Raw genomic sequence first — 57,671 nt, 5'->3', positions numbered from 1 at the left:
ACCGCGCCCTGTTCACCGCCCGGGTCGGCCAGGCGCTCGGAGGCCGCAGGGCGGGCGATCCTGGCACCGCCGTGCTCTTCATCGACCTGGACGGCTTCAAGGCGGTCAACGACTCCATCGGCCACCAGGCGGGCGACGAGCTCCTGATCCAGGCCGCGCGCCGCCTCCAGGAGTCCGTACGCGCCTCGGACACCGCCGCGCGCCTCGGGGGCGACGAGTTCGCCGCGCTCATCGTCGGCGACGGCGCACGCGACCAGGCCGCCAGGGAGTGCCAGGTCCACGAGATCGCCGACCGGCTGCGTCTCAGGCTCTCCCAGCCGTACCGGATCGGCACCGGCGAGGTCCGGGTGGCCGCCTCGATCGGGGTCGCCTTCGCCGAGGCCTCCATCACGCCCAAGGACCTCATGCGCAACGCCGACCTCGCCATGTACCGCGCGAAGGCTGGCGGCAAGGACCGGGTCGAGCTGTACGCCCCCCAGATGCAGGCGGACGTCGTGCGGCGCTCCGAGCTCGCCGCACGGCTCCGCACGGCCCTGCGCGAGGGTGAGTTCGCCCTGCTCCACCAGCCCGTCGTCCACCTTGCCAGCGGCACGGTCGCCGCCGTCGCCGCCCAGGCCCGCTGGCGCTCCGCACAGGGCCTCCTGTTCACCCCCGCCGAATTCCTCCGCGTCTCCGAGGGCAGCGACCGCGCCGCCGAGCTCGGCACCTGGCTGCTGGAGAAGGCCGTCGAGCAGGCCGCCGACCGGTCCAGGGCCGGGCATCCGGTCTCCGTCTCCGTGCGGGTGTCGGCCGCCCGGCTGCTGGACCACGCCCTGCCCCCCGGGTCCGTCGAGGCGCTCCTCACCCGGCACGGGCTGCCGTCCGGCGCCCTGATGATCGAAGTGGCCGACAGCGACCCCCGGATCTCCTTCGACGAGCTGGAGCGCCGGCTGGTCGCCCTGCGCCGTCTCGGGGTCCGGATCGCACTCGACGGCTTCGGCAGCGGATACGCCGCGGTCAACGCCCTGCGCAGGCTCCCCGTCGACGTACTGAAGCTGGACCGGTGCCTGGTGGAGGGGGTCGTCGAGTCGGCACGGCTGCACAAGATCACCAGCGGGCTGCTGCGGATCGCCGGGGACCTCGGGATGCAGTCCGTGGCCGACGGGGTGGACGTGCCCGAACAGGTGCGCGCCCTGCGCGCCATGGGGTGCACGCACGGGCAGGGGATGGCCTTCGCGGGGCCTCTCGACGAGTACCGTCTGCGGCGCACGCTGACCCGGGGGAAGTATCCCGTCCCGGGCGTCGGCCCGGCCGCTCAGCCGGTGCTCGCGGGTGGCGCGATCCCGCTCCAGAGCCGCTCACATGATGAGACTCCCGTCCCACCCACTTGACACCATGTGCGTGCCGGAGAGAGGGTCAATGCCATGCGCACCCGAATTCTCGTACTTGGAAAGCGCGTCGGCTGAAGCAGGGTCACTCATGGATACCTTGCAGACCGCACCGGCGCGCTCCCCTCGCTTGCCTTACGGCACGAGGGGTTTTTTGTTGCACCGGGGCCTTACGAAACCCCACAAAAACACCGCATAAACCCTCAGCTTCGAGAAGAGAATGCCGATGACCGAGCAGGCCACCGGGGCCCAGCACCCGCAGCCGCGGGCCCGTACCGGCGGACCGTCCCCCGCCTCCGTTGAGCACCTCACGGGCGCGCAGTCCCTCATCCGTTCTCTCGAGGAAGTCGGGGCCGACACCGTATTCGGCCTCCCAGGCGGCTGCATCCTCCCGGCGTACGACCCGCTGATGGACTCCACCCGGGTCCGCCACATCCTGGTCCGCCACGAGCAGGGCGCGGGTCACGCAGCCACCGGTTACGCGCAGGCCACCGGCAAGGTCGGCGTCTGCATGGTCACCTCGGGCCCCGGTGCCACCAACCTGGTCACCCCGATCGCCGACGCGGCGATGGACTCCGTGCCCATGGTGGCGATCACCGGCCAGGTGGCGTCGAAGGCCATCGGCACGGACGCCTTCCAGGAAGCCGACATCTGCGGCATCACCATGCCGATCACCAAGCACAACTTCCTGGTCACCCGCGCCGAGGACATCGCGCACACGATCGCCGAGGCCTTCCACATCGCCTCCACCGGCCGCCCGGGGCCGGTCCTGGTCGACATCGCCAAGGACGCCCTGGAGTCGAGGACCACCTTCAGCTGGCCGCCGACGATGGACCTGCCCGGCTACCGCCCGGTCACCAAGCCGCACGCCAAGCAGATCCGCGAGGCCGCCAAGCTGATCACCCAGGCCAAGCGCCCGGTGCTGTACGTCGGCGGCGGCGTCATGAAGGCCGGCGCCACCGCCGAGCTGAAGGTCCTGGCAGAGCTCACCGGAGCGCCCGTCACCACCACCCTGATGGCGCTCGGCTCCTTCCCCGACAGCCACCCGCTGCACGTGGGAATGCCCGGCATGCACGGTGCGGTCACCGCCGTCACCGCGCTGCAGAAGGCCGACCTGATCGTCGCGCTCGGGGCCAGGTTCGACGACCGTGTCACCGGCAAGCTGTCCAGCTTCGCCCCGTACGCCAAGATCGTCCACGCGGACATCGACCCGGCCGAGATCGGCAAGAACCGCGCCGCCGACGTCCCGATCGTCGGTGACGCCCGCGAGGTCATCGCCGACCTCGTCCAGGCCGTCCAGGCCGAGCACTCCGAGGGCAACACGGGTGACTACGCGGCCTGGTGGAAGGACCTCAACCGCTGGCGCGAGACCTACCCGGTCGGCTACGACCTGCCGGAGGACGGCAGCCTCTCGCCGCAGCAGGTCATCCAGCGCATCGGCGAACTCGCCCCCGAGGGCACGGTCTTCGCGGCGGGCGTCGGCCAGCACCAGATGTGGGCCTCGCACTTCATCCAGTACGAGCAGCCCGCGACCTGGCTCAACTCCGGCGGCGCGGGGACCATGGGCTACGCGGTCCCGGCCGCGATGGGCGCCAAGGCCGGCATGCCCGAGCGCGCGGTCTGGGCGATCGACGGCGACGGCTGCTTCCAGATGACCAACCAGGAACTCACCACCTGCGCGCTCAACAACATCCCGATCAAGGTCGCCATCATCAACAACGGCGCGCTCGGGATGGTCCGCCAGTGGCAGACCCTGTTCTACAACCAGCGGTACTCCAACACCGTGCTGCACTCCGGCGCGGACAGCGACGGTGTCCCCGCCAAGGGGACCCGCGTGCCGGACTTCGTCAAGCTGTCCGAGGCCATGGGCTGCTACGCGATCCGCTGCGAGGACCCGGCCGACCTGGACAAGGTCATCGCCGAGGCCAACGCGATCAACGACCGCCCGGTCGTCGTCGACTTCATCGTCCACGAGGACGCCATGGTGTGGCCGATGGTCGCCGCCGGCACCTCCAACGACGAGGTCATGGCAGCGCGCGGCGTCCGCCCCGACTTCGGCGACAACGAAGACGACTGAGAGACAGAGAGAGACCGACTCCATGTCCACCAAGCACACGCTCTCCGTCCTGGTCGAGAACAAGCCCGGTGTCCTCGCCCGGATCACGGCTCTGTTCTCCCGGCGCGGCTTCAATATCGACTCGCTCGCGGTCGGTACCACCGAACATCCCGACATCTCACGCATCACCATCGTCGTGAATGTCGAGGGTCTGCCCCTGGAGCAGGTGACCAAGCAGCTCAACAAGCTGGTCAACGTCCTGAAGATCGTCGAACTCGAGCCCGCCGCCGCGATCCAGCGGGAGCTCGTCCTGGTGAAGGTCCGCGCGGACAACGAGACCCGCTCCCAGATCGTCGAGATCGTCCAGCTGTTCCGCGCCAAGACCGTGGACGTCTCCCCGGAGGCCGTCACGATCGAGGCGACAGGGGGCGCCGAGAAGCTGGAGGCCATGCTCAAGATGCTGGAGCAGTTCGGCATCAAGGAGCTCGTCCAGTCCGGCACCATCGCCATAGGGCGCGGCGCGCGCTCGATCACCGACCGTTCTCTGCGCGCACTCGACCGTACGGCGTAATCCTGCACGGGCCGCCTCGCCGCTCGTATGGCGAGACCCGGCAACGTACCCCACGCACCCCGCCGTACGGTGGGACGCAACACCTGCACACCAAGGAGAAGACCCAGTGGCCGAGCTGTTCTACGACGACGATGCCGACCTGTCCATCATCCAGGGCCGCAAGGTCGCGGTCCTTGGTTACGGCAGCCAGGGCCACGCCCACGCGCTGTCGCTGCGTGACTCGGGTGTCGACGTCCGTGTCGGTCTGCACGAGGGCTCGAAGTCCAAGGCCAAGGCCGAGGAGCAGGGCCTGCGCGTCGTGACCCCGTCCGAGGCCGCGGCCGAGGCCGACGTCATCATGATCCTCGTCCCGGACCCGATCCAGGCCCAGGTCTACGAGGAGTCCGTCAAGGACAACCTCAAGGACGGCGACGCGCTGTTCTTCGGCCACGGCCTGAACATCCGCTTCGACTTCATCAAGCCGCCGGCCAACGTCGACGTCTGCATGGTCGCCCCGAAGGGCCCGGGCCACCTCGTCCGCCGCCAGTACGAAGAGGGCCGCGGCGTGCCGTGCATCGTGGCCGTCGAGCAGAACCCGACCGGCAAGGGTCTGGAGCTCGCCCTCAGCTACGCGAAGGGCATCGGCGGCACCCGCGCCGGCGTCATCAAGACGACCTTCACCGAGGAGACCGAGACCGACCTGTTCGGTGAGCAGGCCGTTCTCTGCGGTGGCACCGCCGCCCTGGTCAAGGCCGGTTTCGAGACGCTGACCGAGGCCGGTTACCAGCCGGAGATCGCGTACTTCGAGTGCCTCCACGAGCTGAAGCTCATCGTCGACCTCATGTACGAGGGCGGCCTGGACAAGATGCGCTGGTCCATCTCGGAGACCGCCGAGTGGGGCGACTACGTCACCGGCCCTCGCATCATCACGGACGCCACCAAGGCCGAGATGAAGAAGGTTCTGGGCGAGATCCAGGACGGCACCTTCGCCAAGGCGTGGATGGCCGAGTACCACAACGGTCTGCCCAAGTACAACGAGTACAAGAAGGCCGACAGCGAGTCCCTGCTGGAGACCACGGGCAAGGAGCTCCGCAAGCTCATGAGCTGGGTCGACAACGAGGACGCCTGAGTTCTCGCCGGGGGCAGGTCCGCACGGGCCTGCCCCCGGCGCCAGGCCGGCCTCACACCCCGTGTCACTGCGGGGAGAGGTGGTGGCAGGGAGGCGGCACCGCACGTCAGTGCAGACCGTCCATCCCGTGCGGGTGATCCTTCCACCGGGGCGCGTCATGTGCCCGGCCGCATGACTACACTCTCACCAACACATACACGCGTCAGGGCCCACAGTGTCGTGCGTCTTCCACGCGGCTAGCCCCTCCACCGCCTGCGGCCGTCGGGACGGCCGTCCGCACTGGACTTGTGAGGACACACGTGAGCTCGAAACCTGTCGTACTCATCGCCGAAGAGCTGTCGCCCGCCACGGTCGACGCTCTGGGGCCGGACTTCGAGATCCGGCACTGCAACGGCGCGGACCGCGCCGAGCTACTCCCCGCGATCGTCGACGTCGACGCGATCCTGGTGCGCTCCGCCACCAAGGTCGATGCCGAGGCCATCGCCGCGGCGAAGCAGCTCAAGGTCGTCGCCCGCGCGGGAGTCGGCCTGGACAACGTCGACGTCTCCTCGGCCACCAAGGCCGGCGTGATGGTCGTCAACGCGCCCACATCGAACATCGTCACCGCCGCGGAGCTGGCCTGTGGTCTGCTCGTCGCCACCGCGCGCAACATCCCGCAGGCCAACACCGCCCTGAAGAACGGCGAGTGGAAGCGCTCCAAGTACACGGGTGTCGAGCTCAGCGAGAAGACCCTCGGCGTCGTCGGCCTCGGCCGCATCGGCGTGCTGGTCGCGCAGCGCATGTCGGCCTTCGGGATGAAGATCGTCGCGTACGACCCCTATGTGCAGCCCGCGCGCGCGGCGCAGATGGGTGTCAAGCTCCTCACGCTGGACGAGCTGCTCGAGGTCTCCGACTTCATCACGGTGCACCTGCCCAAGACCCCCGAGACGCTCGGCCTGATCGGCGACGACGCGCTGCACAAGGTCAAGCCCTCGGTGCGCATCGTCAACGCCGCGCGTGGCGGCATCGTCGACGAGGAGGCGCTCGCCTCCGCGCTCAAGGAGGGCCGGGTCGCCGGCGCCGGTCTCGATGTGTACACCAAGGAGCCCTGCACGGACTCCCCGCTGTTCCAGTTCGACCAGGTCGTCTGCACCCCGCACCTCGGTGCCTCCACCGACGAGGCGCAGGAGAAGGCGGGCATCGCCGTCGCCAAGTCCGTCCGCCTGGCGCTCGCCGGTGAGCTCGTCCCCGACGCGGTCAACGTCCAGGGCGGCGTCATCGCCGAGGACGTGCGCCCCGGGCTGCCGCTCGCCGAGAAGCTCGGCCGGATCTTCACCGCGCTCGCGGGCGAGGTCGCGGCCCGTCTCGACGTCGAGGTCTACGGCGAGATCACCCAGCACGATGTGAAGGTGCTCGAACTCTCCGCACTCAAGGGCGTCTTCGAGGACGTCGTCGACGAGACCGTCAGCTACGTCAACGCCCCGCTCTTCGCGCAGGAGCGCGGTGTCGAGGTCCGCCTCACCACCAGCTCCGAGTCGCCCGACCACCGCAACGTGGTGACGGTCCGCGGCGTGCTGTCGAGCGGTGAGGAGGTGTCGGTCTCCGGCACGCTGGCCGGCCCCAAGCACCTCCGGAAGATCGTCGCGATCGGCGAGCACGACGTCGACCTGGCGCTCGCCGACCACATGGTCGTCCTGCGCTACGAGGACCGTCCCGGCGTCGTCGGCGCGGTCGGCAAGATCCTCGGTGAGGCCGGGCTGAACATCGCCGGCATGCAGGTCTCGCGGCAGGACGCGGGCGGCGAGGCGCTGGTCGTCCTCACCGTCGACGACACCATCCCGCAGTCCGTGCTCAACGAGATCTCCGAGGAGATCGGTGCCGCGTCGGCGCGCTCGGTGAACCTCACCGACTGACCGGCCTCGCCGCGTTCGACCGCGCCCGGCGGACAGACTTCCGCCGGGCGCGGTCGTACGCGGGCCTCCGGCCGGATCCTGGGCGCCGGCCAGGTCACCGGCTCCCTGCCGTGCGAGGCATCACCCCATGTCTTCTGCGGCTGTTCAGCGGCCGGGCCAGTTCGGTGGCCGCTTTTCCTGGAAGGCGCGGACACCTTCGTGGCTGTCCGCGCTGTCCAGGGCCGCCATCAGCGCCGGCAGTCGGGCCGAGCGCGCCTCCCGGCTGGTCAGGTGGGCGGTACGCTGCACCATCTGCTTGATGGCGCGCAGCGAGGTGGGGGCGCAGGCGAGAACGTCGGCGACCCAGCGGTCGACCGCCTCGTCCAACTGTTCGGCCGGTACGACCTCGTTGACCAGCCCCATCCCGGCGAGCTCGCCCGCGCTCGCCCGCCGCCCGGTGAGCAGCAGGCTCATCGCCTGGGTATGGGGCAACCGGCGGACGAGCTGGGTCACTCCTCCGTCGAGCGGGATGCGTCCGACACGGGGCTCGGTGAGCCCGAACCGGGCGTCCTCGGCGGCCACCACGATGTCGCATCCCAGGACCATCTCCATGCCGCCGCCCAGGGCGTACCCGTTCACCCGGGCGATCACCGGGATGTCGAGGGTGGTGCGCAGGGACAGGCCGCCGAAGCCGTTGGGGTCGAGACCGGCCCAGTACTCCAGGCCGGTTCTGCCGACCGCTTCGGCGGACATGTCGGCGCCGGTACAGAAGGCCCGATCGCCTCCGCCGGTCAGGACGACGACACGGACGTCGGTGTCGGACTCGATGCGTCCCCAGATCTCGTTGAGCCGCCGAAGCGTCCTGGCGTCGACGGCGTTGAGCACCTTGGGCCGGTCGATGGTCACCCGGGCGACGTGTCCTTCGGTCTCCAGGCGTACTTCGTCCGTGAAGGGCGTCGTGGTCATTGCAGGGTGCCACCCTGCATCAAAGCCGTGATCTGGGCGTCGTCGAAGCCGTGTTCCCTGAGGACTTCGGAACTGTGCTCACCGAGTCGCGGCGGGGCCTGACGGACGTTCATACGGGCGCCGGAGAGCAGGATGGGCGCGGCGAGCGCCCTGACCGTGCCGGCGTCCGGGTGGTCCATCTCCACGACCATGCCGTTGACCGCGGTCTGCTCGTCGGCGAGGGCCTCTTCCAGGGTACGCACCGGGGCACAGAGGATGTCCTGCTCCTCCAGTCGTGCGAGCCAGTGGGCGGTGGTGTTGGTGGCGTAGTGCTGCCGGAAGACCGCCTGAAGCTGCGGGCGTCGCTGGAACTGCCCTTCCATGGTGGAGTACTCCTCGCGCAGCGAGAGGTCCTCGCCCATCTCCAGGGCGGCGCACACCGCGCGCAGCGGGTTCTCCTTGAACGCCGCGACCATGCAGATCGCGCCGTCGGAGGTCGGGAAGACACCGCTGAGCGGCATGCTGGCCCAGTTGACCTCGTAGCCGCGGTTGAGCTGTGCGCAGGCTTCCTGCATCTGCATGTGCAACATCGAGTCGTACATGGCGACCTCGACCTTCTGGCCCTCGCCGGTCCTGGCCCGGCTCAACAGCGCGAGCAGGACGCCCTGCAGCAGATGCATGCCTGTGGTGTAGTCCCCCAGGGGTGTGGGGTACACGGACAGCGGCAGGTCCGGTGACTCCCGGCGCCACATCACCCCGGAGTACGCCTGGCTGATCACGTCCTGGCCGCCCTTGTGGCTGTACGGTCCGGACGTGCCGAAGCCGGTGCCCGAGGCCCAGATGAGACGAGGGTTGATCGCCCGCAGGTCGTCGTAGCCGAAGCCGAGCCGTTCCATCACACCGCCGCGGAAGTTGCTCACCACCACGTCGGACGTGCGGACCAGGCGCAGAATCACCTCCTTGCCTTCGGGCGCGCGGACGTCGACACAGACGCTGCGCTTGTTCCGGTTGATGGCGAGGAAGATCGGTCCGTCCAGTCCGTCCCGTCCGTCCGGGTCCGGGAACGACGTCCGGGAGAGGTCACCCGTTCCCGGGCGCTCGACCTTGATCACGTCGGCGCCGTAGTCACCCATCATCTGGGTACAACTGGGACCCATGAAGACCTGGGTGAAGTCGAGAACCGTCACGCCGTCCAGTGGCAGTGCGTCGGCGCTCATGCCGCGGCCTCCACCGAGAGTGTCGATATCGTTTCTGCGGGTGATGGCACGGCGTCGGCGCCAACTGCACTCGATGTCATAGGAACGGCCTTTCGGGGATTCGCTCGAAGGGCAGCAGAAAACCACGCGCATACGAAGAGGCGGATTGGCCGGAGCGGGGTCGTGCAGCCTTCCGGGCCCGTAAGTCGGGGGCGCAGGAATCTGCGGCGAGGGGCGACTTTATCGGTTCCAGCCTTCCTCGTGAGTGCCTCCGTAAATCTCAGGTCGTTTCAGAGTAATGAAGATCTTGACTCCGTCAAGACCCCCCGCCTCCCGTTCCCCCACTCGCGGACAAGCAGTCCAAACGCATCAAAGGCCAACTTCACGGGGGGTCTTCCGCCCGACCGCTCCCCGTGACGGGAAGGCGGGGATATTTACCGTAACTGCCGCTAGGCCCCTTTTCTGGACTGGACCCGATCTAAAACATTCTCGCCAGGAATTGTTGTGTGGTCTGCGTCACTGTTGACCTTTAAATCGGTCTGGGATTTAATTCCGAACGACCCGACCGTAATTCACATAACTCGCCGACTGCTTTAATCTCTTTCGTCTCTGTAAAAAAAATACCCTGACATCAGGTCGCAGGTGGTGCGCTGACGAAGTCGCAGCGAGGGGCCATTGCCGGGCGGGAGGCTTCCGGCTCCGCCCGGCATGGCGAAGCCCGACCACACCGCGTCCCGATACGCCTTCTGCCGTGCCGCACCCCGGCCCCTGACCTCGCGCACGCGTTGCGTCGGGCCCACCGGAACGCGTACCTGCTTTCCCGCCTTCCTTTCTCATGGAGGGAATTCCGTGTCTGCGTCTCGCATCACCACTCCCCGCGTCCCCTCGACCACCCCGTCCGCCTCGCCGGCGTCAGGGCCCGCCCCCGCCTCCCACCCCGCGCCCTTGTCGCTGGTGCAGGAGCAGTTGTGGGTCCTGGCGCGGATGGACGGGGACGCCAGCGCCGCCTACCACGGGCTCATGAACTTCGACGTCAGGGGGCCGCTGGACCGGACCCTGCTCGTGCGGGCGCTGGACCTGCTCGCCGCCCGGCACGAGGCACTGCGCACCCGGCTGGTGCCCGCCGAAGGCTCGGCACTCCAGGTCGTCGATCCCCCGGAGACAGGCTTCCCCGTGACCGTCGAGGATCTGAGGGGGCTGCCGGACGCGGCCGAGCGCCTCGCGAAGGCGCAGCGGGCGGTGGGCGGCACCCCCTTCCGTCTCGGGGAGGAGGCCATGGTGCGTGGCCGCCTGCTCGTGCTCGAAGAGGACCACCACGTCCTGCTCCTGACGGCACACCACCTCATTTTCGACGGCTGGTCCCAGTCACTGCTGCTGCGTGAGCTGAGCACGGTGTATGCCGCGCTGCGCAGCGGGCAGGACGTGCCGCTGCCGGAACTGACGTGGCAGTACAGCGACTACTCCCGCCGGCAGTGGGAATGGATGGCCGGCGAGGAAGCCGCCGCACACGCCGACTACTGGGTCGAGGCACTGGCCGGTGTCCCGGCCGTGCTCCCCCTTCCCACCGACCGGCCCCGTCCGCCCGAGCAGGATTTCCACGGTGGCCGGGTGGCCCTGGACGTCGACGAGGATCTCGCAGGCGCACTGCGCGAGCTGGCGAAGCGCAACGGGGTCTCCCTGTACGCGACGGTGCTGACCGGCTGGTCGGTGTTGTTGTCCCTGCTCTCCGGACAGGACGACATCGTTGTCGGCGCCCCGACGGCAAACCGCCGGCGTGGGGACGTCGGCGGGCTCATCGGCTTCTTCGCCAACACCCTCGCCGTTCGTGCGGACCTGTCCGGCTCACCGACCGTCGAGGACGCGCTGAAGCGGGTGAACCGGCGGCTGCGCGAGGGCCTCGCGCATGTCGACCTGCCGTTCGAACGGGTGGTGGAGCTGGTCAACCCGCCGCGAAGCGCTGCCTACACGGCCCTGTTCCAGACCATGGTCGCGTGGGTCCCCTCCATGCACCAGGAACTCGACCTCCCCGGCGCGGAGGTCGAGGTACGCGAGGACGATTCGCACGTTCCCGCAAAGCTGGACCTGGTCCTGGTCCTCGCCGACGAGGGCCGGCGCCTGGTCGGCGGGATCGAATACGCCGCCGCCCTGTTCGACAAGGCGACCGCGGAGCGGTACGCACAGCAGTTGCTGCGGGTGTTCCGGCTGATGACCGAGCGGCCCGAGGCGGAGATCGGCGACCTGACCCTGCTGGACGAGGACGAGCAGCGCGAGCTGCTGGCGGCCTTCAGCTGCGTAGGTGCCCCGGTGACACCGGCGTCGGCCGGCCTGCTGGAGCGTTTCGCGGCACAGGTACGGACACGACCGGAGCAGTCCGCGGTGGTCGCCGGGCACACGGAGGTGGACTACGCCACGCTGGAGCGCCGGGCCAACCGGCTGGCGAACGCGCTGATCTCCCGTGGTGTGCGCCCCGACCAGGTGGTGGGCCTGCACGCAGGACGCACGGTCGAACTCGTCGTCGCGGTCCTCGGCGTCCTCAAGGCCGGGGCCGCCTATCTGCCGCTCGATCCCGGGCAACCCGCCGAGCGGCTCGCGGCCATGGTGGCCGACGCCGAGCCCGCGGTGGTTCTGACCGACCTCGGGGACCCGGTGGCAGACGGCCGGCAACTCTGGGAGGACCTCGCCGCGGTCGAGGCCGAGGGCACGCGGGAGGACGCACCGGACATCGACGCGGACCCGGCCCGACTGGCGTATGTCATCTACACCTCCGGATCGACCGGTCGCCCCAAGGGGGTGGCGGTGACACACGGCAGCGTCGTCAATCTCCTCGACCACTGGCGCGAGCTCATGGACGACGCGCCGGGCGAGGCCGCGTCGGCCTGGTCGAGCATCGGATTCGACGCGTCGGTGCACGAACTCCTCGTGCCGTTGACCACGGGAGCGGTGCTCCACCTCGTCCCGGACGAGCTGCGGGGTGACCCCGAGGCCCTGATGGGGTGGCTGCGGGAGCGTCGGGTGACTCAGGCGTTCCTGCCCCCGTCCTACATCCTGTGGATCGACGAGGACCCGTCCCGACGGCTGGCCGGGCTGAGCCTGCGACAACTCCTGACCGGTGTGGAATCCCTGCCGGAGACAGCGCTGCACCGCATGCGCGAGGAACTGCCGGATCTGCGCATCTGCTACGGCTACGGACCGACCGAGGCCACGCTCTACACCACCGCGTACACCGATCCGGGGGGGCGCGCGCGGTCATGCCCCATCGGGCGGCCGTTGCGCGGCACCCGCCTGTACCTGCTGGACGACCGCATGCGTCCGGTGCCCGTGGGGGTCCCCGGCGAGGTGTACGTCGCAGGGGCGAGCCTGGCGCGCGGATACCTGCACCGGCCCGACCTCACCGACGAGTGTTTCTTGCCGGACCCGTTCGTGCCGGGGGAACGCGCCTACCGCACGGGCGATCTGGCGCGCTGGCTGCCGGACGGGAACGCCGAGTACGCCGGCCGCCGGGACGACCAGCTCAAACTGCGCGGCTTCCGAATAGAGCCCGGCGAGGTGGAGACGGCCCTGCTGGCCGTGCCCGGCGTGCGGGAGGCGGTCGTCCTGGCCGACCGCCGCATGCCGGGCGGCCCGCACCTGGTGGCCGGCGTGGGGCGCGACGCCGGGCCCACGTGGACGCCGCACGAATGGCGCCTGGCGCTGGAGAACCGGCTGCCGGACTACATGATTCCCACGGTGGTCGCCGAATTCCCGCGGCTGCCGTTGAACCGCAACGGCAAGGTGGACCGGGAAGCGGTGCTGAGCGCGGCCGCCGGCACTCTTTCCGGGCGGGTCAACACGGCCGCGCCCCGCGACCACGTCGAGATGACCCTGTACCGGATCTGGCGGCGGGTGCTGCTGCACGCGGACGTCGGGGTCGGGGACAACTTCTTCGAGCTGGGCGGCACCTCGATCTCGGCGATCAAGATGGCACACGCCGTCCAGGAGGAGCTCGGTGTGGCGTTGCCGGTCCGAGACGTCATCATGCGTCCCACGATCGAGGCGCTCGCGGAGCGCGTCCGCGGCGCCCGGTCGCAGTCGTCCGGGCCTGCGGGCAACAGCAGCCTGGTCACGTTCCGGGCCGGGGACGGCCGGCACCGTGTCGTGTGCGTTCATCCCGCCGGCGGCACCGCCTTCTGCTACCTGCCGCTGTCCACGGCGCTCGCGGGGAGCATCGGCGTGGTGGGCCTCCAGGCACCAGGGATCGATCCCGGCGAGTCGACCCTCCCGGACGTCGAGGCCATGGCCGTGGAGTACCTGCGGCTCGTCGATCCCCGCCCGGAAGAGGCACTGGTGCTGTGCGGGCTGTCCTACGGGGGACTGATCGCCTACGAGATGGGCCGCCGCCTGGTGGCCGCCGGGCACGAGAGGGTGAGTGTGGTCCTGCTCGACACGCGCGGCGTGGAGGACGCGCAGGAGCGCGCCGCGATCACGCCTACGGGCATGGAGGAGTTCCGGGAGAAGCTGGTGCGCTTCAACGGCATGTACCCGGGTATCGACAACGACCAGGTCGCCCGGTACCTCGCGGTGTACAACCATCACCAGGCGACCGGCCGCGACTATGTGGTGCCCGACTCGCAAGCCCGCGTGGTGCTCATGCAGGCGACGGCCGTGGAGGACGACGACAACGGTGACGCGGCCGCCCGGCTGCGTGCGTTCTGGCGTCGCCGGGCCGGCGGCGGCTTCGCCGTCGAACCGGTGGCCTGCGGCCACTGGGACATGCTGGAGAGTGACGAGCTGCCGCGTGTCGCCGCGGTTCTCACGGCCGAACTGGACCGGCTCGACAGCGACAAGGCCGACGGCACCGGCCGGGCCGAGGCGCGGAGTTCTTCCCTCCCGCTCACCAGGGAAGCCTGATGGCACGCTCCGAGGAGACTCCCCGGGTCTCCGTCGCCGAGGACCCGGGCTCACCTGGCGACCTCGCCCTGGAGGTACACCGTCAGGCCTTGCGCACGCCGCGGGCCGTCGCGCTCACCGACGGCGACGTGCGGCTGGACTACGCCGCGCTCGACTCCTCGGCAGCCGAGGTGGCTCAGGCGCTGCGCCGTGCCGGAGTCGCCCCGGGCCAGGCGGTGGCGGTGGCGCTGCCGCGTTCGTGGCGGCTGGTCTGCGTGATGCTCGGCATCCTTCGGCTGGGTGCCCAGGTGGTGCCCCTGGACACCCAGAGTCCCGCGGAGCGCCGCCGCTACATCCTTCAGGACTCCGCAGCGGTCGCGCTGGTGCACGACACCGACGAGGCGGGCACGCAACTGCCCCAGGGGGTGAGGGCGCTGGCCGTGGGCAGGCTGCTTCCCCGAATCTCCGAAGCCGACGCGGCCACACCCGCACCGCGCGCCGCCGGCGAGGTGTCCTTCCTCTTCTACACCTCAGGAACGACCGGACGTCCCAAGGGCGTCGAGGTGCGTGACGCCGGAGTGCTGCGGCTGGCACGGCCCGGCTACATCCGCATCGAGTCCGGCGCGCGTCACTCCTGCCTGTCCAACCCGGCCTTCGACGCGCTGAGTTTCGAGGTCTGGGTGCCGCTGCTGACCGGCGGCTGCTGCGTGATCCTGAGCGACGTGGACGTGCAGACACCCGAACTGCTCGACGCGGCGCTGCGACGCGAGCGGATCGACACGCTCTTCATCACGGCCGCGCTGTTCGACGCGGTGACCGCCGCGGTACCGGAGTGTTTCGCCACGGTCGGCCAGGTCCTGACCGGCGGGGAGCAGCTCAACCCCGCCGTGATCCGCCGCTGGTACCGGAACAACGCCGCCGGCCGCACCCGGCTGTTCAACGTCTACGGCCCGACGGAGGCCACCACCTTCGCCCTGTGCCACCCGATTCCCCGGGACTTCGACGGCGACGTGGTGCCGATCGGCCGGCCCCTGCCGCACACGGGCGCGGTCCTGGTCGTGCCGGGCCGCGATCGCGTCGCCGCACCCGGTGAGGTCGCCGAACTGCTGCTGAGCGGAAGCGGTCTGGCCGCCGGATACCGCGGCCTTCCCGAGGAGACCGGGCGGCGCTTCGTGCGCCTGCCCTGGCTCGACGGGGGCCGGGTGACGCACTACCGCACCGGCGACCTGGTCCGGAGCGACGGCGAGGGCCTGCTGGAGTACGTCGGGCGGACGGACCGCCAGGTCAAGGTCCGCGGCTTCCGGATCGAGCCCGGCGAGGTGGAGCGGCAGGTCCTTACGCACCCGGCGGTCCGGCAGTCGTACGTATGCACGCGCCGGGCCGGCCAGGAGGGGCCGAACGAACTGCTGGCGTTCGTCGTCCTGCGGCAGGACCTGGCCTACGAGGAGTTCGCCGGCCACCTGGAGTCCCGCCTGCCCGCCTACATGCGCCCGCACCACGTCCATCTCGTCGAGGAACTGCCGCTCAACGCCAACGGCAAGGTCGACCAGGCCGCGCTCCTGGAGCGGACCGGCCGGCCCTGGCGCCCGGCCGCTGCCCCCGGAGCGGCCCCGACCCGACGGCAGCGCGAGGTGCTGGAGCTGGCCGAGCAGGTCCTGCGGACCACAGGGGTGGGGCTCACCGACCGGTGGATCGCCTGCGGTGGTGATTCGCTGAAGGCCGTGCGGCTCCGCTTCGAGATCCGGCGACGGTGGGACTGCGAGGTGCCGCAGGCGACCATCCTCCACGGGGATCTGGCGGCGGTCGCCCGGACCGTCACCGCGGCCCGTCCCGGCGCGGGGAGCGTGTATCCCGTACCGGCGGTCTCCGGTGCCCGCCTCGGGCCCGCCACCAGCGAGCAGCAGCGGCTGTGGCTCGTGCAGCGCCGTGCTCCCGGTTCACGGGCCTACCACGTGAACCAGGCTCTCCGGATCGACGGGACGGTCGACACCGCTGCTCTGCGGCAGGCGATCCGACAGCTGGTGGAGGGCCACGCCGCGCTCCGGACCGGTTTCGAGACGGGGCCGGAGGGCCTTGTCCAGGTCGTAGGCGAGCCGTACGACCCCTGGCACGACCCCGGCGTGCAGCGGATGTGGGTCGAGGCGGGAGCGCGGGCCTTCGCCGACGACTTCTTCGATGAACCGTTCGACCTGGCGGAGCCGCGCATGCTCAGGGCCTGCTGGCTGCCCGACGAGGACGGTGGGACGCTTCTGCTCCACCTGCATCACATCGCCGTCGACGGCTGGTCGCTGAGCGTTCTGCTGCGGGACCTGTCCGCCGGCTACGCCGACGCCTCCGGGACCGGCCAGGAGCAGACCGCGCCCACTCCACTCGACTTCGCCGACTGGCAGGCCGGCTGGTTCGCCGCCCCGGCCTACCACGCGCAGCGCGACCGGCTCCTGGCGTACTACCGCGGCCTGGAGGAGCCCCAGGAGGCTCTCCCCTTCGAGGACGACGGTTCGACACCGCGGGCACGGCTGCTCCATACGTCCCTGGACGTCGTGCGCCGAGCCCAGGTGGACCGGCTCTGCGCCGAGTTCGGACTGACCCGCTTCCAACTGCTGCTGAGCGTCTTCGCCTGGAGCCTCTACGGCGTGACAGGTCTGGTCCGTCCGCGCATCGCAGCTCCGGTGGCCAACCGTGCGGTACGCGAGTTCGAGGACAGCGTCGGCATGATGGCGAACACGATGTTGCTGGCCGTGGCGGTCGAGCCCGACGAGGAACTGCGCTCGCAGCTCGCCCTCATGGGGGCCGGCGTGGAGGAGATACTGCAAGGGCAGGACGTGGCACTGACGGACGTGCTGACCGGCTGGGAGGCGGCAGGCGACGGCGCCCCGTTCGATGTCCTGTTCGTGCTGGAGAACACCGACTACGGCGCGCTCCGGCTCCCTCATTGCGTCCACCGCCCCCTGTGGTGGGGAACGCCGGAGGCCAAGTGCCCGCTGACGGTCTCGGTGATCGAGAACGCCGACGGCCTGGACCTGCTGTGGGAGTACGCGGCTGACGCCTTCCCCGACGAGACCGCCGAAGCCATGGCCGAGTTGATGCGACGCGGCGTGGACGCGCTCGCCTCCGGCGGACGGTCGACCCTGCGCCAGTTGGTCGCACCGTACCGGAGGTCGCTGCCGGAGCACGGGCGGGGGAGCGACCCGGAACCAGGCTTCACGACGGTCGCCGAGGGCTTCGCGCGGCAGGCCGCCCGCACACCGGACACGCCCGCTCTGGTGACGGCCGACGGAAGCACTGTGAGCTACGCGATGCTGGACGCCCACGCCGCGGCGCTCGCCGCGGATCTGGCCGCCCGCTGCGCCATCCCGGCCGATGGCGGTGCCTGCCACGTGGCCCTGTACCTTGAGCCGTCCGTCGAGCATGTGACGGCCCTGCTGGCGCTGGCGCGGCTGAACGTCACCGCCGTCCCGCTCGACCCCTCCTACCCGCCTGACATGCTGCGAGGCGTTCTGGAGCGGGTCGGTCCGCTGTGCGTGCTGGTCATGCCCGGCGGTTCGACGGCACTGGACCCGCTGCTCCCCGACGGCGTCGTGCCCCACGCGGTCGTCCTGGCGGACGCCGCGCCGGAGTCCGCACCGGCCGCGGCCGTGCTCCGCGACGGACGCCTGCACGGCGGCAGCCGGCCGCTGTACACACTGTTCACCTCCGGCTCCACCGGCGTCCCCAAGGGCGTCCGGATCTTCGACCGCACGCTGTGCAACCTGCTGCGATGGCAGACCGGCCCGGGTGCCCTGGCCGCCCCGGCGGCCACCCAGCAGTTCTCCATGCTGTCGTTCGACGTGTCGTTCCAGGAGATCTTCGGGACGCTCTGCGGCGGCGGCACCCTTCACCTCGTACGCCCCGAGTGGCGCCAGGACGCACCCGCGTTACTTGAACGGCTGGAGTCGGCGGGCGCCGAGCGGATCTTCATGCCGTACGTGGCACTGCAACTGCTGGCCGAATACGGGATCCGCCTGGGCAGGTTCCCCTCGAAGCTGCGTGAGGTTGTCACGGCGGGCGAGCAGTTGGTGTGCACCGACACGATCCGCCGCTGGTTCGCCGGACTGCCCGGCGCGCGGCTGTTCAACCACTACGGGCCGACCGAGACGCACGTGGTGAGCGCCCTGTGCCTGGACGGCGATCCGCGCCGATGGCCCGAACGTCCCGCTGTCGGCCTCCCGGTGGCCGGTGCCCTGCTGCGGGTGGCGGACGCCGCCGGCGAGCCCGTACCGCCGGGGTGCACGGGCGAGTTGCTGATCGGTGGCGTGATGACCACACGCTGCTACCTCGACGGCCCCGGTCCCGATGACGAACGCTTCGTCGAGGTGCCCGGCGAGGGCCTGTTCTACCGCAGCGGGGACCGGGCCCGGTTCGACCGCCGGGGCATGCTGCACTACGCGGGCCGGGACGACCAGCAGATCAAACTGAGCGGGCACCGGCTGGAGCTCGGCGCGGTCGAGACGGCGCTGCTGCGCCATCCGGCGGTGGTGAACGCCGTGGTGGCGCACGACGACGATCGGCTGACGGCCTGCCTGGAGTTCCGCGACGAGGCCCCGACCGCCGACGACCTGACGGCTCATCTCTCCGCGCTGCTGCCCGCCTACATCCGCGTGGACCGTTTCCGGCGGCTGAACGCGCTGCCGCGCACCCCCAGCGGCAAACTGGACCGCAAGGCGGCGCTGCGGGCACCGGGCGAGGAGATACGCCGTTCCACGATCGCCCGCACCGGGCTGTCGCGTGAGGAGGAGCAGCTCGCCACGGCGTTCGAGGCGGTCACCGGAGCGACGATCGGACCGGACAGGACCTTCTTCGAGGCGGGCGCCTCCAGCCTCTCCCTGATGCGGTTCCACCTTCGCTGCACCACCGAACTCGGCCTGCGCTTCAGCGTCACCGACCTGTTCGAACACGTCACCATCCGCGCACTGGCCCGCCACCTCGCCCCGGAAAGTTCACACGGTGCCGGGACCCGCCCGGCGCCGGCCGCCGTGTCGGGCAGTGCCCCGGACCCCGGCGAGCCTGTCGCCGTCATCGGCATGTCGGTGCGGCTGCCCGGAGCCCTTGATCTGGCTGCTTTCTGGGACATGACGGTATCCGGCGGCACCGGCATCCGCCGCTTCGACGCCCCGGAGGGACTGGTCGGGGCGCACAGCGCGCTCGACGGCCCGCTCGACTTCGACCCGGGCCACTTCGGCATCAGCCCCCAGGAAGCCCGCCTGATGGACCCGCAGCAGCGTCACCTGCTGATGGCCTGCGTGCAGGCCCTGGCACACGCCGGCTTGGCGGAACCGTCGGCCGGCCAAGTGGGCCTGGTGGCGAGCGCGGGGGAGAACACCTACTTCCAGGCGATCCTGCGCGAGGCCGACCCCCGTTCGCTGCCCGACGGCTTCCAGCTCGCGCTGCACCATGAGAAGGACTTCCTGGCCACCAAGGTCGCCTACCACCTGGGCCTGACCGGTCCGGTCTTCAGCGCGCAGGCGGCGTGCTCCAGCTCCCTGCTCGCCGTCCATCTCGCGGCGGGCATGTTGCGGCAGGGCGACGCCGAGGTGATGCTCGCCGGAGGGGTGCTCATCGACCCCGGATCTGCCGTCGGTTACCGGTACCGCCCGCAGCACATCTTCTCCGCGGACGGCGCCTGCCGATCCTTCAGTGACGACGCGACCGGGACGATCGGCGCGAGCGGCGTAGGGGTCGTGGTCCTCAAACCGCTGCGGCAGGCACGGCTCGACGGCGACACCGTCTACGGGGTGATCACCGGCTCCGCCGTCAACAATGACGGTTCGGCCAAGATGAGCTACAGCGCGCCGTCCCTGGCCGGCCAGCGAGACGTGATCCGCACCGCCCTCGCCCGCGCCGGGCGCACCGGCGCTGACGTCGGCTACGTCGAAGCGCACGGCACCGGCACCCGGCTGGGAGACCCGGTCGAAGTGGGGGCGCTCCGCCAGGCGTTCGACGTGGCCGAGTCCGGCCGCTGCGCGCTGACCTCCGTCAAGAGCCAGCTCGGCCACATGGGTGCGGCCGCCGGCGTGGTCGGGCTCGTACGTGCCGTCCTGGCCGTGCACCACGGGACCGTGCCGCCCAGTAACGGCTTTCGTGCCTTCAATCCGGAGATCGGTCCGGATCCCACACCCTTCTACGTCCCGACCCGGGCCACTCCCTGGCCGAACGGAAGGGAGCCGGTGGCCGCGGTCAGCAGTTTCGGCATCGGTGGCACCAACGCCCACGTGATAGTGGAACGGAACGCCCCCGCCGGGACCGCGGGGACCGTCGGCGTACCGCGGTGCCTGGTGCTGTCCGCCACCAGCACGGAAGCACTGCGTGCCGACGCCGCCCGGATCGCCGACCACCTTCGGTCCCGGCCCGAACTCTACGAACCCGTACTGCGCCACCTGCAGGCCGGCCGACCTGCCCGCGGCCTGCGGGTCGCGGCGTCGTGTCCGGACGTCGCCTCCGCGGTGCGCTGGCTGCGCGCGGTGGCCTCGGGGGAGGTGTCGCACGGCACCGCCGGCCCGGACACCCGCCCGATTCCCGCCGCGGGCCGCACGGCACCGCAACTCGCCGGGGACTGGACGGCGGGGCGGCGCATCGACTGGCCACCGGGCCCCGCACCGGCCCCCTGGGACTTCCCACCCCCGTCCTTCGCCCTGGCGCGGTACGACTTCGAACGGGCGGCCGGGGCCGCCACGACGGAACCCCTGCGGCTCCCGGAGACCGACTGGTTGCACCAGCCGCACTGGGTCCGGTTGCGCCGCGCGTCCACCGTCGCCGACGCCGGGCGGGAGCGCCGTGCCGGCGTCGTGGTGGTCGTGACCGCGGACCTCCTGCCGCCGACGGTGTACGGCCCCTTCGAGGCCGTGGCCTCACGCGTGGTGCGGGTACGCGCGGCCGGTGACTTCGCCCGCAGGGGAAGCGACGCCTTCGAGGTCGATCCGGCTGATCCGGCGTCACTGCGCCTGCTGCTCGACGCGCTGGCCGAGGACTGCCCCGGCCTTGACCTGGACGGCGTGGAGTGGGTGCAGGCGCTGCCGCTGTCCGTCGCGGGTCCGGTGGGCCCCGACACGCTGGCACGCGCCCGTCACGCCTGCCTGGACACCACCGCGGCCCTGGTCCAGGCGCTGTCCGACCGGCACGGCTCCCCGAGGGTCTGGTGGCTGTCCTACGGCGCCCGGCCCGTGGCGGGCGCGGTGCGGCGGCCGGAGCTGGGGCTCCTGGCCGGGCCGGTCGAGGTCGCCCCGCAGGAGGGCGTCCTCCGCGGCCACTGGCTGGACCTCCCCGACGGCGAACTCACCCGCTGGGCAGCACATGTGGCCTCGGTCGTGGCCGAAGCGCGCCGACACCGCCACGCCGATCCCGGCGGCCCGGCCCCGCACCGGCAGCTCGCGCTCCGGCAGGGCCACTGGTGGCGACCGGACACCACGCCGGTGACGGCGCAGGCGGACGAACCCCCGGAGCTGCCGGGGGACGACGCGGTCCACCTGGTGCTGGGCGGCACGGGCGGCATCGGTCGCGCCATCGCCGCCTGGCTGCTGGAGAACACCGGCGGCCGTGTCCTGCTGCTGTCACGGAAGCCCGCACTGCCCGTGGAACTGACCCGCTGGGCCCACCGCGTCGACCTCGTCGCGGCGGACCTGGCGACGGCGTCCGCGCACGAGGTGGCGTCAGCGGTCGACAGGCACACCGCGCGGCTGGATGGTGTGTTCCACGCGGCCGGCTCGGGATTCGGCGGCCACCTCGTACGGCGCGACGCCGCCGCGATGCGCGAGGGCGCCGCGGCTCGGGAGAACGGCGCACTCGTCGTCGAGCACCTGATCCAGCGGCACCGCCCCGCTCTCGCGGTGTACTGCTCCTCGATGTCCGCGCTGCTGGGCGGCGTCGGGCAGTGCGACTACGCGGCCGGCGCGGGCCTTCTCGACGGCTTCGCGCACTACCGCGGCGAGACCGAGGCCGAGACCGAGACCACGGCACGGATCGGCATCGACTGGGACGTGTGGCGCGAGACCGGTATGGCGACCCGCGTGCCCGCCGCGGACAGCAGGCACCGAGCGCACCTGGAGGTCGGTCTCACGGTGCAGGAAGGCACTTCGGTCTTCGCCCGGGCCGTTTCCCTCCAACTGCCGCAGGTGTTCGTCTCCACCACTGGCATCGAGGCGTCCCGCGCCTTCTACGCCCCCGCCGACCGGGACCGGACGAAGGCGGACTCCTCCGTGCGGCACCCCGGGGTGCCGCACGGCGAGGACGGCACGGCAGGCATCGAGGACACCGACGGCACCGAGGAACGGGCCGGGCTCATCGGCCAGTGGCTCCGTGAGTGGCTCGGTGTCGAACACCTGGACCCGCACGACTCGCTGTACGACATCGGCGTCGACTCCCTGATGCTGCTGAGCCTGATCACGAAGATCGACGACGCCTTCGGGGTCGAACTCGACCTGGCCTCCTTCAGCCACCGGGTCAGCCTCACCGAGGTCCTCAAGCACCTCCGAGGAGCCCTCACCCTGGCAGAACCCGCCCCCGGGACCCCACACCACGCCGCGGTCCGCACAGAGCCAGAGGCGGCACTCGACGTCTGGCAGGAGGGAACCGGCCCCGCTGTCCTGTGCCTGGTGCATCCCGTCGGTGGGGACATCCAGGCGTACCGGTCGCTGGTGGCGTCGCTCGGTCCTGCGCCGACCGTGTGCCTCATCGCCGATCCCGCCCTGCGTGCCGCCTCTGTTCCGCAGTGGTCACTGGCCGAACGCGCACGGCACTACGACGGCGTGCTGCGGGCCCGGTTCGGCGGACCGGACAGCCACCTGCGACTGGGAGGGTGGTCCTTCGGCGCCAGGGTGGCCATGGAGATGGCCGGCCTCGCCGAGGACGGCGGGCAGCCGGTCGACGCGCTCTACCTCCTTGATCCGCCACCGCCCGAAGCCGGCGCGCTGGTCTCCGCCTACGACGAGACCCACCTCGAAACGGTGTTCGCCGCCGAGCTCGGCTACGGGACCTCAGCGGCGGCCCGCGAGCACGGGCGGGCCTATGCCGAACGGCTGGCCGAGTGCTGCCGGGCCAACCTGCGCAGCCTGGCCGAGCATCGGGTGCGGCCGCTCACCTCGACCCCCACCCTCGTCTGGCTGGCCGAGCAGCCCTCCGCGGGCCTGCCCGCTCCCGGCGATTCGCAGGAGACGGCCCGGCGGTGGAACTCCCTCCTGCCTCCCACCTCCCTGACCCGGTGGCTGCCCACCGACCACTACGGCATCGTCACGCCACCCCACGTGCTCACGGTGGCCGAGGCCATGAGAAGAGCGCTGTCGGACCCGACCGCCGGCGCCCGGACCCACCGCGAGCAGGAGTCGGAGCGCCTCCGGTGAATTCCTGCCGGTCGGTCCACAGCGGGACAGGAGCGTGTCCGGGACAGTCCCGCAGCCCTGCCGGACCGAGGTCCGTAAACCCACTCCCCTGGAGGAACACATGGAGCAGTACGAGCGCGAAGCGGTGGAAGCGGTGACGACGCGGCCTCCGCACCCGTACGACACCCTCACGATCGAGCGGATCACCCCCGTCATCGGCGCTGAGGTCTCGGGTGTCGACCTGTCGAAGGAGCTGTCGGCCGAGCAGCGGGAGGAGGTGGGGATCGCGTTCCGTGACCACCACGTCCTGGTCTTCCGCGAGCAGTCGCTCACCCCCGAGGACCACATGCGCTTCGCGGGCAGCTTCGGCGAGTTGCGTCCGGTCGACCCGCCGCCACCCGAGGGTGACCCCCACGTTCTGGAGATCCGCACGACCTCAGGGGCGGCGGACGCGGCCGGCAACGGCTGGCACGCCGACGGCACCGCGGATGCTCATCCGTCGCTGGGATCGATGCTCTACATCACGGAGATCCCGGAGCCGGGCTGCGGCGGCGACACCATGTTCGCCAACATGCACCTCGCGTACGAGATGCTGTCCCCGGCCATTCGGTCCCTGCTGGACCCGCTGACCGCGATCCATGACGGCGCGCAGGCGTTCCAGGGGTACACCCCGCCGGAGGGCTATGTCATACCCAGGAGCGAACACCCGCTCATCGCGCGGCACCCCGAGACCGACCGCAAGCTGCTGTACGTCAACAAGGCGTACACCAGCCGCATCCCGCAGGTCTCACCGCAGGAGAGCCGGGCGCTGCTCGACATGCTCTTCGACGCCATCGCCTGCCGGCCGGTCCTCCACTGCCGTGTCCGCTGGACCCCCGGCACCCTGGTGTTCTGGGACAACCGCTGCGTCCAGCACCACGCGATCTACGACTACTACCCCTACACGCGGTACGGGCAGCGGGTCGCCATCAACGGGGGCCCCGTCAAGGGCTGACGTCCCTGACAGGAGACGTGGGTTCACCGGGCCACACCCCCCGGGTTGCGTCCACGACGACTCACCCAGCGAAGGCACTGGCACGGACGAGCCGCATGACGTACTCGTCCGACAACGCAGGGAAAGGGATTCAGAGCATGGAACTCCACCAGTTCGCCGCCCTGTCGGCGAGGCTGACCGGTTTCGACTCCGGGGAGCTGCAGGAGAGCGGCATGGTGCACGCATACCGACAAGTCGTCACGGAACAGGCAGGGGCCGAGCGGCTCGACGGTCTCGCCGACTCGGTGGGGGTCTCGACCGACGACCCGCCGCGCTTCACGGACGAATCCGCCCGGGAGCTGGCGCGGGCCATCACCCACCTGTGGTACCTCGGAACATGGCCCGGCGTGCTCCGTCCACCCTTCCCGGACGGCGAGGCACCACCGCCGGCGTCGGGGCCGTTCGTGGTCTCGTCACGGGCCTACGAGCAGGGCCTGGTCTGGCGGGCGTTCGGCGGGCGTGCGCCTGGTACGACGGCGCAGGGGTACGGCAGTTGGGCCGACTCTCCGTCCGAGGTGACGCCCCTGGGAGCGCACGGCGGCGACTCGGCGGTCGCGAAATGACCGCCCCGGAAGGGCTGCGATGGGACGCGGTCGTGGTCGGTGCGGGGTTCGCGGGCTCCCTGGTCGCCAAGCGCCTCGGTGACCAGGGCTGGCGGGTCCTCGTGCTGGAGGCCGGCCACGGCGGGTCCAGCCCGGAGGGGGCTCATCTGGACGCGGTCGAGGCATACCGTTCGGCGCATCTCAAGGTGCCCAACTCGCCCTACCGGGAAAGCATGGCGGCCCCGTCGCCCGGCATGCACGACGTCGACGGGTACCTCGTGCAGAACGGTCCGCTCCCGTACGGCAGCGGCTATCTGCGGGCCAACGGTGGCACCGGTCTCGCCTGGACCGGGCTCGCGCCTCGGATGCACCCTGAGGACTTCCGCGCAGGGGACTTCGGACACGGGCGCAACTGGCCGCTCGGGTATGACGACATCGAACCGTACTACCGGGCGGCCGAGCGCGAGATCGGGGTGTCCGGCGATGCCGAGGAGCAGCACACGGCCATCGGTCTGCCGTTCCCTGACGGCTACCGGTTCCCCATGCGGGCAATCCCGCAGAGCTACCTGGACCAGGTCATGACGAAGACCCTGGACGGCAGCGCCGTGCAGGATCCGGGCGCGGATGATCCGGTCCGTCTGCAGGTCGTCACCACGCCGCATGCCCGCAACGGGCTGCCTGACCCCTCGTACGACAGTGGCGCCGGTTACCGGCCCGCCCCCGGTCCTCACCAGCCGGATCAGGGGATGCTGTGCCAGGGCCACGCCAGCTGCGTACCGATCTGCCCGTCCCAGGCCAAATACACCCCCCTCAAGACCCAGACCCGCTGGGGTCCGTCCGTCACCCTCGTCACCCAGGCGATCGTCACCCGGGTCCGGATCGGCGCGGATGGCCGAGCAGCGGGCGTCGAATACCAGTCCTGCCGCGACGACACCGCAGAGGTGGTGACACGCAGCGTCGACGCGGACCTCGTCGTCCTGGCCGCGCACGCGATCGAGAACGCCAAACTCCTCCTTGCCTCCGAGGCCGCCAACAGCAGCGATCAGGTCGGCCGTAATCTGATGGACCACCCGGTCCTGCTGACCTGGGGCCTGATGCCGCAGCAGGTCGGTGCCTATCGTGGTCCCGGCTCGACCTCCGGCCTCGAGGGTTTCCGCTTCGGTGCCGCCCGCGCCCGACGCGCTCCGTTCCGTGTAGAGATCGGCAACTGGGGCTGGACGTGGGCCCTGGGGCCGCCCGACCAGCGGGTCGCGGACCTCCTGTGCAACGGAGGGCCCGATGGCCAGGGCCTTTTCGGCACGCGACTGCGGCAGCGGCTCGGCGACCGGATCGGACGCGAATTCGCCTTCCAGTTCGAGATGGAGCAGGACGCCGATCCGACGAACCGCGTCACCATCGATCCTCGCCACCGCGACGCGCTGGGCAACCCGCGGCCGGTACTCCACTACGACTTGTCCGACTACGTCAAACGCGGTATCGCCGCGGCGAAGTCCGTTTCCGATCAGCTCTTCGATCTGCTCGGGGCAGAGGACCACACATCCTTCGAACCGGGGCCGGACTGGCCCGGCTACTTCGAGTTCGAGGGCCGCCCGTACGCCTACCGGGCGGCCGGACACGGAGCCGGTACCCACATCATGGGCGACTCGCCGGCCACTTCTGTTGTCGACGGGTGGCAGCGCTGTTGGGACCACCCCAACCTGTACGCCGTCGGGTGCGGCAGCATGCCCACCGTGGCTACGTCCAACCCCTCACTGACCATGGCGGCGCTGGCCCTGCGCAGCAGTGAGGAGATGCATCGCGACCTGCTCGGACAGCGCCGTATCGCATCCGCCGCACCCCTCCCGTAGAGGTGCGTCCCGCGCGCGAGCACCCGGTTCCCGGCGTTCCGTGATGCTCACCCATCCGAAGGACGGAAGGGCGCGGACCGTGGCGACGGGCGCAGACGGTGTCGTGCTCACAGCCGGGCCTGCTTCAGCGCCATGTGCAGCAGCAGCCGGTCCTCGCCGTCGTTCAGGTCGAGTCCGGTGAGCTGCTGGATCCGGGCGAGCCGGTAGTAGAGCGTCTGGCGGTGGATACCCAGCTCGGCGGCCGTACGGCTCGCCTGGCCCGCACGGTCGAGGAACACCTCGGCGGTGCGGGCCAGTTCCGCGTGGGGCGGAGTCAGCAGGGGCCGGACGACCGGGTCCTGCGTGGTGTCCGCCGCGCGGGGGAGGGCGGCCAGCAGCCGGTACGGGCCGATGGCCGACCAGTCGGCGACCGGGCCGAAGCGGGACTCCGCCGAGGCCGCGCGGGCGGCCGACAGGGCCTCGTGCCAGGAGTCGGCCAGCTCCGCCAGACCTCGGCGGGCGGCCGCGACGCCACCGGTCGCTGCGGGGCCGGCGGTGGAGCGCAGCCGCTCGGCCGCCGTCGTCGCCGGGTCGAGCGCCTCGGGGGAGCGCAGCCGGATCAGGCCCGCCAGCGCCTGGCCGCCGGCCACGGGCGCCGTGGCGAGTGCCGCCGCCGACGGCACCGTACGCACGGAAGGGGTCTCGCCGGGCCACGGGGTCACGCACACCACCGTGTGCAGCCCGTCCGCGTCGGCCCCCAGGGCGTCGTGCAGCGCGGCCACCGCCATGTCGCGCTGCCAGCCGCGCCCCGCGACGAGCACCGCGCCGAACTCCCGGGACAGGTCGGCGCCCGCCCGCTGCTCGTCGGCGAGCAGGGCCCCGATCCTGGCGGCCACGTCCATCGCCGCGGTCAGCTGCCCGTCGGTCGGCCCCGGGTCCGCGTCCAGCAGCCATACGTAGCCCAGGACGACACCCCGATGGCGTACCGGGAGGCAGACGCGGTCCCGGAACACCCCGGCCTCCGGGGCGGCCGGGATACGGACCGGGCCCGTCGCCCGGGTGATGCCGAAGCCCTCGAACCAGGCGCGCACCGCGGGGGTGGAGCGCCGGGTGAGGATCGAACGCGTACGCACGGGGTCCATGGCCGTGTCGTCGTCGCTGTCGTGCGCTCCGAAGGCGACCAGGCCGAAATCGCGGTTCTCCAGGGTCGCGGGGGCGTTGAGCAGCGCGGAGATCTCGTCGACCAGCTCCTGGTAATCGCCCTTCACCCAGCCATTCTCGCACTCCTTCAGACATATGTCTGAGATCCAGTGCACGGATGCGTGACAGCTGTCGATGGCAGGGGGGTGCGGGGGTCCCTAGATTTCACAGTGGTTCTCCGTGCCGTCCCGGTCTGTTCATATGCGTACCGGTCCGGCCCCGTTCGTACTCCGTGGAGGTGCCCCGTGCTGGGTCCCGTGATTCTCGCCGCGTCACGCAGCGACAAGATGCGTCGCTTCGTCTCCGCGGCGCCCGGCACCAAGCAGGTCGTCGACCGCTTCATCGCGGGGGAGGGCGTCGACCAGGTCGTCCCCGTCATCCGGGACGCGGCCGCCAAGGGCCTGGAGGTCACCCTGGACGTCGTGGGTGAGGACATCACCACCCCCGAGCAGGCCGCCGCCGCGCGTGACGCCTATCTGGAGCTCATCGGCCGGCTGAAGGAGCTCGGACTCGGCACACAGGCCGAGATGTCCGTCAAGCTCTCGATGTTCGGACAGTCGCTCGACAACGGCCACGACCTGGCCCTGGCCAACGTCCGCTCCGTCGTCGAGGCCGCCGCCGCGATCGGCACGACGGTCACCCTGGATGCCGAGGACCACACCACCCTCGACTCGATGTTCGCCATCCACGAGGAGCTGCGGAAGGACTTCCCGCAGACCGGCTGCGTGATCCAGTCCTATCTGTTCCGCACCGAGGCCGACGCCCGCCGCCTCGCCGCCGCCGGCAGCCGGGTCCGCCTGGTGAAGGGCGCCTACAAGGAGCCCGCCTCCGTCGCGTACCAGAGCAAGCCGGAGATCGACAAGGCGTACGTCCGCATCCTGAGGACGCTGATGCTGGGCGAGGGCTACCCGATGATCGGCTCCCACGATCCCCGTCTCATCGCCATAGGCCAGGAGCTCGCACGCCAGGCCGGGCGCAAACTGGACGAGTACGAGTTCCAGATGCTGTACGGCATCCGCAGCGAGGAGCACGTCCGGCTCGCGGCCGAGGGCCACCGGATGCGCGTCTACACGGCGTACGGCACCGACTGGTACGGATATTTCATGCGCCGCCTCGCGGAGAAGCCGGCCAACCTCCTCTTCTTCGCCCGCTCAGTCGCCACCAAGGGCTGACCCGCCCGGCCGACCACCCACCTCGATCAAGGAGACAAGGCACTCATGGACGCTGTCACCCAGGTCCCCGCGCCGGTCAACGAGCCGGTCCACTCCTACGCCCCCGGCACCCCCGAGCGAGCCCGCCTGGAGGCGAAGCTCAAGGAGCTCAGCCAGAACCCCGTCGACCTGCCGATGACCATCGGCGGCGAGAAGCGCATGGGCGGCGGCGAGCGTGTCGACGTCGTGCAGCCGCACAACCACCAGGCCGTCATCGGCACCTTCGCCGGTGCCACCGAGCAGGACGCCCAGGACGCCGTCGACGCGGCCCTCGCCGCCGCTCCGGCCTGGCGCGCGATGTCCTTCGACGACCGCGCCGCCATCATCCTGCGCGCAGCCGAGCTGCTGTCGGGCCCCTGGCGCGAGACGCTGGCCGCCTCCACGATGCTCGGCCAGGGCAAGACCGCGCAGCAGGCCGAGATCGACTGTCCCTGCGAGCTCATCGACTTCTGGCGCTTCAACGTGCACTACGCGCGCCAGATCCTCGCCGAGCAGCCGCCGGCGAACTCGCCCGGCGTGTGGAACCGCATGGACCACCGCCCGCTCGAAGGCTTCGTCTACGCGATCACGCCGTTCAACTTCTCGGCCATCGCGGGCAACCTGCCCACCGCGCCCGCCCTCATGGGCAACGTCGTGGTGTGGAAGCCGTCCCCGACGCAGACCCACGCCGCCGTGCTGCTGATGCAGCTCCTGGAGGAGGCCGGGCTGCCCAAGGGCGTCATCAACCTGGTCACCGGTGACGGCATCGCCGTCTCCGAGGTCGCGCTGAACCACCGCGACCTGGCCGGTGTCCACTTCACCGGCTCGACCCCCACCTTCCAGCACCTGTGGAAGACGGTCGGCAACAACATCGCCAACTACCGCACCTACCCGCGGCTCGTCGGCGAGACCGGTGGCAAGGACTTCGTCGTCGCCCACCCGAGCGCCGACCGCGCCGTCCTGAAGACCGCGCTGACCCGTGGCTCCTTCGAGTACCAGGGCCAGAAGTGCTCGGCCTCCTCCCGTGCGTACGTCCCGGCCTCCATCTGGAACTCCGGCTTCAAGGAGGAGTTCGCGGCCGAGGTCGACTCCATCACCATGGGCGACGTCACCGACCTGTCGCACTTCATGGGCGCCGTCATCGACGAGCGGTCCTTCGCGAAGAACAAGGCCGCGATCGACCGTGCCGCCGCCGACCCGACGTGCACGGTCATCGCAGGCGGCACGTACGACGACTCCGTCGGCTACTTCGTCCGCCCGACCGTCATCGCGTGCGACGACCCGGCCAACGAGGTCTTCACCACCGAGTACTTCGGCCCGATCCTCGCCGTGCACGTCTACGAGGACGAGAAGTACGACGCGATGCTGGAGCAGATGGAGTCGGTGTCCGACTACGCGCTGACCGGCGCGGTCATCTCCAACGACCGTGCGGCCGCCGCGTACACGATGGACAAGCTCCGCTACGCCGCGGGCAACTTCTACATCAACGACAAGTCGACCGGTGCTGTCGTCGGCCAGCAGCCCTTCGGCGGCGGCCGTGGCTCCGGCACCAACGACAAGGCGGGCGCCCCGCAGAACCTGCAGCGCTGGACGCTGACCCGCGCCATCAAGGAGACGCTGGTCCCGCCGACCGACTACACCTACCCCCACCAGGGCTGAGAGCCCCCACCAGGGCTGAGAGCCCCCACCAGGGCTGAGAGCCCCCACCAGGGCTGAGCGGCCACCTGCCCCTCCGCCCCAGGGGCGCCCGCCACGGGCGCCCCGCCCCCGCACTCCGCCTCCCGACCGGCTCCCCCCGCCGGCCGGGAGGCGGTTTCCATGTCCGCCGGCAGGAGGTCTGCCTCAGCCCTTCACGGTGAAGCCGACCCGCAGGAGGGCGTCGTCCGACGAGGACGGGCCGACGAGCAGCTCGAAGGCGCCGGGCTCGACGACCCGCCGGCCGGCCGCGTCCACGAGGGTGCACTCGGAGACCGGCAGCTCCAGCGGCACCTCGCGAGACTCACCCGGGGCGAGTGCCACCTGCCGGTAGGCCTTGAGCTCCTTCTCGGCCCAGGTCACTGACGTCACGGTGTCGCTGATGTACACCTGCACGGTCTCCAGGGCCGGCCGCTCACCGGTGTTGTGCACGGTGACGCGCGCCCGCAGCGTGTCGCTCTCCCCGACGCTCGCCGTGAGGACCTCGAGACCGGAGTAGGCGACGGTGGTGTAGCTCAGGCCCTCGCCGAACACGAAGGCGGGACGCTGGGTGAGGTCGGCGTACCGGGAGCCGTGCTGGCCGCGGATCTGGTTGTAGTACGTCGGCTGCTGACCCGCGTGCCGGGCGAAGGAGACGGGCAGCCGCCCCGACGGCTCGACGAGGCCCATCAGGACCTCGGCCACCGCCCGGCCGCCCTCCATGCCCGGGTTGAAGGCGTGCAGGACCGCAGCGGCGCCGAGTGCGGACGGCGGCAGCACCAGCGGCTTCGAGCTGATGACCACGACGACGAGCGGCTTGCCGGTCGCGGCCAGCGCGTCGAGCAGCGCGACCTGGTCGCCGAAGAGCTCCAGGGTCGCGGTCGAGCGTCCCTCACCGACCAGCTCGATACGGTCGCCCACCACGGCGACGACGTGGTCCGCGGCCTCGGCGGCGGCGACGGCCTCGGCGATCAGGGCCTCGGAGGGCTCGGCCGGTACGACGACCTCGGGGCGGGGCTGCCCGTCGGGGAAGAACGCGCCCTCCGGGTCAGGGCCCACGGCGAGGATCTCGGCGCCCCGCGCGTAGCTGATGTCCCAGTCGGCCGGGGCGTGCTCGCGGAAGCCGTCGAGCACGGTACGGATCATGGCGCGCGGTTGCCCGTCCGGCAGCCAGTCCGTCTGGCCGGACGAACCCGCCCAGTCGCCCAGCTGTGTCTGCGCGTCGTCGGCGTTGGGCCCGACGACCGCGACCTTGAGGGGAGTTGCACCCGCGGGGGCGACGGCGCGGCCGTCCTCGCCCGGCACCAGCCCGCCGGCCAGCGGCAGGGTGCCGTCATTGCTGAGCAGGACCAGTGAGCGCCGGGCGGACTCCAGATTCAGCACGGCGTGCGCGGAGCTGCCGATGACCGCGGCCTGCCGGGCGGCGTCGGGATGGCGGGGGTTCTCGAACAGGCCGAGCTCGAACTTCAGGGTCAGCACACGGCGTACCGCCGCGTCGATCTCCGACTCGTCCAGCGTGCCCTGGGCGACCGCGCTCTGCGCTCCCTCGAAGAACTGGCGGGTGGTCATCACCATGTCGTTGCCCGCCCGGACCGCCGCCGCCGCGGCCTGGGTGTGGTCGGCGTAGATCTTCTGCTCCCAGACCATGCGGCCGACGTTGTCCCAGTCGGTCACCAGAGTGCCCGTGTACCCCCACTCGCCGCGCAGCACCTCGTTGAGCAGCCAGCCGTTGACCGTGATCGGCACGCCGTCCATGGACTGGTAGCCGAGCATGAACGTACGGCAGCCCTCGCGGGCGACCCGCTCGAACGGGGGCAGGAACCAGGAGCGCAGCTTGCGCCTGGAGATGTCCGCCTCGCTCGCGTCCCGGCCGCCCTGCGTCTCGGAGTAGCCCGCGAAGTGCTTGGCGCACGCCAGGATCGCCGTCGGATCGGACAGCCCCTCGCCCTGATAGCCGCGGACCATCGCCGAGGCCAGCTCGCCGATCAGGAAGGGGTCCTCGCCGAAGGTCTCGCTGACCCGGCCCCACCGCAGGTCCCTGGTGATGCAGAGCACCGGCGAGAACGTCCAGTGGACGCCGGTCGCCGCGACCTCGACGGCGGTGGCCCGGGCGACGCGCTCCAGGAGATCCGGGTCCCAGGTCGCCGCCAGGCCCAGCTGCGTGGGATAGATCGTGGCCCCCTCCCAGAAGGAGTGGCCGTGGATGCAGTCCTCCGCGACCAGCAGCGGGATGCGCAGCCGCGTCCGCTCGGTCAGCGCCGCCGCTTCGAGGACGCGCTCGGGCGAGGCGTGGAGGATCGAACCCGCGTGCAGGTCCTCGATGAGGGACCGCACCCCGTCCTTGGCGTTCAGCTGGAGCATCTGACCGGTCTTCTCGGCCAGGGTCATACGGCCGACAAGGTCGTCGACCCGCTCGGCGACGGGGAGCGCGGGGTCGAGATAGGGCAGGGAGGGGGCCACGGGGGGTCCTTTCGCGACACGGTTCCCCTTCACCATAGAGTCAATCCCGACCACCTGGTAGGTATCTTTGGGCCGAATCTCCGGTGATCGGCTCCTCCGGAGGCATGAATGGGAACTGCACGCACCGAGATGCCGGGCCGGCCGAAGCCCGCGGACCCGGGGAGTGACGAGTGACGGCCGAGACGCGGCGCGGCTACGCGAAGGGCCGTGCGAAGCGGCACGAGATCCTCGAACAGGCCATGTCCCTGTTCGGCGAGGCCGGTTACCGGGGCGCGTCGCTGCGGGTCATCGCCACCCGCAGCGGCATCTCGCACACCGGCCTGCTGCACCACTTCCCGACCAAGGAGGCGCTGCTGCTCGCCGTGCTGGAGCACCGCGACGACGTGGACGACGCCTGGCTCTCGCTCGGCGGCCCCGCCGGCGTGGAACTGCTGCGGAGGTTCGTCGAGCTGGCCGCGCTGAACGCCGCACGGCGCGGGATCGTCGAGCTGTTCTCGGTGGTCTCCGCCGAGGCCACGGCCGCCGACCACCCCGCCCACGGATACTTCGTACGCCGCTACGAGAACTCCGTCGCGGGCGCCGTGCTCGCCTACGAAGAGGCCCGCGTCGAGGGCGCGCTGCGCGCCGGCATCGATCCGGGTGACGCGGGCCGGCAGCTGATCGCCCTGATGGACGGGCTCCAGGTGCAGTGGCTGCTCGGCGACGGCGCCACGGACATGGCGGGCGTCCTGCGCGCGCATGTCGAGGCACAGCTCACCGTGCGTCTCTGAGGCCGCGACCCGGGCCCCGATGCACACTCCGCTCGCGTCGCCGTCTCAGATAGTAGGAAGTCCGAGTATCTGTAGAGACAGAAGGCCCGAGCTGTCCTAACTTTGTAGAAGCCGAACGAATCGCTGATCCGGCGACCGGCGTGTGTGAGCGTGCCCCCGAGCAGGTAACCCCTGCGGCATCCGCTCCCCGCCCCCGTAGGCGCCTCGAAATCCACGCGATCTCAAGGAGTCGATCCCTCATGGCCGAGACCACCGCCCGCCGCCGTGTCCGACACACCTCGCACTCCGCCGAGTCGGAGCGCAAGAACGCCGCCGCAGCCCTGCAGCGCGCCCTCGACCGCCGGGACAACGGCGGCTCGACGGGCCACTGAGGCCCCGCACCCCCGCCTCCCGGCGCCCACCCCCGCGAGTCCGCGACCGTCCGCATCGTGGACGCCGCGTGTCATGGGGTGGGACGGAGGGCTAGAGTGCCGCCATGTCTCGCAGCATCGATCTCGCAGTGATCCCCGGCGACGGTATCGGCCAGGAGGTCGTCACCCAGGGCCTCAAGGTTCTCAACGCTGTTCTCCCGCAGGATGTGAAGCTGGAGACCAGGAAGTACGACCTGGGCGCCCAGCGATGGCACCGCACCGGTGAGACCCTTCCCGACGCGGAGCTCGAAGCCCTCAAGGGCCACGACGCCATCCTGCTCGGCGCCATCGGCGACCCGTCCGTGCCGTCGGGTGTGCTGGAGCGCGGGCTGCTGCTGAAGCTGCGCTTCGCCTTCGACCACTTCATCAACCTGCGGCCGTCGAAGCTCTTCCCGAACACCGCGACCCCGCTGGCCGGCCGCCCCGAGATCGACTTCGTCGTCGTCCGCGAGGGCACCGAGGGCCCGTACACGGGCAACGGCGGTTCGCTGCGCACGGGCACGGAGCACGAGGTCGCCACCGAGGTCAGCGTCAACACCGCCTACGGCGTCGAGCGCGTCGTGCGTGACGCCTTCGCGCGTGCCGCCGCCCGCCCGCGCAAGAAGCTGACGCTGGTCCACAAGAACAACGTCCTCGTGCACGCCGGCCACCTGTGGAAGAACACCTTCGACAAGGTCGCGGCCGAGTTCCCCGAGGTCAGCACCGACTACCTGCACGTCGACGCCGCGACGATCTTCTTCGTCACACAGCCGGAGCGCTTCGACGTCATCGTCACCGACAACCTCTTCGGTGACATCCTCACCGACCTGGCCGCAGCCGTGACCGGCGGCATCGGCCTGGCCGCGTCCGGCAACATCAACCCGACGGGCGCCTTCCCGTCCATGTTCGAGCCGGTGCACGGCACCGCGCCCGACATCGCGGGCCAGGGCAAGGCCGACCCGACGGCCACGATCCTCTCCGTCGCCCTCCTGCTGCGCCACCTCGGCTACGAGGCCGAGGCCGTGCGCATCGAGGATGCCGTCTCCGCCGACCTCGCGGAGCGTGACGGAAAGCACGCACGCACCACCGACGAGATCGGCGACGCGCTCGCGGTACGCGTAGCGAGCTGACCCGACGTCTCCACTTCGAAGCCGCCGGGTCGCAACCGCACCCGGCGGCTTCACCTTGCGGTCTCCGGGTGCCACCATCGACCTCGGACCGCGTTTTCGCGTCGCGCACAGCGTCACCGTGAACGTCACCGCAATCGCATCATTTCGTGCAGAGCCGCCCCCGGGAGATAATCGAACGCGGGGCCGCGGCTCGCGGTAGAGCTCGGACGTCCTACTACCCGCACGGCGACCGCCGTGCGGAGCGGGCGTGAGCGCGGTCCATCAGACGACAAGACCGTGAAGGACACGCACTCATGACGACGCCCACGATCGAGCTCAAGCCCTCCTCGCACCCGCTGTCCGACGCGGAGCGCGAGGCCGCGATGGCCAACCCCGGATTCGGCCGGCACTTCACCGACCACATGGTGACGATCAGCTGGACCGAGGGCCGCGGATGGCACGACGCGCAGCTCGTGCCGTACGGCCCGCTGTCGCTCGACCCGGCCAACATGACGCTGCACTACGCGCAGGAGATCTTCGAGGGGCTCAAGGCCTACCGGCAGCCCGACGGCACGGTGGCCACCTTCCGCCCCGAGGCCAACGCCGCCCGCTTCCAGCGGTCCGCCGCCCGGCTCGCGATGCCGGAGCTGCCCATCGAGACCTTCATCGAGGCCTGTGACGTGCTGGTCCAGCAGGACCAGGCCTGGGTTCCGCCGCACGGCGGCGAGGAGTCCCTCTACCTGCGCCCGTTCATGATCGCCGCAGAGGTGGGCCTCGGTGTCCGGCCGGCCAACGAGTACCTCTTCATCGTCATCGCGTCGCCCGCCGGCGCCTACTTCCCCGGCGGTGTGCGGCCGGTCTCGATCTGGCTGTCCCAGGACCGGGTGCGCGCCGTCCCCGGTGGTGTCGGCGACGCCAAGACCGGCGGCAACTACGCGGCCTCCCTCCTCGCCCAGGCGGAGGCGGCCGAGCAGGGCTGCGACCAGGTCGCCTACCTCGACGCCGTCGAGCACAAGTGGGTCGAGGAGCTCGGCGGCATGAACCTCTACTTCGTGTACGGGCAGGAGGACGGCGGCAAGCGGATCGTCACCCCGACCCTCAGCGGCTCGCTGCTCGCCGGCGTCACCCGTGACTCCCTGCTCACCGTGGCCCGTGACCTCGGCTACACCTCCGAGGAGGGCCGGGTCTCCATCGACCAGTGGCGCGGGGACACCGAGAACGGCACCCTCACCGAGGTCTTCGCCTGTGGCACCGCCGCCGTCATCACGCCCGTCGGCACCGTGAAGTCCGCGGACGGCGAGTGGACCCAGGGCGACGGCACCCCTGGCGAGGTCACCCTCAAGCTGCGCGAGCGCCTGCTGGACATCCAGCGCGGCGTCGCGAAGGACACCCACGGCTGGATGCACGAGCTCGGTTGATCACGGCCGCACGTTCCGCCTGCCGTAAGGTCACCGGCCGCACGTTCCGCAGGCCACACGCTCACCGGCCGATACGTTCACCGGCCGTACGCTCCGCCGGCAGTCCGGCGAAGGCCGCGCCCCACCCGGGCGCGGCCTTCGCCGGTCGTGGGCCGTGGTGTGGGTCGCGGGTCCCGTGCGACGGACGTCACGCCCGCATCCTGAGACACCCAGGGACCCCGGAGCCCCGCTGTGCCAGACTGCGGGGGTGTCCTCGTTCGCCATGATTATCGGCAGCAGGCGCGCCGGTCCGCAGTGACCGTCCCGTATCACCACGTACGGAACGGGCATCGTGCCCCAGACCCGCGCGCAGACCTCTCGCACCCGCGAGGGGTTTTTTCGTTTTCCGGCCCACACCACGGCCGGGACGAGGCACGCGAGAGGATGGGGGCAAGTGGAGCCGATTCGTCCGGATCCGCTCACCCGACAGGAGTCAGATCAGCATGACCACAGAGGCCACGGTCCCCGACGACATCTTCCATGTCTTCGACACCACCCTGCGCGACGGCGCGCAGCGTGAAGGCATCAACCTGACGGTCGCGGACAAGCTGACCATTGCCCGGCATCTGGACGACTTCGGGGTGGGCTTCATCGAGGGCGGCTGGCCCGGCGCCAACCCCCGCGACACCGAGTTCTTCGCCCGCGCCCAGCAGGAGATCGACTTCGAGCACGCCCAGCTCGTCGCGTTCGGCGCCACCCGCAGGGCCGGCGGCAGGGCCGCCGACGACCCGCAGGTCCAGGCGCTCCTGGACTCGGGCGCCCCGGTGATCACGCTGGTCGCCAAGTCCCACGACCGCCACGTCGAACTCGCCCTGCGCACCACCCTGGACGAGAACCTGGAGATGGTCCGCGACACCGTCACCCACCTCCGCGAGCAGGGCCGCCGGGTCTTCGTCGACTGCGAGCACTTCTTCGACGGCTACCGCGCCAACCACGAGTACGCCAAGGCGGTCGTACGCACCGCCCACGAGGCGGGCGCCGATGTCGTCATCCTCTGCGACACCAACGGCGGGATGCTCCCCGCCCAGGTCCAGGCCGTCGTCTCCACCGTCCTCGCCGACACCGGTGCGCGGCTCGGCATCCACGCCCAGGACGACACCGGCTGCGCCGTGGCCAACACCCTGGCCGCCGTGGACGCGGGCGCCACGCATGTGCAGTGCACCGCCAACGGCTACGGCGAGCGGGTCGGCAACGCCAACCTCTTCCCCGTCGTCGCCGCGCTGGAGCTCAAGTACGGCAAGACCGTCCTGCACGAGGGCGCGCTCGCCGAGATGACCCGTATCTCCCACGCCATCGCCGAGGTCGTCAACCTCACGCCCTCCACCCACCAGCCGTACGTCGGGGTCTCCGCCTTCGCGCACAAGGCCGGGCTGCACGCCTCCGCGATCAAGGTCGACCCGGACCTCTACCAGCACATCGACCCCGAACGCGTCGGCAACACCATGCGGATGCTGGTGTCCGACATGGCGGGCCGCGCCTCCATCGAGCTCAAGGGCAAGGAGCTCGGCATCGACCTGGGAGGCGACCGCGCACTCGTCCAGCGGGTCGTGGAGCGGGTCAAGGAGCGCGAGCTCAGGGGCTACACCTACGAGGCCGCCGACGCCTCCTTCGAACTGCTGCTGCGCGCCGAGGTCGACGGCAGGCCCAGGCGCTACTTCCGCGTCGAGTCCTGGCGGGCCATCGTCGAGGACCGCCCCGACGGCACCCACGCCAACGAGGCGACCGTGAAGCTCTGGGCCAAGGGCGAGCGCATCGTCGCCACCGCCGAAGGCAACGGCCCGGTCAACGCCCTGGACCGGGCGCTGCGCGTCGGCCTGGAGCGGATCTACCCGCAGCTCGCCAAGCTGGAGCTGATCGACTACAAGGTGCGCATCCTGGAAGGCCGCACCGGCACCGAGTCCACCACCAGGGTCCTGGTCACCACGGGTGACGGATCAGGGGACTGGGCGACGGTCGGCGTGGCCGAGAACGTCATCGCCGCGTCCTGGCAGGCACTTGAGGACGCGTACACCTACGGGCTGCTCCGGGCGGGCGTCGAGCCGACGGACTGACACGGGACCCTGCCGGGGCCGCGCCTTCGGGCCGAAGGCTCCGGCACGGGGGCCGGCGGGGCCGACGCGGATGTAGGACGGCGGAAGCCCCGTCGGCGTAAGTGAAACTGCCCTTACGTGCCCGCGTCAAGGGTTTCGTGCCTTCAAGAGGTGAACAAAAGGCGCGGCGGATCTGCTTCGGACCTGCTGCGAAAATGGGTACGGACCAATGTTGGTGTGAAGTATTGACGCCTCTGTTCCGGCGGGGTTAACTCCAGCCGCAACGCCGGTACCGGTTCCGGTACCGGTTGCGGAACCGGTACCGAAGCCTCGGCACACCGCCCTGTCCTGCCTTGTCCCTGGAGGCCCGTTGCGTGTCACCATCGCCGATGTCGCCCGCGAGGCCGGCGTCAGCAAGACGACCGTCTCACGGGTCATCAACTTCAAGGGTGAGGTGGACGGTTCGACGGCCGCCCGGGTCCGTGGGGTGATCGCGGACCTCGGCTACGTCCCCAGCTCGGGGGCCGTCGGTCTGGCGCGCGGCAGCAGCCGTACGGTCGGCATGCTGGTGCCGTCGCTCACCTGGCCATGGATGGGCGAACTGCTCCAGGGGGTCGTCGACACGGTCGAGGCCGCCGACTACGGGCTGCTGCTCTTCACCTGCAACCGCGGTGCGGAGTCCGTCGAGCGCTTCACCACCCAGGTGTCGGCGCGCGCCTTCGACGGGCTCGTCGTCGTCGAACCGGAGAACACGCTCGACCAGCTCACCGCGCTCCACCGGTCCGGTCTGCCGATCGTCCTGATCGACGACAGGGGCCATCACCCGGAATTCCCCTCCGTCGTGACCACCAATCACGAGGGAGGCGCGTCCGCCGCCCGCCATCTGCGGGCCGCCGGCCGCACCAGACCCATGGTCGTCACCGGTCCCGGACACTTCGGCTGCGTACAGGAACGGCTCGCGGGCTTCGTGCAGGTCCTGCCCACCGAGCTGGTCGTGCACGGGGACTTCACCGAACGCCGTGGGCGGCTCGCCGTGGAGGAACACCTCGCGGCGGGAACGGAGTTCGACTCGGTCTTCGCCCACAACGACATCACCGCGACCGGGGTCCTGCGTGCCCTGCGGGCCGCGGGCCGCCGCGTACCCGATGACATCGCGGTGGTCGGCTTCGACGACATCCCGATGGCCGAACACACCGAACCGCCGCTGACCACCGTGCACCAGCCCACGCGGCAGATGGGCGAGGCTGCGGCCCGCCTGCTGCTCTCCCACCTCGGCGGCACCGCCGTACCGGACGGACCGGTCGTGCTGCCCACCGAACTGGTCGTGCGCCACTCGGCGCCGTAACGGACCCGGCCCCGCCGGTCACCCGTCCGCATCCCCGAGAATCTCCCAGACCCGCAGTCCTCCCAGACCCGCAGTCCTCCTGGAGTCGCCATGTCCGTACGTCGCCGTCACACCCTGAGAGCGCTCTCAGTCGCCACAGCCGTGGTCGCGCTCGCCGCCGGCTGCTCGTCCGCCAACTCGGGTGCCAACAAGGGGGGCGGTGGAGCCGGTGCCTCCGGTGTGCTGACCCTGGGCAAGCCCGACGGGCCGCAGACGAACAACAGCAACCCGTTCCTCGCGACCTCGGCGGGCGCCACCCTCGGCTACCGCTTCATGATCTACGAGCCGCTGGTGATGACCAACCAGATCCGCCCCACCGACAAGGGCGACCCGTGGCTGGCGACCGCCTGGGACTGGGAGTCCAACTTCACCAAGCTCACCTTCACGCTCGACGAGCGCGCCAAGTGGGCCGACGGCAAGCCGCTCACCGCCGAGGACGTCGCGTTCACCTTCGAGCTGCTCAAGAAGCACCCCGCGCTCAACGGCAACGGCATTCCGTACGACGGCATCAAGGTCGAGGGCAAGAAGGTCGTGCTGACCTTCAAGGAGTCCCAGTTCGTCAACCAGAACAAGATCATCACGACGTACGTGGTGCCCAAGCACATCTGGGAGAAGGTCAAGAACCCGGAGACCTGGCCCAACCGCACCCCGGTCGGCTCGGGACCGTACAAGCTGAAGACCTTCACCCCGCAGACCACCACCCTGACCGCCACGCCCACCTACTGGAAGGGCGAGACCAAGGTCAAGGAGCTGCGCTACACCGCGTACAACGACAACAGCGCGGCGACCACGGCCCTGGCGAACGGCAAGGTCGAGTGGTCGTTCGTCTTCATGCCGAACTACAAGCAGCTGTACGTCGCCAAGGACCCGAAGAACCACAAGCTCTGGTTCCCCTCCGGGCTCGGCGTCCACGGCCTGTGGTTCAACACCGCGCGCAAGCCGTTCGACAACCCGGCCCTGCGCAAGGCGATGGCCATGGTCGTCGACCGTAACGCCATCCACGTGCAGGCGGAGGCGACCCTCTACCCGGAGATCACCAACCCGACCGGCATTCCGCTGCCCGCCGGTGACTCCTTCCTCGCGCCCGAGTACAAGAGCGCCACCACCGAGCCCGATGTGGCCGGCGCCAAGAAGATCCTCGCCGAGGCGGGCTTCAAGCTCAGCGGCGGTGTGCTGAAGGACCCGAGCGGCAAGCCGGTGAAGCTGACCTTCACCGACCCGGCCGGCTGGAACGACTACATCACCGGGCTCTCGATCATCAAGGACAACATCAAGCAGCTGGGCATCGACGCCAAGGTCAAGACCCAGACCGCCGAGGCCTGGGGCACCGACGTGGCCACCGGTAACTTCGACGCCACCCTGCACTGGACCAACAGCGGCCCCACGCCCTACGACATGTACCAGAACATCATGGACGGCGAGATCCTCCAGCCCGTCGGCAAGACCTCCCAGCTGGGCAACTTCGGCCGCTTCAAGAGCCCCGAGGCCACCGCCGCGCTGAAGGAGTACGCCAACGCGACGGAGGACTCCGCGCGGACCAAGGCCATGAACACGCTTCAGAAGATCATGGTCGAGGAGGCGCCGGTCATCCCGACGGCCGCGGCCCCGATCGGTGCCGAGTACTCCACGAAGAACTGGGTGGGCTGGCCCACCGAGGAAGACCCGTACGCAGCCCCGCAGCACACCCAGCCCGACGCCCTGGAAGTCGTGCTGAACCTCAAGCCCGCCAAGTGAGAGGGTCCGGCGATTGGGGGGCGGCGTCGCGGGGTTGGGCACGCACATCTGCGGCGTTGTCGTCAGTCAACAACGCTCCGCGTTGCCTCCCTCCTCCGCCTTGCAGCTGCACGCACCCAACCCCGCTCCTTCTCCCACCCCCCAATCGCCGGACCCTCTAAGTACGGGGAAGAACCGCCCATGACCACCGAACAGTCCGCAGACGTGCGCACCGAGACCGACGTGGTGCTCGAAGCGCGCGGAGTCACCAAACACTTCCCCGTACGGCGCACCTCGGGCGACCTCGTCGCCCGCAGACGCCGCACCGTCCACGCCGTCGACGACGTCTCGCTGAAGCTCAGGCGCGGCACCGTCACGGCCCTGGTGGGGGAGTCGGGTTCCGGGAAGTCCACCGTCGCCCGGCTGCTCGCCCAGCTGTACCCGCTCACCGCGGGCGAGATCCAGCTGGGCGGCAAGGCGGTGAAGGCCGGGCGTGGCCGGTCCTTCCGTACCTACGTCAAACAGGTCCAGCTGATCTTCCAGGACCCGTTCGCCTCGCTCAACCCGGTGCACACCGTGCGCTACCACCTGACCCGCGCCCTGAAGATCCACGGCCGGGCGGGGAGCGGGGAGGCGGAGCTGGAGACGAATCTGGCGGCCCTGCTGGAACGCGTCCAGCTGACTCCACCTCATCAGTTCCTGGACAAGTTCCCGCACGAGCTGTCGGGAGGGCAGCGCCAGCGTGTCGCGATAGCGCGCGCGCTCGGCGCCGACCCTCAGGTGCTGCTCGCCGACGAACCGGTCTCGATGCTCGACGTGTCGATCCGGCTCGGCGTCCTCAACCTGCTCCGCGACCTCAAGGAGCGGCTCCGCCTCGCGATCCTCTACATCACCCACGACATCGCGTCCGCACGCTACTTCGCCGACACCACCCTGGTGATGTACGCCGGCCGCATCGTCGAGGGCGGCGACAGCGAGCAGGTCACCCAGCACCCCGCGCACCCCTACACCCAGCTGCTGATCGCCTCCGCACCCGACCCGGACCGGATCGCGGACGAGTCCGACCAGGAGGAGACCGGGAGCGGCGAGCCGCCGTCCCTGATCACCCCGCCGGCCGGCTGCCGCTTCCACCCCCGCTGCCCCAAGGCGATGGAGCGCTGCCGCACCGAGCTCCCGCCGCGCTTCGACCTCGCCGACGGGCAGTGGGCTGCCTGCTGGCTGTACGACGACGCCCAGGCCGAGGGCGCGCCCGCGAAGGAGGGGGCGAAGTGAAGTACATCCTCCAGCGCATCGCCTTCTACGCCGTCACCGCGTGGGCCGCGATCACCATCAACTTCCTGATCCCGCGCCTGATGCCCGGCGACCCCGTCGAAGCTCTGATGAGCAAATACCAGGGCCAGCTCGACACCAGCGCCATCGCGTCCCTGAAGGCGCTGTTCGGGCTCGACGAGAACCAGTCGCTCTGGTCGCAGTACACCAGCTACTGGTCGAGCCTGCTCGACGGTGACCTGGGCATGTCCTTCACCTACTTCCCGACCCCGGTGGGCGAGGTGCTCTCCGACGCGCTGCCCTGGACGCTCGCGCTCGTCGGGATCACCACCCTGATCAGCTTCCTGCTCGGCACCGGCATCGGCGTCTACAGCGGCTGGCGGCGGGGGTCCTGGCTGGACGGGCTGCTCCCCGTCACCACCTTCATCTCGTCCGTCCCCTACTTCTGGCTCGGACTCATCGCCATCGCGCTGTTCGCGGTGAAGTGGCCGCTGTTCCCCTTCGAGGGCGGCTACGACAGCTCCCTGGTCCCGGCCTTCGACTGGCCGTTCATCTCCAGCGCCCTGTACCACGGGATTCTGCCCGGGGTGACGATCGTGCTCAGCGCCGTCGCCGGCTGGATCCTCGGCATGCGGAACATGATGGTGACCGTCTCCTCCGAGGACTACGTCATGGTGGCGCAGGCCAAGGGGCTCTCCGAGCGTCGCGTGATGTTCGCCTACGCCGCCCGCAACGCGGTCCTGCCCAACATCTCGGGTTTCGCGCTCTCCCTCGGCTTCATCGTGAGCGGCACGCTGCTCGTCGAGATGGTCTTCAACTATCCGGGCATCGGCTTCCGGCTCCTCCAGGCGGTCGGCGCGAAGGACTACCCGCTCATGCAGGGCGTCTTCCTGATCATCACGCTCTCCGTGCTCGCGGCGAACCTGCTCGCCGACATGGCCTACGCCCTCCTGGACCCCCGTACCCGTAAGGAGGCATGACAGGTATGTCCGTCGCCGCCACCGACACCGCCGTCCTCGACGACGTCCCCGCGCCCGCCGCGCCCGGCCGGGCCAGGCTTCGCTTCCTGCGGGGCGGGAAGACCCGCACCGGGCTGCTCATCCTCGCGTTCTTCCTGGTCCTCGCCGTCATAGGCCCCTGGATCGCACCGTACGACCCCGACGCGATGAGCGATCAGCTGCTGCAACCGCCGTCCGGCGACCACTGGTTCGGCACCACCCACACCGGGCAGGACGTCCTCTCCCAGATCCTCGTCGGGACCCGGGGCGTGCTCCTGGTCGGTTTCATCGCCGGTGTCATCGCGACCGTGCTGTCCGTGGTCATCGGGGTCAGCGCCGGATTCCTCGGCGGAGCCGCCGACGAGCTCCTGTCCATGCTCTCCAACGTCTTCCTGGTCATCCCGGGACTGCCGCTGATCATCATCATCGCGAGCTTCGTCGACGACACCACGGACCTGCTGATCGCCGCCGTCATCGCTCTCACCTCCTGGGCCTGGGGCGCCCGCGTCCTGCGCGCCCAGACGCTGTCCCTCAGGCGGCGCGACTACGTGGAGGCGGCCCGCGCCACCGGCGAGTCGACCTGGCGCATCATCCTCTTCGAGGTCATGCCGAACCTCACGGCCGTCATCGCGTCCGGCTTCGTCGGCACCGTCATCTTCGCCGTCCTCTCGGAGATCACGCTCGCCTTCATCGGTGTCGCCGACATCTCCCACTGGAACTGGGGCACCGTGCTCTTCTGGGCCCAGTCCAACCAGGCACTGGCCCAGGGCGCCTGGTGGTGGTTCGTCCCAGCCGGCCTGTGCATCGCCCTGCTGGGCACCGCGCTCGCGCTGATCAACTTCGGCATCGACGAGTTCGTCAACCCGCGGCTGCGCACCGCGACCGGCGCCTCGCGGAAGGTCAAGATGCGGGTCGGCTTCACCCCCGTCGCCCGTACGGGCACCACCACGCCGTCCGGCACCCCTGAGTCGCCCGGCACGCCCGAGACGCCGGGCACGCCCGGAAAGCCCAGCAAGGAGCACAGCGCATGACCGCCGAGCCGATCCTCACCATCAGCGGCCTGAACGTCGACTACGGCACCGGCACGAACGGCGTCCACGCCCTGCGGGACATCGACCTCACTCTGAACCGCGGTGAAGTCCTCGGCCTCGCGGGGGAGTCGGGATCGGGCAAATCCACGCTGGCGTACGCCGTCACCCGGCTGCTCTCCCCGCCCGGGGTGATCACCGGCGGTGACGTCCACTACCACCGGCCGGGCGCAGGGCCCGTCGACATCCTCTCGCTCACCCCGGACGAGCTGCGCGCCTTCCGCTGGCAGGAGCTGTCGATCGTGTTCCAGGGGGCGATGAACTCGCTGAACCCGGTGCACACCGTCCACAGCCAGCTGACCGACGTACTCAAGGCGCATCGCCCCGACATGCGCCAGGGCGAACGCACCGCCCGCGCGGAGGAACTGCTCAGCCTGGTCGGGATCTCGTCCGACCGGCTCGCCGCCTTCCCGCACCAGCTGTCCGGCGGCATGCGCCAGCGCGTGATGATCGCGATGGCTCTCGCGCTGGAGCCCGAGATCGTCATCATGGACGAACCCACCACCGCGCTCGACGTAGTGATGCAGCGTCAGATTCTGCGCAGGCTAGTCCAGCTCAGGGAGCAGCTCTCCTTCTCCGTCGTGTTCATCACCCACGACATCTCCCTGCTGATCGAATTCTCCGACCGCATCGCCATCATGTACGGCGGCCGGATCGTGGAGCAGGCGGGCGCCGCCGAGATCTACCGCGACCCCCGCCACCCCTACAGCGACGGTCTGCTGCACTCCTTCCCCGCGCTGCACGGCCCCAGGCGCGAGCTCACCGGCATCCCGGGCTCGCCCCCGCACCTCTCGGCGATGCCCACCGGCTGTGCCTTCCACCCCCGCTGCGGCAAGGCCTTCGAGCCGTGCGCCGAGCGGGTGCCGGTCCTCGCCGCGCCGGAGGCGGGAGAGGACCGCGAGGTCGCCTGCTGGCTGCACCACCACTGACCGATCAAGACCTTGCCACCGCCCCACAGGAAACCCGGAGTTACGGAGACCCATGAACCTCGTCACGCCCCGCAGCAGCCTGCAGCCCGCCGCCGTCCAGGGACTCCCTGCCGACTTCCGCTGGGGCGTGGCCACTTCCTCGTACCAGATCGAGGGCGCCGCCCTGGAGGACGGCCGCACCCCGTCCATCTGGGACACCTTCTGCCGGGTCCCGGGCGCCGTGCACAACGCGGAGCATGGCGATGTCGCCTGCGACCACTACCACCGGATGCCCCAGGACGTGGAGCTGATCGCGGGCCTCGGGGTCGACACCTACCGCTTCTCGCTCGCCTGGCCGCGCATCCAGCCGGGCGGCCGGGGCCCGGGCAACGCCAAGGGCCTGGACTTCTACAAGCGGCTGGTCGACGAGCTCCAGGACAGGGGCGTCGCCCCCTGGATCACCCTGTACCACTGGGACCTGCCCCAGGAGCTCGAGGACGCGGGCGGCTGGCCGGCCCGCGACACCGCACACCGCTTCGCGGACTACGCCATGCTCGCCTACGAGGCACTCGGCGACCGGGTCGAGCACTGGACGACCCTGAACGAACCGTGGTGCTCGGCGATGCTCGGTTACGCCTACGGGGCGCACGCGCCCGGCCGCACCGACCTGGGCGACGCCATGGGCGCCGTCCACCACCTGCTCCTGGGCCACGGAATCGCCGCCCGGCAGATGCGTGAGGCGGCGGGCAGCAGCCCGCTGGAGCTCGGCATCACCCTCAACCTCGGCACAGCGACCCCGGAGACCGACAGCGAGGCCGATCGGGAGGCCTGCCGCCGCGCCGACGGCATGGGCACCCGCCTCTATCTCGACCCGATCGTCCACGGCAGATACCCGCAGGACGTCGTCGACGACCTCGCAGCCCAAGGCATCGCACTGCCGGTGCAGGACGGAGACCTGGCAGCCATCGCCACCCCGCTGGACGTCCTCGGCGTCAACTTCTACCGGGGCGCCCTGTTCTCCGGAGTCACCGAGGACGGTTCGCCGACCGACACCGACGGCCTGCCCGTCGTACGCGGTGTGGAGCGGGACCTGCCCAGGACCGCCATGGACTGGGAGATCACCCCGGCCGAGCTCACCGCGCTGCTGCTGCGGATCCAGCGCGACTACGCGCTGCCGACCGTCATCACGGAGAACGGGGCCGCCTTCGACGACACCGTCGCCGCCGACGGGTCCGTCCCCGACACCGACCGCACCGCCTACCTCGCCGACCACATCGCGGCCACGTCCGAGGCCCGCTCGCAGGGCGCCGATGTCCGTGGCTACTTCGCCTGGTCGCTGATGGACAACTTCGAATGGGCCTACGGCTACGACAAGCGGTTCGGCATCGTGCGCGTCGACTACGACACCCAGGAGCGGACACTCAAGGACAGCGCGAAGTGGTACCGCGACACGATCCGCCTCACCCGGGACGCCGCCCCCCAGGAGGGCCGCCCCGTGTAACAGCATGTGCGTGACCCAGGCCGGGCGACGCGTTTGTCGCCCGGCCGGGTTACTTTCGGAGTATGAGGAAGAGGCTGTTCGCTCCCCTGTGGGCCTGTCTGCTGCTGATCCTCTCGGCGGCGGTGCTGGCGATGACCCCCGCTGCCCAGGCCGCCCCGTCCTCCGTCGACGACGCGGCCCGCGCCCTGCGCCAGGACCCCGTGTACGTCGACCCGGCGGCGTCAGGTCAGCTCTCGGCCTCGCAGGAGGCCGCCCTGGAGAAGAAGATCAAGGACGCCGACAAGCCGGTCTTCGTGGCCGTGCTGCCCGCGACGTCCGAGTACCCGCCCGACAACCTCCTGCAGAATCTGCGCACCGACACCGGAGTCACCGGCGTCTACGCGGTCCGCCTCGGCGACGGCTTCGACGCGGGCGCCGACCCGCAGGTGATGCCGACCCGGGCCGTCGAGAACCTCACCACGGCGGTGAAGGCACCCGGCACGGGCGACAACGCGGCGACCCAGCTCAACGCCTTCGTCGACCGCGCCGTCGAACAGGCCAAGGGCAGCGCCCCCGCCTCCTGGTCCGGCGGCGGGGCGGACGACGGCGGCGGCCGCAACGGCGCGCCGGTGGCCGGCCTGATCGTCCTCGGAGGCGTGGTCCTGCTCGGCGGAGGCACCGCCCTGGCGGTCGCCCGGCGCGGCAGGAAGCGCAAGGAGGAGGAAGAGCAGGCGTCCCTGGAGAAGCTCAGGGTCGTGGTCGACGAGGACATCACCGCGTACGGCGAAACCCTGGACCGGCTGGACTTCCACCCGGCCGAGAAGGGCGCGGACGAGGCGATGCGCACCGACTACGAGCGCGCGCTCGACTCCTACGAGGACGCCAAGTCCCGCATGGGCAACGCCCGCCACCCCTCGGACGTACGCGGGGTCACCAAGGCACTGGAGGACGGCCGCTTCTCCCTCGCCGTCCTCGATGCCCGCCGGAAGGGCCGCGAGCTCCCGGCCCGCCGCCCGCCCTGCTTCTTCGACCCGCGTCATGGACCGGCCGTCGCGGACGTCCTGTGGACACCGTCCGGCGGCGCGGCCCGTGAGGTCCCGGTCTGCGGCGCCGACGAGGTCAGGCTGCGCGAGGGACACGACCCGATGAGCCGTACCGTCGACGTCGGCGACGGCCGGCGCCGCCCCTACTGGGAGGCGGGCCCGGCCTACGGCCCCTGGGCCGGCGGATACTTCGGCGGCGGTCTGCTCCCCGGACTGCTGGTCGGCACCATGCTCGGCTCGATGCTCTCCACCCCGGCGTACGCGGCGGAGTACGGCGGCGGTGACTTCGGCGGGGGCGCGGGCGGCGACTGGGGCGGCGGTGACGTCTCAGGCTCCGACTTCGACTCCTCCGGCTTCGGAGGCGGCGGCTTCGGCGACGGCGGTGGTTTCGGGGGAGGCGGCGGCTTCGACGGAGGCGGCTTCTGAGGGACAGGCCGCCCCGGCTTCTGCGGGCACGCCGCCCCGGTCAGGCCTTCCCGGCCGCGTTCTCCCAGGTGTCCGGGGCCCACATGCCCGAGCGCTTCAGCGACGCGGGGCAGTGCAGATAGATCTCGTCGATCTCCACGACCAGGGCCAGGTCGGGGCGCTTGCCCTTCACCGCCATCGCGTCGAAGAAGGGCGCGTCCGTCAGGACGCGGGCGCGGCCGTTGATCCGCAGGACGGTCATCACACCGGGGAGCAGATAGAGCAGGCCGACGTGCGGGTTGGACAGGATGTTGTGGAAGCTGTCGCCGCGCCGGTTGCCCGGCAGATCGGGCAGGGCCAGCGTCCGCGCGTCCAGGACGTGGGTGAAGCCCGGCGCCCCGCCGCGCGGAGAGGTGTCGCAGTTGCCCTCGGCGTCGGAGGTCGAGACGGCGCAGAACGGCGCACGGGCCAGGAGATCCAGGTCCGCCTCGGTGAGCTCGTCGTGGACCTTGTCGATGACGATCGGCCACGGCGTCCCGAGAATCTCCCGCAGCTCATCCGCCGACCGCAGCGGCACCGCTCCGGCCAGCGGATCGGCCCCGGCCGGCGAGTCGCCGCCGGAGGGGAGCACGTCGGCGGTGGCGGCCACGGGCGCGGCGTTCGACAAGGGGTTCTCCGTACCTCGTGGGGGCTCACAGCCTACCGCTGACCTGGCACACTGTTAGGCTAACCTTACTTATGCTCACGGGTGCGCCCCGTCCCGGGGGCGACAAGCAAGGGTGAGGAACAGTGCGCAACCGCATGTCGCCGCCCCGGGTGCACCGGCTGTGAGCGGCTCGGTTCTCCAGGGAGCGCAGGAACGGAAGGCCAGGACCCCCGAGCGGCGCAGCACGCGCAGCCGCCCCGTGCTGGCCCTCGGGCTGCTCGCAGCCCTGGCCGTTCTCCTGCTGACGGTCCTGGCGAGCCTCGCGATCGGCTCCGGAGACGTGGCCTTCGGCGACGTACTGAACGGTGTCTTCGACCCGGACCTCGGGGTCAAGGGCCAGCTCATCGTCCAGGAGGTCCGCATACCCCGCACCGTGGCCGGACTGCTGGCCGGTGCGGCCCTCGGTCTCGCGGGCACGGTGATGCAGGGGGTCGCCCGCAACCCGCTCGCCGATCCCCAGCTCCTCGGCATCAACGCGGGCGCCTCCGTCGCCGTGGTGTGCTCGATCACCTTCTTCGGATTCACCCTGGCCACGCAGTACATCTGGTTCGGCTTCCTCGGCGCGCTCCTCGCCGCCCTCCTCGTGTACGGCGTCGGCTCGCTCGGCCGTGAGGGCGCCACCCCGGTGAAGCTCGCCCTGGCGGGCGCGGCGACCAGCGCCGTACTCACATCCCTGACCAGCGTGATCCTCCTCCAGGACCGCGAGGGCTACGACCGCTACCGCTTCTGGCAGCTCGGCGCGCTCACCGCCCGGGACACGGACGTGCTGTGGCAGGCGTCCCCGTTCATCGCGGCCGGAGCCGTCCTCGCGCTGCTGCTCGGCCCGCAGCTCAACGCCCTGTCCCTCGGCGACGACCTGGCACGTGGCCTCGGCCAGCGGGTCGGTGTCGCACGGCTGGTCTCGGCGCTCGCCGTGGTGCTGCTGTGCGGAGCGGCCACCGTCGTGGCCGGCCCGATCGGCTTCGTCGGCCTCGCCGTGCCGCACGCGGCCCGGCTCATCACAGGACCCGACTACCGCTGGGTGCTGCCGTACAGCATGGTGCTCGCCCCGGTCATGCTGCTCGTCGCCGACATCGTCGGCAGGGTCATCGCCCCGCCAGGAGAGGTCCAGGTGGGCGTGGTCACCGCCGCGATCGGCTGCGTCCCCTTCATCTGGCTCGTCCGGCGCAGGAAGCAGGTGGAACTGTGACCGCGACCCGCCTCCAGGACAAGTCCACCGGTACAGGCACCGGCGACGCCCGCATCGCCGACGCCGTACGCACGGTGAGACGCGTCCGCAACCGTGGACGCCGGCGCTCCGTGCTGGTGGCGGCCGGTCTGCTGGTCGCCGTGGTGGCGGCGTTCGCGCTCTCGCTCTGCGTCGGCGACATGGTGATGCCGCTCGGCAAGGTCGTGGACACCCTGCTCGGCGGAGGCGACGGCGGCTCGCAGTTCGTCGTCCTGGAGCTCCGCCTGCCCCGCGCCCTGCTCGCGCTCCTGGTCGGCATCGGCTTCGGGCTCTCCGGGGCCGTCTTCCAGTCCGTCCTGCGCAATCCGCTGGCCGCCCCCGACATCATCGGCATCAGCGCGGGTGCGAGTGCCGTCGCCGTCACCGCGTCGCTGCTCTTCCAGGTCAGCGGCCTCGCCCTGTCCGGCAGCGCGCTGGCCGGGTCGCTGGCGGCGGGCGCTGCCATCTATCTGCTCGCCTGGCGCCAGGGCGTCGTCGGCCAGCGCCTCGTGCTGGTCGGGGTGGGCTTCGGCACCGGGCTGAGCAGCGTCGTCTGGTACGTGATGGCCCGCTCGGACACCGCCGACGCGCAGGAGGCCTACCTCTGGCTGGCCGGCACCCTCAACGGCCGCTCCTGGAGCCAGGCGTGGCCCCTGCTGAGCGCCCTCGCCGTGCTGGTGCCGCTCACCGTCCTCGCCTCCCGCACCCTGGGCCCCCTCCAGCTCGGCGACGACGCGGCGGCCGGCCTCGGCGCCCGTGTCGAACCCGGCCGGCTCGCCCTGCTCGGCTGCGCGACCGCACTCGCCGGAGTCGCGACCGCGGCGGCGGGCCCGGTCGGCTTCGTGGCCTTCGTCTCCGCGCCGATCGCCCGCCGTCTGGTCCCCGGCCGGGGCGCCGCACTGCCGCACGCGGCGCTGACCGGTGCCCTGGTCGTCCTGGTCGCCGACTTCGCCGCCCAGCACGCGCTGCCCTCGGTCCAGCTGCCGGTGGGCGCGGTGACCAGCATCATCGGCGCCCCGTATCTGCTGCTGCTCCTGGCCCGCGCCAACCGAGGGGGCAGCGGTGGCTGACCCACAGACGTACGACACCAAGGAAAGGCGTGGCCGCGTCGTGGCTGAGCACACTCTTCGAGCCCAGGACGTCCGCCTCGGCTACGGCGACCGGGAGATCGTCTCCGGCCTCACGGTCGGCGTACCGCCCGGCCGCATCACGGTCATCGTCGGCCCCAACGCCTGCGGCAAGTCGACCCTGCTGCGGGCGATGGCGCGGCTGCTCGCCCCCTCGGACGGCGCCGTTCTGCTGGACGGCCGGAGCATCCAGGAGATGCCGACGAAGGAGGTCGCCGCCGTGCTCGGCATTCTCCCGCAGAGCCCGTCCGCACCGGAGGGGATCACGGTCTCCGACCTCGTCGGGCGCGGCCGCTACCCGCACCAGGGCTGGTTCCGGCGCTGGGGCCCCGAGGACGACGAGGCGGTCGCCCAGGCACTGCTCTCGACCAGCACCCTGGAGCTCGCCGACCGCCCGGTGGACGAGCTCTCGGGCGGGCAGCGCCAGCGGGTGTGGATCGCGATGGCGCTCTCGCAGCGCACGGACATCCTGCTGCTGGACGAGCCGACGACCTTCCTCGACGCCAGCCACCAGCTGGACGTCCTGGACCTGCTGACCGACCTCAACCACGAACACGGCGTCACCATGGTGGCGGTGCTGCACGACCTGAATCTGGCCTGCCGCTACGCGGACCACATGATCGCCATGAAGGACGGCCGGATCGTCGCGGAGGGCCGGCCCTCCGACATCGTGACGGAGTCCCTGGTCAGCGAAGTGTTCGGCATGCGCTGCTCGGTGATGGAGGATCCGGCGTCGGCCACTCCGATGGTCGTACCGCTGGGCCGCCACCACGTACGGGGCCCTTCGGCCAGCCCCGCGCCATGATCATCCATAAGGTTAGGCTAGCCTAATCGCCATGAACGATTCCGCTCCATGTTCCCGCTGGACCCGCCGCCCCCGCCGCCCCCGCCGCCCCCGCCGAACCCGCCGCACCCCGGCTCTGATGGCCGGCGTCGTCGCGGCCCTCCTGGTCGGCCTCGCCGCCTGCGGCTCCTCCGACGAGGACACAGGCTCCGACTCCGCCTCCTCCTCGGGCGGGGCGGCCGAGGGCGCCTTCCCCGCGAAGGTCGCGACGAAGTTCGGCGAGATCACCGTCGACAAGGCACCCGAGCGCATCCTCGCGCTCGGCTGGGGCGACGCCGAGACGGTCCTCGCGCTCGGCGGGCAGCCCGTCGGAGCGAGCGACTGGCTGGCCTTCGGCGGCGAGGGCGTCGGACCGTGGGCCAAGGGCATGTACGACAAGAGCCCGCAGATGATCGGCACGCTGGAGCCCGAGTACGAGAAGATCGCCTCCCTCCAGCCCGACCTGATCCTCGACACCAAGTCCAGCGGGGACAAGACGCGTTACGACACCCTGAGCAAGATCGCCCCGACCGTGGGCGTGCCGAAGGGCGGAGACCAGTACAAGGTCTCGTGGGAGAAGCAGACCCAGATGGTCGCCGCAGCCATGGGCGTCCCCGAGAAGGGGAAGAAGCTGATCGCACAGACCGAGACCAAGTTCGCCGCCGCCGCGAAGGCGCACCCCGAGTTCAAGGGCAGCACGGTCACGCTCGGCTCCCGCACCTCCGAGGGCTACGGCGCTTACGTCTCCGGCACCGGCCGCGTCGACTTCGTCGAGCGCCTCGGTTTCAAGAACAACCCGGCCGTCGAGGCCAAGGCGGGCGACGGCTTCTCGATCTCCGTGTCCAAGGAGAACCTCGACCTCCTCGACGCCGACCTGACGGTCATGGCCCCCATCGGCATCCCGGCCACCGACATCAGCAACGACCCGCTGTACAAGGCGATCCCGTCGGTGAAGGCCGGACACTCCCTCGTCTTCGACGACGAGGTCGTCAGCTCGGCGTTCGCCACCGACTCGATCCTGTCCACCGGCTACGCCATCGACAAGGTCGTCCCGCTCTTCGCGGAGAAGATGAAGTAGCCGCCTCCCCCAGGAGCCCCGCCCTACGAGACGTGCGCCACCAGGAACTCTTCTCCGCCCGAGGTGCCCAGGCCATCCGTCCGGCCCGCGAAGCAGGGCTCGTCGAGCATGCCCGCCGACACATGCCGGGGGCCGTCGAAACCGGCTTCGCGGGCCGGTCCCACCAGGACTCGTCCGCCTCGAAGTCCACGGGGACCAGACGCAGCCGGTCCGGGACGCCGAAGCCGAGCTCCGACAGACGCCGGCGCTTCCAGGCCTGGGGCCGGGCCCCCATGGGGCCCCGGTGCGTCGGTTCCGGACCGGGGCGGAACGCGTCCTCCTCGGGCACCTTCGCACGAGCCGCACCTCGGGCGCGTTGCCGCGATGTCACATGTCGACCCAGAAATAGGCGCGGTCGAAGCGGAGAGAGGCCAGGTCCTTGCGGCGGATCAGCCAGCTCATGATGCCCTGGTCCAGTTCCTTGATCTCCTCGTCGCAGCGCCAGGTGGCCAGCAGCACCCAGTCCTCGGCGTCCTCCGGCTCGTCCTCCCGGACGCTCTGCAGCGGGTCGTAGTTCAGGGCGATCGTGTTGCCGCCGAGCGCGAAGGTCCACATGGGCCACAGGCCGCCGACGCTCGTCCAGGCGTCGTCCATCTCTTCCACGAGTTGCGTGACGCGGTCGAGCTCCTCCTCGTCCAGGTCGTCGCCCCACTTCGCCGAGGCGTAAGTATCCGTGTCCGGTGTGGAGGAACCGAACCACGCCATGCGCAGGTCATGCGACGGGTACGCGTCGTACCAGGAGTCGGCAGGACGGGCGGTCGTCCGAGTGCCGGCGGGGATGTAACGCACGATGTCGTCCTTCAAGCCGTGGAAGCTTATGTTCGGCTGGGCGAAGAACAGCAGGTGGCCGTCGGCGGGCAAGGGGAGCCCGGTGTCCGACGGCAGCAGTGAGCAGTCGATGGTGGCGGCGAGGGGGGCGGTCGGGGTCGGCGCTTCTTCGGGCAGCAGCGCGTCGCCGCCCAACCGCGCAGCGACGGGCCCGTCACCCTTGTACGTCCAGAAGACCGCAGGCTTGATGGTCTTCAACCACTCCTCCACCTCCTCCGTCGGCAGTTCACGGGAAGCCGCCTCGGTGCGGAAGTGATGGACTCGGTCGGTGTTCCAATGATCGATCATGGGGGCACTTTAGGTACGCCGCCGTCCAGCTGTCGAAGTAGCAGGCATGGTCGGTTTGTTGGCGGCCGGTGCAGCGGCAAGCAGTCCGCGTGCAGCCGCCGCCGCCGGCGGTGTCGGTGTCGACGGCGGGGCGGCCGGCCGGGTCCTGTCGCTATGCCTTGCGGCATCCGAGGAGGAGGGTTGCGACCATGTGCTTGGCATCGGCCTGGTCGTAGTCGGGGCCGGTGATGCAGAGGTTCCCGATGGCGCGCATGAGTGTGTAGGCGGTGAAGCCGGGGCTGAGTTCGTCGGCGGCGATGCAGGCGTCGAGCAGCGTTGCGCAGGCCGGGACCAGGGTGTCGAGCATGAGGGCGTGGAGGTTCTCCAGCCCTGGATCGCCGGACCCCAGGGCGGCACCGAGGCCGTGCTTGGTCACCAGGAACTCCACGAACGCGTCCGCCCAGCGGGTCAGGGCGGTGAACGGGGAGGCCGAGTCCTCCAGGAGCTTGGGCGCGAGTGCGGTGCAGGTGTCGATCTGGTGCCGGTAGACGGCGGTGACGAGGTCCGCCCGGGTCGGGAAGTTCCGGTAGATCGTGCCGACGCCGACGCCGGCGCGTTCGGCGATGTCACGGATGGGAGCTTGGACGCCCTGGGCCACGAAGACCGCCGATGCGGCCGCCAGCACGCCGCTGCGGGTGCGCTGTGCCTGTGCTTGACGTACCCCGCCCGATTCGGGCATGAGACTTTCCCTTTGCTCGCGGAACAATGTTCCGCTAGATTGGCGGAACGGTGCTCCGCCAAAGTATGGCAGAGCGATCCCATGGAGAAAGCGCAGGACCCCCCATGTCTTCCAGTCACCCCGACCAGCGGATCGTCGCGGTCAAGCCCATCACCGTTCCCGCGCCCGGCCGCGGTGGCGACCTCCAGGTGAAGGTCACCGCCCCGCTGTCGGGCCACAACCTTCCCGTCATCGTGTTCTCCCATGGCAACGCATGGTCCCTGGACGGATACGAACCCCTCGCCGACCGGTGGGCAGCCGCCGGCTTCATCGTCGTGCAGCCCACCCACCTGGACTCCCGCCGCAACGGCATCGGGTGGGACGACCCGCGCTTCGCCACCATCTGGCGCGTCCGGATCTCCGACCTCCACGCGGTCCTCGACGGCCTCGGTGACATCCTTCGCCAGGCCGGCGGCCTGGAGGCCCGTGCCGACCATGAGCGCATCGCGGTCGTCGGCCACTCCTGGGGCGCCCAGACCGCCGGCGCGATCCTGGGCGCGCGCGTGCTCGACGCCGACGGCATCTCCGGAGAGGACTTCTCCCACCCCGCGGTCTCGGCCGGCGCGCTGATCGCCGCGACCGGAACCGGCGACACGCTCACCCCGTTCGCTGCCGAACACCTTCCGTTCATGAGGCCGGACTACTCCACCATGACCACCCCGGCCCTGGTCATCGCGGGCGGCAAGGACCAGTCCCAGCTTTCCACCCGGGGACCGGAGTGGTTCACCGACGCCTACCACCTCAGCCCGTCCCCGAAGAGCCTGCTCACCATCACCGAGGGCGAGCACACCCTGGGCGGCCTCGCCGGTGAGACGGTCGCCGAGACCACCGACGAGGACCCCGCCCGCGTCGCCCTCGTCGCCGACGCGATCTCCGCCTACTTCCACGACGCCTTCAAGCTCGACGACGCCGCGTGGGCCGCCCTCAACGACGCCGCTGCGGCAGGCGACGGCACATGGAGCATCGTCGGCAGGTGAACCCGTCCTGACCGCGCTGTCGACCGAGTCGGGTGCCGCGCGGAGCGGGCCCACCGGTCCACACCGACCACGACTGCCTGCGCCGAAGCGGAATCCGCCGCACGACCCGCGTCAGTCCTCCCCGACCGCCAACTCGCCGAGCGCCTGGGAGGCATCGGAGCGCGACACCCTGGTCCAGGCCCTGCTGGAGGCCGGCGGCAACAAACTGCTGGCAGCCCAACGCCTGGGCATCTCCCGCACAACGATCTACCGCAAGATGCGGCCCCACGGCACCCCCCTCACCCCCCCACACTGCCCCCGGGCGCGGGGGAAGTTGCGGACCGGTTCCAGGGCGTATTGTCCGTTTCCCGCGTCCTCAACCCCCCTGCCACGACTCGCCCGGACGACAAGCGGCTCGCCGAACGCCGCGCGCGAGGCCGGGTTGCTGGTGGAGGTGCGGGTGACGTGTCGGCCACTTCATGATGGTCGACTTCAACGCGGTCAAGACACTCTCCACGGCCGTCGGCGGCGTCACGGTCTGCCTGGACAAGGCGGTCGAGGACCCGG

The 57,671-nt window shown here is 70.7% G+C and carries 37 protein-coding genes and 3 pseudogenes (1 of these 40 running past the window's edge); 32 read left to right on the top strand and 8 right to left on the bottom strand.

The features are described 5' to 3' along the window. The 5 genes from AB0C75_RS23430 to serA form a co-directional block, all read left to right on the top strand. Positions 1-1,370: the final stretch of an EAL domain-containing protein gene (locus AB0C75_RS23430; protein ID WP_362893634.1), read on the top strand. The gene continues 1,471 nt to the left of window position 1, outside the view; 1,370 of the gene's 2,841 nt are visible here — the last part of the coding sequence; its start codon lies beyond the left edge, outside the window; its stop codon occupies positions 1,368-1,370. 217 nt (positions 1,371-1,587) lie between these two features. Continuing rightward, positions 1,588-3,444 carry an acetolactate synthase large subunit gene (locus AB0C75_RS23425; RefSeq protein ID WP_362893633.1) on the top strand — a complete coding sequence of 619 codons (1,857 nt, stop codon included), beginning with the start codon at positions 1,588-1,590 and terminating at the stop codon, positions 3,442-3,444. A gap of 22 nt (positions 3,445-3,466) precedes the next feature. Beyond that, positions 3,467-3,994 (top strand): acetolactate synthase small subunit, encoded by a 528-nt coding sequence (ilvN, locus tag AB0C75_RS23420; protein ID WP_325746796.1) that lies wholly within the window; start codon positions 3,467-3,469, stop codon positions 3,992-3,994. Between the two features lie 106 nt (positions 3,995-4,100). Beyond that, on the top strand, positions 4,101-5,102 hold the full coding sequence (ilvC, locus tag AB0C75_RS23415; protein ID WP_362893632.1) for a ketol-acid reductoisomerase: 1,002 nt from the start codon (positions 4,101-4,103) through the stop codon (positions 5,100-5,102). Between the two features lie 299 nt (positions 5,103-5,401). Continuing rightward, on the top strand, positions 5,402-6,994 hold the full coding sequence (serA, locus tag AB0C75_RS23410) for a phosphoglycerate dehydrogenase (RefSeq protein ID WP_362893631.1): 1,593 nt from the start codon (positions 5,402-5,404) through the stop codon (positions 6,992-6,994). A gap of 144 nt (positions 6,995-7,138) precedes the next feature. Here serA and AB0C75_RS23405 read toward each other — a convergent pair whose 3' ends face one another. Both AB0C75_RS23405 and AB0C75_RS23400 read right to left on the bottom strand, forming a co-directional pair. After that, complete coding sequence (locus AB0C75_RS23405) at positions 7,139-7,939, bottom strand: enoyl-CoA hydratase-related protein (protein ID WP_362893630.1); 801 nt, start codon at positions 7,937-7,939, stop codon at positions 7,139-7,141. After that, a complete protein-coding gene (locus AB0C75_RS23400) occupies positions 7,936-9,135 on the bottom strand; it encodes a CaiB/BaiF CoA-transferase family protein (protein ID WP_362893629.1) in 1,200 nt (399 codons plus the stop codon). Before AB0C75_RS23400 ends, AB0C75_RS23405 begins: the two co-directional genes overlap by 4 nt. An 828-nt stretch (positions 9,136-9,963) precedes the next feature. On the opposite strand from AB0C75_RS23400, the gene AB0C75_RS23395 reads away from it, so the two are divergent. From AB0C75_RS23395 to AB0C75_RS23375, 5 genes are all read left to right on the top strand, one after another. Further along, positions 9,964-14,001 (top strand): amino acid adenylation domain-containing protein, encoded by a 4,038-nt coding sequence (locus AB0C75_RS23395; protein ID WP_362893628.1) that lies wholly within the window; start codon positions 9,964-9,966, stop codon positions 13,999-14,001. Beyond that, a complete protein-coding gene (locus tag AB0C75_RS23390; protein WP_362893627.1) occupies positions 14,001-23,348 on the top strand; it encodes an amino acid adenylation domain-containing protein in 9,348 nt (3,115 codons plus the stop codon). Before AB0C75_RS23395 ends, AB0C75_RS23390 begins: the two co-directional genes overlap by 1 nt. Positions 23,349-23,448: 100 nt before the next feature. Next, complete coding sequence (locus AB0C75_RS23385; RefSeq protein WP_362893626.1) at positions 23,449-24,321, top strand: TauD/TfdA family dioxygenase; 873 nt, start codon at positions 23,449-23,451, stop codon at positions 24,319-24,321. A gap of 137 nt (positions 24,322-24,458) precedes the next feature. Continuing rightward, on the top strand, positions 24,459-24,923 hold the full coding sequence (locus tag AB0C75_RS23380; RefSeq protein WP_362893625.1) for a hypothetical protein: 465 nt from the start codon (positions 24,459-24,461) through the stop codon (positions 24,921-24,923). Then, complete coding sequence (locus tag AB0C75_RS23375) at positions 24,920-26,749, top strand: GMC family oxidoreductase (protein ID WP_362893624.1); 1,830 nt, start codon at positions 24,920-24,922, stop codon at positions 26,747-26,749. The genes AB0C75_RS23380 and AB0C75_RS23375 overlap by 4 nt, the downstream gene beginning before the upstream one ends. Before the next feature lie 107 nt (positions 26,750-26,856). Here the strand turns inward: AB0C75_RS23375 and AB0C75_RS23370 are convergent, their stop codons facing one another. Further along, complete coding sequence (locus tag AB0C75_RS23370; protein ID WP_362893623.1) at positions 26,857-27,996, bottom strand: helix-turn-helix domain-containing protein; 1,140 nt, start codon at positions 27,994-27,996, stop codon at positions 26,857-26,859. A gap of 177 nt (positions 27,997-28,173) precedes the next feature. Between AB0C75_RS23370 and AB0C75_RS23365 the strand changes: the two genes are divergently transcribed. After that, positions 28,174-29,100 carry a proline dehydrogenase family protein gene (locus tag AB0C75_RS23365; protein ID WP_362893622.1) on the top strand — a complete coding sequence of 309 codons (927 nt, stop codon included), beginning with the start codon at positions 28,174-28,176 and terminating at the stop codon, positions 29,098-29,100. Between the two features lie 45 nt (positions 29,101-29,145). After that, a complete protein-coding gene (gene pruA, locus AB0C75_RS23360) occupies positions 29,146-30,777 on the top strand; it encodes an L-glutamate gamma-semialdehyde dehydrogenase (protein WP_362893621.1) in 1,632 nt (543 codons plus the stop codon). Between the two features lie 183 nt (positions 30,778-30,960). Here pruA and AB0C75_RS23355 read toward each other — a convergent pair whose 3' ends face one another. Next, positions 30,961-33,252: a glycoside hydrolase family 3 N-terminal domain-containing protein gene (locus tag AB0C75_RS23355; protein WP_362893620.1), complete on the bottom strand. Its 2,292-nt coding sequence runs from the start codon at positions 33,250-33,252 to the stop codon at positions 30,961-30,963. A gap of 170 nt (positions 33,253-33,422) precedes the next feature. Here AB0C75_RS23355 and AB0C75_RS23350 point away from each other — a divergent pair, with 170 nt between their 5' ends. From AB0C75_RS23350 to AB0C75_RS23290, 13 genes are all read left to right on the top strand, one after another. After that, positions 33,423-34,022 carry a TetR family transcriptional regulator gene (locus tag AB0C75_RS23350; RefSeq protein WP_362893619.1) on the top strand — a complete coding sequence of 200 codons (600 nt, stop codon included), beginning with the start codon at positions 33,423-33,425 and terminating at the stop codon, positions 34,020-34,022. A 239-nt stretch (positions 34,023-34,261) separates the two neighbouring features. Beyond that, entirely contained in the window at positions 34,262-34,393 is a 132-nt protein-coding gene (locus AB0C75_RS23345; protein ID WP_362893618.1) for a hypothetical protein, read from the top strand. 104 nt (positions 34,394-34,497) lie between these two features. After that, positions 34,498-35,541 (top strand): 3-isopropylmalate dehydrogenase, encoded by a 1,044-nt coding sequence (locus AB0C75_RS23340; RefSeq protein WP_362893617.1) that lies wholly within the window; start codon positions 34,498-34,500, stop codon positions 35,539-35,541. Between the two features lie 293 nt (positions 35,542-35,834). After that, a complete protein-coding gene (locus tag AB0C75_RS23335; protein WP_362893616.1) occupies positions 35,835-36,938 on the top strand; it encodes a branched-chain amino acid aminotransferase in 1,104 nt (367 codons plus the stop codon). Between the two features lie 482 nt (positions 36,939-37,420). Further along, the gene (gene cimA / locus AB0C75_RS23330; RefSeq protein ID WP_362893615.1) at positions 37,421-39,028 is read left to right on the top strand and encodes a citramalate synthase; all 1,608 of its coding nucleotides are present in this window, start codon (positions 37,421-37,423) and stop codon (positions 39,026-39,028) included. Positions 39,029-39,377: 349 nt separating this feature from the next. Next, positions 39,378-40,352, top strand: coding sequence for a LacI family DNA-binding transcriptional regulator (locus tag AB0C75_RS23325; RefSeq protein ID WP_362893614.1), 975 nt, complete (start codon positions 39,378-39,380; stop codon positions 40,350-40,352). 90 nt (positions 40,353-40,442) lie between these two features. Next, a complete protein-coding gene (locus AB0C75_RS23320) occupies positions 40,443-42,125 on the top strand; it encodes an ABC transporter substrate-binding protein (protein WP_362893613.1) in 1,683 nt (560 codons plus the stop codon). Between the two features lie 180 nt (positions 42,126-42,305). After that, a complete protein-coding gene (locus tag AB0C75_RS23315; RefSeq protein ID WP_362893612.1) occupies positions 42,306-43,376 on the top strand; it encodes an ABC transporter ATP-binding protein in 1,071 nt (356 codons plus the stop codon). Beyond that, positions 43,373-44,353: an ABC transporter permease gene (locus AB0C75_RS23310; RefSeq protein WP_362893611.1), complete on the top strand. Its 981-nt coding sequence runs from the start codon at positions 43,373-43,375 to the stop codon at positions 44,351-44,353. Before AB0C75_RS23315 ends, AB0C75_RS23310 begins: the two co-directional genes overlap by 4 nt. Positions 44,354-44,358: 5 nt before the next feature. Then, positions 44,359-45,402, top strand: coding sequence for an ABC transporter permease (locus AB0C75_RS23305; protein WP_362893727.1), 1,044 nt, complete (start codon positions 44,359-44,361; stop codon positions 45,400-45,402). Beyond that, the gene (locus tag AB0C75_RS23300) at positions 45,399-46,388 is read left to right on the top strand and encodes an ABC transporter ATP-binding protein (protein WP_362893610.1); all 990 of its coding nucleotides are present in this window, start codon (positions 45,399-45,401) and stop codon (positions 46,386-46,388) included. Before AB0C75_RS23305 ends, AB0C75_RS23300 begins: the two co-directional genes overlap by 4 nt. A gap of 52 nt (positions 46,389-46,440) precedes the next feature. Further along, positions 46,441-47,868 (top strand): GH1 family beta-glucosidase, encoded by a 1,428-nt coding sequence (locus AB0C75_RS23295; RefSeq protein ID WP_362893609.1) that lies wholly within the window; start codon positions 46,441-46,443, stop codon positions 47,866-47,868. A 62-nt stretch (positions 47,869-47,930) separates the two neighbouring features. Next, entirely contained in the window at positions 47,931-49,316 is a 1,386-nt protein-coding gene (locus AB0C75_RS23290; RefSeq protein WP_362893608.1) for a hypothetical protein, read from the top strand. Positions 49,317-49,356: 40 nt separating this feature from the next. On the opposite strand, the gene AB0C75_RS23285 is transcribed toward AB0C75_RS23290, so the two are convergent. After that, on the bottom strand, positions 49,357-49,926 hold the full coding sequence (locus tag AB0C75_RS23285; protein WP_362893726.1) for an MSMEG_1061 family FMN-dependent PPOX-type flavoprotein: 570 nt from the start codon (positions 49,924-49,926) through the stop codon (positions 49,357-49,359). A 196-nt stretch (positions 49,927-50,122) separates the two neighbouring features. Here AB0C75_RS23285 and AB0C75_RS23280 point away from each other — a divergent pair, with 196 nt between their 5' ends. The 4 genes from AB0C75_RS23280 (at position 50,123) to AB0C75_RS23265 (ending at position 54,236) form a co-directional block, all read left to right on the top strand. Then, on the top strand, positions 50,123-51,190 hold the full coding sequence (locus tag AB0C75_RS23280; protein ID WP_362893607.1) for an iron ABC transporter permease: 1,068 nt from the start codon (positions 50,123-50,125) through the stop codon (positions 51,188-51,190). Beyond that, entirely contained in the window at positions 51,187-52,278 is a 1,092-nt protein-coding gene (locus tag AB0C75_RS23275; RefSeq protein ID WP_362893606.1) for an iron chelate uptake ABC transporter family permease subunit, read from the top strand. Before AB0C75_RS23280 ends, AB0C75_RS23275 begins: the two co-directional genes overlap by 4 nt. Before the next feature lie 40 nt (positions 52,279-52,318). After that, complete coding sequence (locus AB0C75_RS23270) at positions 52,319-53,140, top strand: ABC transporter ATP-binding protein (RefSeq protein ID WP_362893725.1); 822 nt, start codon at positions 52,319-52,321, stop codon at positions 53,138-53,140. Positions 53,141-53,258: 118 nt separating this feature from the next. Next, positions 53,259-54,236 (top strand): iron-siderophore ABC transporter substrate-binding protein, encoded by a 978-nt coding sequence (locus AB0C75_RS23265; RefSeq protein WP_362893724.1) that lies wholly within the window; start codon positions 53,259-53,261, stop codon positions 54,234-54,236. A 23-nt stretch (positions 54,237-54,259) separates the two neighbouring features. Here the strand turns inward: AB0C75_RS23265 and AB0C75_RS23260 are convergent. The 3 genes and pseudogenes from AB0C75_RS23260 to AB0C75_RS23250 form a co-directional block, all read right to left on the bottom strand. Beyond that, positions 54,260-54,495 (bottom strand): annotated as a pseudogene (locus AB0C75_RS23260) (class I SAM-dependent methyltransferase); the annotation flags it as partial. A 107-nt stretch (positions 54,496-54,602) separates the two neighbouring features. Next, a complete protein-coding gene (locus AB0C75_RS23255) occupies positions 54,603-55,391 on the bottom strand; it encodes a DUF1963 domain-containing protein (RefSeq protein ID WP_362893605.1) in 789 nt (262 codons plus the stop codon). Between the two features lie 151 nt (positions 55,392-55,542). Beyond that, complete coding sequence (locus tag AB0C75_RS23250; RefSeq protein WP_362893604.1) at positions 55,543-56,109, bottom strand: TetR/AcrR family transcriptional regulator; 567 nt, start codon at positions 56,107-56,109, stop codon at positions 55,543-55,545. A 104-nt stretch (positions 56,110-56,213) separates the two neighbouring features. Between AB0C75_RS23250 and AB0C75_RS23245 the strand changes: the two genes are divergently transcribed. The 3 genes and pseudogenes from AB0C75_RS23245 to AB0C75_RS23235 all read left to right on the top strand — a co-directional run. Then, on the top strand, positions 56,214-57,125 hold the full coding sequence (locus AB0C75_RS23245; protein WP_362893603.1) for a chlorophyllase: 912 nt from the start codon (positions 56,214-56,216) through the stop codon (positions 57,123-57,125). After that, positions 57,085-57,375: pseudogene (locus AB0C75_RS23240) on the top strand (helix-turn-helix domain-containing protein); the annotation flags it as partial. The gene AB0C75_RS23245 and the pseudogene AB0C75_RS23240, both read left to right, overlap by 41 nt. Before the next feature lie 196 nt (positions 57,376-57,571). Further along, positions 57,572-57,671: pseudogene (locus tag AB0C75_RS23235) on the top strand (LCP family protein); the annotation flags it as partial.

This window comes from Streptomyces sp. NPDC048565 (assembly GCF_040650935.1).
GTDB lineage: Bacteria > Actinomycetota > Actinomycetes > Streptomycetales > Streptomycetaceae > Streptomyces.
Note: the sequence above shows the minus strand (reverse complement) of the source record. Positions and strands in the feature narration are given on the sequence as shown.

Bases quoted from the DNA above. Each gene is read 5' to 3' on its own strand.
- ilvN (WP_325746796.1), top strand. From the start codon at position 3,467: ATGTCCACCAAGCACACGCTCTCCGTCCTGGTCGAGAACAAGCCCGGT.
- AB0C75_RS23315 (WP_362893612.1), top strand. From the start codon at position 42,306: ATGACCACCGAACAGTCCGCAGACGTGCGCACCGAGACCGACGTGGTG.
- AB0C75_RS23320 (WP_362893613.1), top strand. From the start codon at position 40,443: ATGTCCGTACGTCGCCGTCACACCCTGAGAGCGCTCTCAGTCGCCACA.
- AB0C75_RS23375 (WP_362893624.1), top strand. From the start codon at position 24,920: ATGACCGCCCCGGAAGGGCTGCGATGGGACGCGGTCGTGGTCGGTGCG.
- AB0C75_RS23295 (WP_362893609.1), top strand. From the start codon at position 46,441: ATGAACCTCGTCACGCCCCGCAGCAGCCTGCAGCCCGCCGCCGTCCAG.
- AB0C75_RS23305 (WP_362893727.1), top strand. From the start codon at position 44,359: ATGTCCGTCGCCGCCACCGACACCGCCGTCCTCGACGACGTCCCCGCG.
- AB0C75_RS23300 (WP_362893610.1), top strand. From the start codon at position 45,399: ATGACCGCCGAGCCGATCCTCACCATCAGCGGCCTGAACGTCGACTAC.
- AB0C75_RS23245 (WP_362893603.1), top strand. From the start codon at position 56,214: ATGTCTTCCAGTCACCCCGACCAGCGGATCGTCGCGGTCAAGCCCATC.
- AB0C75_RS23340 (WP_362893617.1), top strand. From the start codon at position 34,498: ATGTCTCGCAGCATCGATCTCGCAGTGATCCCCGGCGACGGTATCGGC.
- AB0C75_RS23380 (WP_362893625.1), top strand. From the start codon at position 24,459: ATGGAACTCCACCAGTTCGCCGCCCTGTCGGCGAGGCTGACCGGTTTC.
- AB0C75_RS23390 (WP_362893627.1), top strand. From the start codon at position 14,001: ATGGCACGCTCCGAGGAGACTCCCCGGGTCTCCGTCGCCGAGGACCCG.
- AB0C75_RS23335 (WP_362893616.1), top strand. From the start codon at position 35,835: ATGACGACGCCCACGATCGAGCTCAAGCCCTCCTCGCACCCGCTGTCC.
- AB0C75_RS23345 (WP_362893618.1), top strand. From the start codon at position 34,262: ATGGCCGAGACCACCGCCCGCCGCCGTGTCCGACACACCTCGCACTCC.
- AB0C75_RS23400 (WP_362893629.1), bottom strand. From the start codon at position 9,135: ATGAGCGCCGACGCACTGCCACTGGACGGCGTGACGGTTCTCGACTTC.
- AB0C75_RS23265 (WP_362893724.1), top strand. From the start codon at position 53,259: ATGGCCGGCGTCGTCGCGGCCCTCCTGGTCGGCCTCGCCGCCTGCGGC.
- AB0C75_RS23405 (WP_362893630.1), bottom strand. From the start codon at position 7,939: ATGACCACGACGCCCTTCACGGACGAAGTACGCCTGGAGACCGAAGGA.
- AB0C75_RS23250 (WP_362893604.1), bottom strand. From the start codon at position 56,109: ATGCCCGAATCGGGCGGGGTACGTCAAGCACAGGCACAGCGCACCCGC.
- cimA (WP_362893615.1), top strand. From the start codon at position 37,421: ATGACCACAGAGGCCACGGTCCCCGACGACATCTTCCATGTCTTCGAC.
- pruA (WP_362893621.1), top strand. From the start codon at position 29,146: ATGGACGCTGTCACCCAGGTCCCCGCGCCGGTCAACGAGCCGGTCCAC.
- AB0C75_RS23255 (WP_362893605.1), bottom strand. From the start codon at position 55,391: ATGATCGATCATTGGAACACCGACCGAGTCCATCACTTCCGCACCGAG.
- AB0C75_RS23385 (WP_362893626.1), top strand. From the start codon at position 23,449: ATGGAGCAGTACGAGCGCGAAGCGGTGGAAGCGGTGACGACGCGGCCT.
- AB0C75_RS23290 (WP_362893608.1), top strand. From the start codon at position 47,931: ATGAGGAAGAGGCTGTTCGCTCCCCTGTGGGCCTGTCTGCTGCTGATC.
- AB0C75_RS23425 (WP_362893633.1), top strand. From the start codon at position 1,588: ATGCCGATGACCGAGCAGGCCACCGGGGCCCAGCACCCGCAGCCGCGG.